Annotated in this window: 46 protein-coding genes and 2 pseudogenes (1 of these 48 only partly in view); 23 read left to right on the top strand and 25 right to left on the bottom strand. The window is 71.6% G+C overall.

All coding sequences use genetic code 11. The annotated features are described in order from the left end of the window. Positions 1-40, top strand: partial view of a hybrid sensor histidine kinase/response regulator gene (locus SPK54_RS06465; RefSeq protein WP_330947105.1) — the 3' portion only. The gene continues 1121 nt to the left of window position 1, outside the view; only the last 40 of its 1161 coding nucleotides appear in the window; the start codon falls outside the window, past its left edge; it ends in the stop codon at positions 38-40. A 14-nt stretch (positions 41-54) separates the two neighbouring features. On the opposite strand, the gene SPK54_RS06460 is transcribed toward SPK54_RS06465, so the two are convergent. Then, positions 55-1032, bottom strand: coding sequence for a pyridoxal-phosphate dependent enzyme (locus SPK54_RS06460; protein WP_330947104.1), 978 nt, complete (start codon positions 1030-1032; stop codon positions 55-57). Positions 1033-1488: 456 nt separating this feature from the next. On the opposite strand from SPK54_RS06460, the gene mnmG reads away from it, so the two are divergent. Beyond that, positions 1489-3378, top strand: coding sequence for a tRNA uridine-5-carboxymethylaminomethyl(34) synthesis enzyme MnmG (gene mnmG / locus SPK54_RS06455; RefSeq protein ID WP_330947103.1), 1890 nt, complete (start codon positions 1489-1491; stop codon positions 3376-3378). A 251-nt stretch (positions 3379-3629) separates the two neighbouring features. Continuing rightward, positions 3630-4892: a sialidase family protein gene (locus SPK54_RS06450; RefSeq protein ID WP_330947102.1), complete on the top strand. Its 1263-nt coding sequence runs from the start codon at positions 3630-3632 to the stop codon at positions 4890-4892. Between the two features lie 39 nt (positions 4893-4931). Here the strand turns inward: SPK54_RS06450 and SPK54_RS06445 are convergent, their stop codons facing one another. From SPK54_RS06445 to glyQ, 4 genes are all read right to left on the bottom strand, one after another. Then, positions 4932-8843, bottom strand: a complete 3912-nt coding sequence (locus SPK54_RS06445) for a translocation/assembly module TamB domain-containing protein (protein ID WP_330947101.1) — start codon at positions 8841-8843, stop codon at positions 4932-4934. Between the two features lie 22 nt (positions 8844-8865). After that, positions 8866-10761, bottom strand: coding sequence for an autotransporter assembly complex family protein (locus tag SPK54_RS06440; RefSeq protein WP_330947100.1), 1896 nt, complete (start codon positions 10759-10761; stop codon positions 8866-8868). 310 nt (positions 10762-11071) lie between these two features. Beyond that, entirely contained in the window at positions 11072-13264 is a 2193-nt protein-coding gene (gene glyS, locus SPK54_RS06435) for a glycine--tRNA ligase subunit beta (RefSeq protein WP_330947099.1), read from the bottom strand. A gap of 142 nt (positions 13265-13406) precedes the next feature. Continuing rightward, positions 13407-14306 carry a glycine--tRNA ligase subunit alpha gene (gene glyQ / locus SPK54_RS06430; protein ID WP_330947098.1) on the bottom strand — a complete coding sequence of 300 codons (900 nt, stop codon included), beginning with the start codon at positions 14304-14306 and terminating at the stop codon, positions 13407-13409. A gap of 82 nt (positions 14307-14388) precedes the next feature. On the opposite strand from glyQ, the gene SPK54_RS06425 reads away from it, so the two are divergent. Continuing rightward, on the top strand, positions 14389-15102 hold the full coding sequence (locus tag SPK54_RS06425) for a glutamine amidotransferase (RefSeq protein ID WP_330947097.1): 714 nt from the start codon (positions 14389-14391) through the stop codon (positions 15100-15102). 43 nt (positions 15103-15145) lie between these two features. After that, positions 15146-16075, top strand: a complete 930-nt coding sequence (locus SPK54_RS06420) for a hypothetical protein (RefSeq protein WP_330947096.1) — start codon at positions 15146-15148, stop codon at positions 16073-16075. A gap of 15 nt (positions 16076-16090) precedes the next feature. Here SPK54_RS06420 and tatC read toward each other — a convergent pair whose 3' ends face one another. From tatC to SPK54_RS06400, 4 genes and pseudogenes are all read right to left on the bottom strand, one after another. Next, positions 16091-16840, bottom strand: a complete 750-nt coding sequence (tatC, locus tag SPK54_RS06415; RefSeq protein WP_190279792.1) for a twin-arginine translocase subunit TatC — start codon at positions 16838-16840, stop codon at positions 16091-16093. Next, complete coding sequence (tatB, locus tag SPK54_RS06410; RefSeq protein WP_190279793.1) at positions 16827-17141, bottom strand: Sec-independent protein translocase protein TatB; 315 nt, start codon at positions 17139-17141, stop codon at positions 16827-16829. The genes tatC and tatB overlap by 14 nt, the downstream gene beginning before the upstream one ends. A 24-nt stretch (positions 17142-17165) precedes the next feature. Beyond that, a complete protein-coding gene (gene tatA, locus SPK54_RS06405) occupies positions 17166-17405 on the bottom strand; it encodes a twin-arginine translocase TatA/TatE family subunit (RefSeq protein WP_330947095.1) in 240 nt (79 codons plus the stop codon). A 163-nt stretch (positions 17406-17568) separates the two neighbouring features. Then, a pseudogene (locus tag SPK54_RS06400) lies at positions 17569-18258 on the bottom strand (lipid-binding SYLF domain-containing protein); the annotation flags it as partial. Between the two features lie 122 nt (positions 18259-18380). Here SPK54_RS06400 and hemH point away from each other — a divergent pair. Both hemH and SPK54_RS06390 read left to right on the top strand, forming a co-directional pair. Continuing rightward, positions 18381-19349 carry a ferrochelatase gene (gene hemH / locus SPK54_RS06395; protein ID WP_330947094.1) on the top strand — a complete coding sequence of 323 codons (969 nt, stop codon included), beginning with the start codon at positions 18381-18383 and terminating at the stop codon, positions 19347-19349. After that, positions 19349-20206 (top strand): alpha/beta hydrolase, encoded by an 858-nt coding sequence (locus SPK54_RS06390; RefSeq protein ID WP_330947093.1) that lies wholly within the window; start codon positions 19349-19351, stop codon positions 20204-20206. The genes hemH and SPK54_RS06390 overlap by 1 nt, the downstream gene beginning before the upstream one ends. 136 nt (positions 20207-20342) lie before the next feature. On the opposite strand, the gene SPK54_RS06385 is transcribed toward SPK54_RS06390, so the two are convergent. The 4 genes from SPK54_RS06385 to ttcA all read right to left on the bottom strand — a co-directional run bounded on the left by SPK54_RS06385 (position 20343) and on the right by ttcA (position 23734). Next, positions 20343-20858: a hypothetical protein gene (locus tag SPK54_RS06385; RefSeq protein ID WP_330947092.1), complete on the bottom strand. Its 516-nt coding sequence runs from the start codon at positions 20856-20858 to the stop codon at positions 20343-20345. Positions 20859-20904: 46 nt separating this feature from the next. Beyond that, complete coding sequence (locus tag SPK54_RS06380) at positions 20905-21702, bottom strand: YgjP-like metallopeptidase domain-containing protein (RefSeq protein WP_330947091.1); 798 nt, start codon at positions 21700-21702, stop codon at positions 20905-20907. 112 nt (positions 21703-21814) lie between these two features. After that, entirely contained in the window at positions 21815-22717 is a 903-nt protein-coding gene (locus tag SPK54_RS06375) for a recombination-associated protein RdgC (protein WP_330947090.1), read from the bottom strand. Between the two features lie 75 nt (positions 22718-22792). Then, complete coding sequence (gene ttcA / locus SPK54_RS06370; RefSeq protein ID WP_330947089.1) at positions 22793-23734, bottom strand: tRNA 2-thiocytidine(32) synthetase TtcA; 942 nt, start codon at positions 23732-23734, stop codon at positions 22793-22795. Positions 23735-23789: 55 nt separating this feature from the next. On the opposite strand from ttcA, the gene SPK54_RS06365 reads away from it, so the two are divergent. Continuing rightward, positions 23790-24008, top strand: a complete 219-nt coding sequence (locus tag SPK54_RS06365; RefSeq protein ID WP_330947088.1) for a DUF465 domain-containing protein — start codon at positions 23790-23792, stop codon at positions 24006-24008. A 21-nt stretch (positions 24009-24029) separates the two neighbouring features. Here the strand turns inward: SPK54_RS06365 and plsB are convergent. The 5 genes and pseudogenes from plsB to SPK54_RS06340 form a co-directional block, all read right to left on the bottom strand. Beyond that, positions 24030-26552 (bottom strand): annotated as a pseudogene (plsB, locus tag SPK54_RS06360) (glycerol-3-phosphate 1-O-acyltransferase PlsB); the annotation flags it as partial. Between the two features lie 264 nt (positions 26553-26816). Continuing rightward, complete coding sequence (locus tag SPK54_RS06355; protein ID WP_330947087.1) at positions 26817-29792, bottom strand: EAL domain-containing protein; 2976 nt, start codon at positions 29790-29792, stop codon at positions 26817-26819. A gap of 113 nt (positions 29793-29905) precedes the next feature. Continuing rightward, positions 29906-30823 carry a hypothetical protein gene (locus tag SPK54_RS06350; protein ID WP_330947086.1) on the bottom strand — a complete coding sequence of 306 codons (918 nt, stop codon included), beginning with the start codon at positions 30821-30823 and terminating at the stop codon, positions 29906-29908. A 266-nt stretch (positions 30824-31089) separates the two neighbouring features. After that, positions 31090-31809 (bottom strand): DUF2608 domain-containing protein, encoded by a 720-nt coding sequence (locus tag SPK54_RS06345; RefSeq protein WP_330947085.1) that lies wholly within the window; start codon positions 31807-31809, stop codon positions 31090-31092. A gap of 249 nt (positions 31810-32058) precedes the next feature. Then, positions 32059-34053 (bottom strand): UvrD-helicase domain-containing protein, encoded by a 1995-nt coding sequence (locus SPK54_RS06340; RefSeq protein WP_330947084.1) that lies wholly within the window; start codon positions 34051-34053, stop codon positions 32059-32061. Positions 34054-34161: 108 nt separating this feature from the next. Here SPK54_RS06340 and SPK54_RS06335 point away from each other — a divergent pair, with 108 nt between their 5' ends. Continuing rightward, positions 34162-34782: a thymidine kinase gene (locus SPK54_RS06335; RefSeq protein WP_330947083.1), complete on the top strand. Its 621-nt coding sequence runs from the start codon at positions 34162-34164 to the stop codon at positions 34780-34782. 24 nt (positions 34783-34806) lie between these two features. Here SPK54_RS06335 and hslU read toward each other — a convergent pair whose 3' ends face one another. Both hslU and hslV read right to left on the bottom strand, forming a co-directional pair. Further along, the gene (gene hslU, locus SPK54_RS06330) at positions 34807-36180 is read right to left on the bottom strand and encodes an ATP-dependent protease ATPase subunit HslU (RefSeq protein WP_330947082.1); all 1374 of its coding nucleotides are present in this window, start codon (positions 36178-36180) and stop codon (positions 34807-34809) included. Between the two features lie 113 nt (positions 36181-36293). Continuing rightward, positions 36294-36845 carry an ATP-dependent protease subunit HslV gene (hslV, locus tag SPK54_RS06325; protein WP_330947081.1) on the bottom strand — a complete coding sequence of 184 codons (552 nt, stop codon included), beginning with the start codon at positions 36843-36845 and terminating at the stop codon, positions 36294-36296. Positions 36846-36909: 64 nt separating this feature from the next. Here hslV and SPK54_RS06320 point away from each other — a divergent pair, with 64 nt between their 5' ends. Beyond that, positions 36910-37692, top strand: coding sequence for a glycosyltransferase (locus SPK54_RS06320; RefSeq protein ID WP_330947080.1), 783 nt, complete (start codon positions 36910-36912; stop codon positions 37690-37692). Beyond that, positions 37689-38444, top strand: coding sequence for a glycosyltransferase (locus SPK54_RS06315; protein WP_330947079.1), 756 nt, complete (start codon positions 37689-37691; stop codon positions 38442-38444). Before SPK54_RS06320 ends, SPK54_RS06315 begins: the two co-directional genes overlap by 4 nt. Here SPK54_RS06315 and SPK54_RS06310 read toward each other — a convergent pair. Continuing rightward, positions 38438-38704, bottom strand: a complete 267-nt coding sequence (locus SPK54_RS06310; RefSeq protein WP_330947078.1) for a hypothetical protein — start codon at positions 38702-38704, stop codon at positions 38438-38440. The two genes, SPK54_RS06315 and SPK54_RS06310, sit on opposite strands and share 7 nt — an antisense overlap. 58 nt (positions 38705-38762) lie before the next feature. Continuing rightward, positions 38763-39629, bottom strand: a complete 867-nt coding sequence (gene xerC, locus SPK54_RS06305) for a tyrosine recombinase XerC (RefSeq protein WP_330947077.1) — start codon at positions 39627-39629, stop codon at positions 38763-38765. Between the two features lie 165 nt (positions 39630-39794). Here xerC and SPK54_RS06300 point away from each other — a divergent pair, with 165 nt between their 5' ends. The 9 genes from SPK54_RS06300 to SPK54_RS06260 all read left to right on the top strand — a co-directional run bounded on the left by SPK54_RS06300 (position 39795) and on the right by SPK54_RS06260 (position 50172). Beyond that, positions 39795-40928 (top strand): EAL domain-containing response regulator, encoded by a 1134-nt coding sequence (locus tag SPK54_RS06300; RefSeq protein WP_330947076.1) that lies wholly within the window; start codon positions 39795-39797, stop codon positions 40926-40928. A gap of 45 nt (positions 40929-40973) precedes the next feature. Next, entirely contained in the window at positions 40974-43883 is a 2910-nt protein-coding gene (locus tag SPK54_RS06295) for an ATP-binding protein (RefSeq protein WP_330947075.1), read from the top strand. 72 nt (positions 43884-43955) lie between these two features. Then, positions 43956-44429, top strand: coding sequence for a histidine phosphatase family protein (locus SPK54_RS06290; protein WP_330947074.1), 474 nt, complete (start codon positions 43956-43958; stop codon positions 44427-44429). A gap of 27 nt (positions 44430-44456) precedes the next feature. After that, entirely contained in the window at positions 44457-46442 is a 1986-nt protein-coding gene (locus SPK54_RS06285) for a phospholipase D family protein (RefSeq protein WP_330947073.1), read from the top strand. A gap of 94 nt (positions 46443-46536) precedes the next feature. Beyond that, on the top strand, positions 46537-47145 hold the full coding sequence (locus SPK54_RS06280; protein WP_330947072.1) for a YkvA family protein: 609 nt from the start codon (positions 46537-46539) through the stop codon (positions 47143-47145). A 5-nt stretch (positions 47146-47150) separates the two neighbouring features. Continuing rightward, positions 47151-47597, top strand: coding sequence for a hotdog fold thioesterase (locus SPK54_RS06275; RefSeq protein ID WP_330947071.1), 447 nt, complete (start codon positions 47151-47153; stop codon positions 47595-47597). Between the two features lie 140 nt (positions 47598-47737). Then, positions 47738-48475, top strand: a complete 738-nt coding sequence (locus tag SPK54_RS06270; protein WP_330947070.1) for a lysophospholipid acyltransferase family protein — start codon at positions 47738-47740, stop codon at positions 48473-48475. A 9-nt stretch (positions 48476-48484) separates the two neighbouring features. Then, positions 48485-49486 carry an alpha/beta fold hydrolase gene (locus SPK54_RS06265; RefSeq protein WP_330947069.1) on the top strand — a complete coding sequence of 334 codons (1002 nt, stop codon included), beginning with the start codon at positions 48485-48487 and terminating at the stop codon, positions 49484-49486. Positions 49487-49560: 74 nt separating this feature from the next. Then, complete coding sequence (locus SPK54_RS06260) at positions 49561-50172, top strand: YbhB/YbcL family Raf kinase inhibitor-like protein (protein WP_330947068.1); 612 nt, start codon at positions 49561-49563, stop codon at positions 50170-50172. A 20-nt stretch (positions 50173-50192) separates the two neighbouring features. Here SPK54_RS06260 and SPK54_RS06255 read toward each other — a convergent pair whose 3' ends face one another. Genes SPK54_RS06255 through mutM form a run of 3 tightly spaced genes read right to left on the bottom strand, consistent with a single transcriptional unit; the run spans position 50193 to position 54493 of the window. After that, a complete protein-coding gene (locus tag SPK54_RS06255) occupies positions 50193-53021 on the bottom strand; it encodes a serine/threonine-protein kinase (RefSeq protein WP_330947067.1) in 2829 nt (942 codons plus the stop codon). A 31-nt stretch (positions 53022-53052) separates the two neighbouring features. Next, complete coding sequence (locus tag SPK54_RS06250; protein ID WP_330947066.1) at positions 53053-53631, bottom strand: sigma-70 family RNA polymerase sigma factor; 579 nt, start codon at positions 53629-53631, stop codon at positions 53053-53055. Between the two features lie 49 nt (positions 53632-53680). Next, on the bottom strand, positions 53681-54493 hold the full coding sequence (gene mutM / locus SPK54_RS06245) for a bifunctional DNA-formamidopyrimidine glycosylase/DNA-(apurinic or apyrimidinic site) lyase (protein WP_330947065.1): 813 nt from the start codon (positions 54491-54493) through the stop codon (positions 53681-53683). Positions 54494-54660: 167 nt separating this feature from the next. On the opposite strand from mutM, the gene SPK54_RS06240 reads away from it, so the two are divergent. From SPK54_RS06240 to SPK54_RS06230, 3 genes are all read left to right on the top strand, one after another. Further along, complete coding sequence (locus tag SPK54_RS06240; protein WP_330947185.1) at positions 54661-55803, top strand: fatty acid desaturase; 1143 nt, start codon at positions 54661-54663, stop codon at positions 55801-55803. Then, a complete protein-coding gene (locus SPK54_RS06235) occupies positions 55800-56132 on the top strand; it encodes a hypothetical protein (RefSeq protein WP_330947064.1) in 333 nt (110 codons plus the stop codon). Before SPK54_RS06240 ends, SPK54_RS06235 begins: the two co-directional genes overlap by 4 nt. A gap of 240 nt (positions 56133-56372) precedes the next feature. Further along, positions 56373-56585: a cold-shock protein gene (locus tag SPK54_RS06230; protein ID WP_028840395.1), complete on the top strand. Its 213-nt coding sequence runs from the start codon at positions 56373-56375 to the stop codon at positions 56583-56585. The last annotated feature ends 106 nt before the right edge of the window (positions 56586-56691 follow it).

Raw genomic sequence — 56691 nt, 5'->3', positions numbered from 1 at the left:
GGGCGCACAGGCGCACGCCGCGCCGCTGGCGCTGGACTGAGTTCCGGTCCGGCCTCAGGCGGCGCGGGCCAGCAGCGCCGGCAGCGCGTCCAGGTCGACGTTGCCGCCGGACAGCACGACGCCCACGCGGCGCCCGGCGAAGTGTTCCGGATGCGCCAGCACCGCCGCCAGCGCGATCGCCGACGAGGGCTCCACCAGCTGCTTGGTGCGCGTCCACAGCAGCCGCATCGCGGCCACGGTGCGCGCGTCGTCCACCGTCAGCACCTGCGCATCCGCGGTGCGCACCAGCGCGAAGTTGATCGCGCCGAGGCTGCCGCGCAGGCCGTCGCAGACGGTATCGGGCACGAAGTCGACGTCGAGCGCGCCGCGCGCGAACGAGCGCGCGCCGTCGGCCGCGCCTTCCGGCTCGGCGAGGAACAGCCTGCAGCGCGGGGCCAGCGCCCGCATCGCCAGCGCCGTGCCGGCCGCCAGCCCGCCGCCGCCCAGCGGCACCACCAACGCGTCAAGGTCTGGCTGCGCCGTCAGCAGCTCCAGCGCGGCGGTGCCCTGGCCCGCGATCACCCGCGGGTCGGTGTAGGGGTGCACCACGGTGCCGCCGGTCTCGGCCTGCACCTGCGCGCAGCTTGCTTCGCGCGCCGCGATCGTAGGCGCGCAGCGATGCAGGATCGCGCCGTAGTGTTCGATCGCCGCCAGCTTGGCCTGCACCGCGCCGTCCGGCACCACCACGTGGCAGGGGATGCCGCGCAGCTGCGCCGCCAGCGCCAGCGCCGCGCCGTGGTTGCCGGAGGAGTGCGTGACCACCCCGCGCGCGGCTTGCGTCGAGTCCAGCGAGAACACCGCGTTGCAGGCGCCGCGGAACTTGAACGCACCCGCGCGCTGCAGCTGTTCGGCCTTGAAGTGCAGGGTCGCCCCGGCCTCCGCGTCGAGCGCGCGCGAGGTCAGGACCGGGGTGGCGTGGGCGTGCGGGGCGATGCGCGCGGCGGCATCGAAGATGTCGTCGATGCCGGGCGCCGGCAGCTCGTCGGTAGTCATCGGCGCATGCTAGCGCATGCCATTTCGGCGGCCGCGGCGCGCTGCGGCCGCGCACTTTGTGCGCGCCGTCACAGCCTGAACCGGAGATTGTCGAAACATGGACCCGTGGCGTCACATCGCGCCGGTTCGCGCTAATCTAATCGCGCCGGTGCCTTGCGGGATTCTCCGGATCCCCCCTGTTCCGCGTCCCGCGGGCACCGGCGCTTTTCCTTCCGGTCCGCCTTGCCGACCTCGGTTGGCTGGATCGATGCGCATGCCGATGCGGCCGGAAACAAAGTGGGGGCCGGCTGTCCCCCGACAACCGGCCCCCGTAGCGTCCCCGTCCTGCGCGCAATCGGCCCCTGTTCAGTCCGATCATCGCCAGCTGGCGTGCCAGGGCGGGTGCTGATCTTTCCAAAGCATGAAACGTGCCAACCCTGCCCAGCCGTGTCCTGCGCGGCGCGCGATAATGCCCGCATGAGCGCCAGCTTCTACAACTTCGACGTCATCGTCATCGGCGGCGGCCATGCCGGCACCGAAGCCGCGCTGGCGTCCGCCCGCGCCGGTGCGCGCACGCTGCTGCTGACCCACAGCATCGAAACCGTGGGCGCGATGAGCTGCAACCCCGCCATCGGCGGCATCGGCAAGGGCCACCTGGTCAAGGAGATCGACGCGCTGGGCGGCATCATGGCGCGCGCCGCGGACGCCGCCGGCATCCAGTGGCGCACGCTCAATGCGTCGAAAGGCCCCGCCGTGCGCGCCACCCGCTGCCAGGCCGACCGGTCGCTGTACCGCGCCTTCATCCGCCGCGCGGTGGAGACCCAGGCCGGCCTCACGGTGTTCCAGGCCGCGGTCGACGACCTGGTCATCGAGCAGGACGCCGTGCGCGGCGCGATCACCAGCACCGGCCTGCGCTTCCACGCACCGGCCGTGGTGCTCACCGCCGGTACCTTCCTCGCCGGCAAGATCCACATCGGCGAGACCCAGTACGCCGCCGGCCGCATGGGCGATCCGCCGTCCACCGCACTGGCGCACAAGCTGCGCGAAGGCCGCTTCGTGGTCGACCGGCTGAAGACCGGCACGCCACCGCGCATCGATGGCCGCACGCTGGACTATTCGGTGATGACTGAACAGCCCGGCGACGACCCGCGCCCGGTGATGTCGTTCATGGGCAGCCACGCGGACCAGCCGGCGCAGGTCAGCTGCTGGATCACCGACACCTGCGAGCGCACCCACCAGATCATCCGCGACGCGCTGCACCGCAGCCCGCTGTACTCGGGCCAGATCGAAGGCATCGGCCCGCGCTACTGCCCGTCGATCGAGGACAAGGTGGTGCGCTTTGCCGAGAAGGCGTCCCACCAGATCTTCGTCGAGCCGGAAGGGTTGGGCGTCAGCGAGATCTATCCGAACGGCATTTCCACCTCGCTGCCGTTCGACGTGCAGCTGGCGCTGGTGCGCAGCATCCGCGGCTTCGAGCAGGCGCACATCACCCGCCCCGGCTACGCCATCGAATACGACTTCTTCGATCCGCGCGGGCTCAAGGCCTCGCTGGAAACCAAGGCGGTGGCGGGGCTGTTCTTCGCCGGCCAGATCAACGGCACCACCGGCTACGAGGAGGCCGCCGCGCAGGGCCTGCTGGCCGGCGCCAACGCCGCGCGCTTCGTCCGCCAGCAGGACGCATGGACCCTGCGTCGCGACGAGGCCTACCTCGGCGTGCTGGTCGACGACCTGATCACCCACGGCACCTCCGAGCCCTACCGCATGTTCACCAGCCGCGCCGAATACCGGCTGCAATTGCGCGAGGACAATGCCGATGCGCGGCTCACGCCGGCGGGCCGCGACCTCGGGCTGGTGGACGATGTGCGCTGGGAGAAGTTCTCGCGCAAGCGCGATGCCATCGCCGCCGAAACCGCGCGGCTGTCGGCGCTGTGGGCGGCGCCGAACAATGCCCTGGGCGCCGCGCTGGCGCGCCATCTCGGCGTCGAGGTCAGCCGCGAGAACAGCGCGCTGGACCTGCTGCGCCGCCCCGAACTCGATTACGCCGCACTGATGCGGGTGCCGGAGCTGGGGCCGGCGGTGGACGATCCGAAGGTGGCCGAACAGGTCGAGATCGAAACCAAGTACGCTGGCTACCTGGACCGCCAGCGCGAGGAGATCGCGCGCCAGCGCCGCCACGAGGCCACCCCTATCCCCGATGCGTTCGATTACGTGGGCGTGCGCGGGCTGTCCGCCGAGGTGCTGCAGAAGCTCCAGCGCGTGCGCCCGCAGACCGTCGGCCAGGCGCAGCGCATCCCCGGCGTGACCCCGGCGGCAATCGCGCTGCTGCTGGTGCACCTGGAGCGCGCGCGGCGCGAACGCGCGGCCTGACACTTTCCGTCTGCCGGTCATGCGGGTCAGCCGGCCCCGCCGCGATTTCCGGTCTCCCCGCTGTGCGATACGGCTGAGCTGGCCCTCGGCCATTTCCCTTCTCCCGCTGTGCGGAGAGAAGGGCAGCAGGTGGCGATGCGACCCCCTGAGCCCGTCTCAATTTTCCTTCTCCCCCATGCAACGGGGAGAAGGGAAACAGGCCGCATCTGCAATGCGGGGAAGGAACCCATCGCCCGGCGTATCCTTCGCCCATGAACACACGCACTGCATTCGCTTTCGCGCTCGCTTGCTCGCTGCCGCTGCTTGCCGCCTGCAAGCGCGAAGCCCCGCCCGCCAGTTCGGGCAGCGGCGACTACGCCGCCCAGACATGGGTGCTGCCCGCGGAAGCCGGGTCGATGGCGCCGGACCTGGTGCTGGCGCCGGGCGAACGCGTGCTGCTGAGCTGGATCAACCGCCGCGAAGGCCGGCGCAACGCGCTGCAGTTCGCTTCCTACACCGAGCAGGCCGGCTGGCAGAGCCAGCCGCGCACGATCGCGGTGGGCAATTCGCTGATCGCCAACGCGGCCGATACGCCGCACCTGCTGGCCACGCCCGACGGCGCGCTGTGGGCGCAGTGGCTGCAGCGCCAGCCGGACGATGCCGGCGGCTACGACCTGGTGCTGGCGCGCTCGCGCGACGGCGGCATGGCCTGGACCCAGATCACCCGCGTCAACGACGACGCGCAGCCGGTTGAACATGGTTTCGCCGCGCTGTGGGCGGATGGTGCGGACGCGGCGGGCATCGCCTGGCTGGACGGCCGCGCGCAGGATGCAGCGGAAGCACACGCCGGGCACCAGTCGTCGACCGGCGCGATGCAGCTGCGCTCCAACCGCTTCGACATGAGCCTGAACCGCGGCGCCGATGCGGTAGTCGATGCGCGCAGCTGCGACTGCTGCCAGACCGCCGTGGCGCTGACCGCGCGCGGCCCGCTGCTGGCGTACCGCGACCGCGGCGACGACGAGATCCGCGACATCGCGGTGTCGCGGCTCGAAAACGGCGCCTGGACCGCGCCCAAGGCCGTCCACGCCGACGGCTGGAAGATCGACGCCTGCCCGGTGGCCGGCCCGGCGCTGGCCGCGTCCGGCGACACTGCGGTGGTGGCCTGGTACAGCGAGGCCGGCGGTACGCCGACGCTGCGGCTGGCGCGCAGCCCGAATTCCGGCGAGCGCTTCTTCGCGCCGGTCACGCTGGATGCCGGCGCCGCGGTGCTGGGCCGCGCCGCGGTGGCCATCGACGCGCAGCAGGTGTGGGTGGCCTGGCTGCGCGAAGATACGCAGGGACAGGCGCTGATGCTGGCGCGCTACCCACTCGACCTGTCGAAGCCGCTGCAAAAGATCGAGGTCGCCAAGCTGGGCGCGCGCGGCCTGGCCAGCGGCTATCCGAAGCTGGCGGTGGATGCCGGCGGCGCGTGGCTGGTGTGGACCGACGTGGCCAAGGGCGTCGCCCACCTGAAGGGCGCGCGGATCGCGCGCTGAAGCCGGACAGCGCACCGACGCGGTGGCGGCCGCGTCCCATCACTTTTCCGTCCGCCAGTTCACCGAGGCGCGGTTCTCGATGGTGGACGATTCGATCTGGATGTCGAAGCCCTTGCGCAGCAGGTATTTCAACGTGACCACCTGGCCGGTGCCGAGCAGGGACACGCCGTAGCTGACGTAGAGCTTGGGCGACAGGTACTTGCCGATGCCCAGGACTTCCGCGCCGAGCGCGCGCGAGGTGCTCACGCCGGCGTCGTCCAGGCCGATGCGCGCGCCCAGCTGGGCGGTCAGCAGGCCCACGCCGGCGTTGAGCGCGGACCTGGCGACGTCGAGCTGCTGCATCTCGCGGCTGCTCAGGCTTGGCAGCGGGCGTCCGAGGGTGAGGTAGGCCAACGCCTCGGACTGGCTCATCGCCGGGTCCGACCAGACGCTGGCGACCGGCGCGGACGCGCGTCCAGTCACCTGCACGCCGGCGGTGACCGCGCCGACTTCGCGCTGGGCGCGGATGTCCAGCCGCGGGTCGCCGGCGCGCGCGTTCGACCACAGCAGCCGGCCGCGGGTGATGCGCAGGTCCTGGCCGTAGGCGCGATAGCGTCCGCCGACCTCCAGCGCGCCGGTGGCGCGCAGTTCGCCGCCGGGCGGCTGGCGCACTCGCAGGCTGCCGCCCAGCGTGCCGGCCAGGCCATAGCCGTCCAGGCGCACCCGCTCGCCCACCGTGACCAGCACGTCGAGCTCCAGCGGCAGCGGGACCGCCGCGGCGCGCTGCGTATCGACCGGATCCAGCACCACCACGTCGGGCGAGGGCGAAACGCCCATGTCCAGCCGCTCCAGATGCAGCTCGGCCTCGGGGACCGCCACCGTGCCGCGCACCTGCAGCGGCGCGCCGGCGCGATAGCTGACCGCGATGTCGGGCGAGGCGAGGATGCGCACCTGGCGGGTATCGGCCAGCAGCACGTCGGTGCCGCGCAGGTTGAGCTGCAGCGGGGTGGCGTCGTCCAGCCAACCCAGGCTGCCATCGATCTGCAGGGCGCCCCTGCCGGTGCCCAGGCTGCCGGCGATCAGCGCACTGCCGTCCTCGCGCGCCTGCAGGCGCACCTCGCCCTCCTGCACGGCGATGCCCAGCGCGGGCAGCTCGGCGGCGAACTCCCGCAGCGCGCCGCTGCCGCCCAGCAGCGGGCGGGCGCGGGTGCCGGCCAGGCGCAGGTCCAGGTCCAGCGTGCCCGCGGGCTGGACGATGTCGGGCGAGAACAGTTCCAGCCAGCCCAGTTCGCGCAGGTTGGCCTTCAGGCTGCCGACCAGCGGCGCGTAGTCGTCCCAGCCGGTGGCGACGCGGGCGTCGATGCGTCCGCCCTTCGCCAGCGCGGTGGCCAGGGTGGCGTCGATGCGCTGCGGATCGAAGCGCGCGTCCAGCTGCAGCTCGCGGTAGCCCAGCAGGTCGCGGCGCGCGCGCGGGCCGTTGCGCAGGCCGCCGCTGGCCGAGCTGGCGCTGGCGGTGGCGCGCCAGGAACCGCCCTGCGGGCGCAGCTGCGCGACGAGGTCGAGCTGGCCGGCGAAGGCCCACGCGCGGCCGTCCTCGCGTCTGGGCAGCCAGTCCGAAGCCAGCGCCAGCGGCAGGTCGCTGCCGCGCAGATCCACGCCGCGGCGCGGCCAGTCGGCGCTGGCGCACAGCGTGCCGCCCAGCGCGGACTGCATGCAGGTGGAAGACAGCGCGCCGCTGCGGCCGTCCCAGGACCAGGTGGCGGGCTGTTGCAGCGTCCACTTCGCCGCCGCAGCCGGCGCCAGCGACAGCGTTGCCAACCCGCCCTGCCAGCGCGCGCCCTGCTTCCGCGCACTGCCGGCCAGCGCCAGCGCGGCGCGGTCGTTGCCGGCGTCCACGTCGAAGCGCAGCCGCTCCACCGCGCCGCGCAGCGAGGCGTGCAGGCGGGTCAGCGGCAGGCCGGCCTGCACGCCGTCGGCATCGATCAGCAGCGCGCCATCGCCTTGCCGCCACGGCAACCTGCCTTTTGCCTGCACGCGGGAGGCGCGGTAGTCGCCGAAGGCCAGATCGCTGCCGGCCAGATCCACCGCCACGTCCGGCGCGTTGCGGGCGCCGCGCAGGGTCAGGCTGCCGCGCAGCATGCCCTTGCCGCCCGGCAGCAGGTCGTCCAGCCGCAGCGGCGCGAACTTCGCGTCCACGGCGATGGCGGATGCCATGCTGCCCTTGGCCTGGATGCGGCTGTCGCCCAGCGCCAGCGCGAGGTCGCCGGCATAGGCATCGCCGTCGATATCGACCTGGCCGCGCCCGGCCAGCGCGCGCCCGCGCAGGGTGCCGCCCAACTCGCGCGCCTCGACGTGGGCGAGCAGCCCCTTGCCGTCGCGCAATGCGCCGCTGCTGCGCAGCGCGCCGTCGATGGCGCCCGGCCAGTCCGGCGCGAAGTAGCCGGGGTCGAAGCCGGCCAGCTGCGCCTGCGCCTGCCACCGCAGCGCCGGCGTCCATGCCAGCGTGCCGCTGGCGTCCAGCCGGCCCTGCGGCATCGCCGCGCGCAGGCGTTGGAAACGCATGCCGTCGCGATCGCCGCTGCCGGTCACGTCGACGGTGGCGCGGTCTTCGCCGCGGGCCAGTCGCGCCTGGCCCTGCAGCGCCCAGCGCTCCGGCTTGCCGGCAATGCCGAGGTCCGCATCGGCCAGCACCGCGGTGTTGCCCGCGGCGTCCTGCCAGCGCAGCCCGCGCGCGTTCAGCGCCAGCTTGAGCGAGGCGTTGGCCGGATCGCGCAGGTCGGCCACGCCGTTGGCGACGATGCGGCCACCCAGCGTGGCCACCGCCAGCGGCTGCAGCTGCAGCCGCTGGTCCTGCAGCTGCAGGCTGGAGGGCAGCACCGCCAGGGTGAAATCGCCGCGCTGCAGCTCGCCCTGCAGCCGGGCGTCGCCCGCGGTGCCGCTGGCCGCAAGCGTGAAGCGCAGCGGCACGCCTGTTCCGCCGCCGGTCAGCAGGCCGATGTCGAGTGCGTCGCTGCCGGCGTCCAGCTGCCAGCGCGGCGCGTCGGCGGCGCCGTGCAGGGTCAGGGTGGCGCGCAGCGGCGCGGGCGCGCGCCCGGCCACCGCCACCACCATCCGCGACAGGTCGCCGCGCGCCACCAGCCCCAGCCGCGGCGCGGTCTGCCCGGCCGGCGCCGGCAGCACCGCGGTGGCGAGCAGATCGCTGCGGTAGCGGTCGGCGGGCGCGTAATCGCCGTGCAGGGCGAAGCGGCCGCGGTCGCTGTCCACGGCGAGGTGTTCGACGTGCAGGCGGCCGCTGCGCGCGTCCAGCCCGCCGCGCGCGCGCCGGATGTCGATCAGCGGCTGGCCGTCCTGCAGCACGCGCAGGCCGTCGATGCGGATCGCGTCGGCGCGCAGGTCCAGCGGCGGCTCGATGGCCGGCAGCACGTCGGGCCAGCGCGGCAGTTCGAACGGAGTATCGCTGCGCGGCAGGTCGAGGGTGGCACCGGCCACGTCCAGCGCGTCCAGGCGCAGGGTGCGGCCCAGCAGCGGGCGGATCGCCGGATCCAGCACCAGCGTGCGCGCGCTGAACACGATGGTGCCCATCGCGCAGCTGGCCTGCGGCGTCGGCACGCAGTCGGGATCGCGCTGGCGCGGCAGCGAGAAGTGCACGCCGCGCAGGATCATCGGCCCGGACACCGGGCCTTCCGCCCGATCCCAGGTGAGCACGGCGTCGGCCGGCAGGCGCGAAACGATCTGCCGCAGCAGGAAGTCGCGACCGCCGATGGTGCTGACCAGCCACCAGACCGCCGCCACCGCCAGCAGCCCCACCGTGCCGATGCCGATGCCGCTGCGGATCGCCAGCTTGCGTCGGCGCCGGTGTCGCAGCACCCGCAGCTCGGCAATCCGCGCCTCGCGCTGCTCGCGGCTGGCATCGGCCGGCAGCGGTTCCAGCCCGTAGCGGCGGTAGCGGCGGTAGCGCTCGCGCCAGTTCACGGCCGTGCCCCCGCGTGCGCGTTCACAGGTCGGCACCGATGTTGAGGTGCAGGGTGATCGGCGAGTCGGGCGAGTTGAGCCCGTGCGCGATGTCGATGCGTACCGGCCCCACCGGCGAGCGCCAGCGCAGGCCGAGGCCGATGCCGGTGTGCAGGTCGGCATCGCGGCCTTCGAACGCGCTGCCGGTGTCCACGAACACCGCCAGGCCCCACGGGCCGCGGATGAAGCGCTCGTACTCCAGGCTGGCGGTGACCACGTTGGACGCGCCGGTGAAGTAGTCGCCACCGCTGGTGGCGATGCGCGGGCCGATCTCGTGCCAGCCGTAGCCGCGCACGCTGCGGTCGCCACCGGCGTAGAAGCGCAGGCTGGGCGGCAGGTCCAGCACGTCGCGGGTGAAGGTGTGGCCCAGCTCGCCGCGCGCGATCAGCCGGCTGTCGGCGTCGAGCCCGTGGAACCACTGCACGCTGGCGTGCAGCTGGGCGAAGCGCGCGTCGAAATCGCTGCCGCCCTTGCCGCCGCGCAGGGTCAGGGTGCCGCCGGCGCCGTGCCGCGGCGCCATCCGGTTGTCGACGTCGATGTACTCGGCGCGCAGCGAGGGATACACGAAACTGGCGAACTGGTACGCCTGCACCGGCCTGGTCAGCGTGGTGTAGGCCCAGCGCTCGCGCAGCACGTGCAGCGAGGCGACCAGGTTGAGGCGGTCGTTGAACTGGCCGCTGCGGCTGCCCACCAGCTCCAGCCGGCGACTGTTGACGTAGTCGGTCTGCTCGTCGGCGGCCTGCAGGCTGGCGGTGTACCAGCCGTCCAGCCAGGCGAAGGCGGGGATGCGGTACTGCACGGTGGCGGTCTTGCGCTTGTTGCCCCAATCCACCTGCGCCAGCGCCTTGTGTCCGCGGCGGTTGAGGTAGCGCCGCTCCACCCCGGCGCTGATGCCGGCGCCGCTCAGCGTGCCGTAGCTGGCACCGGCGCTGTAGATGCTGCGCTTGGCCGGGGCCAGCTCCACCTCCACCGGCACCTGCTGCGCGCCGGCCTTGCCTGGCGCGGCCTGCACGTCGACCAGGGCGAAGTAGTCCAGCGCCACCAGCGATTTGCGCAGGCGCTCCAGTTCGGCCTGATCGTAAGGCTGGCCTGGCGACCACGGCACCAGCTTGCGCAGCAGGCGCGGGTCGATGGCGGCCGTGGGCGTCTGGGTGAAGCGGGCTTCGCCCAGCGCGTGGCGGGCACCGCTGGTCCAGCGCAGGTCGATGTCGGCGGCCTGCTGCGCGCGCGTCACTTCGACCCGATGGCTGGCCAGCGCGGCGTCGAAATAGCCGTGCTCGGCCAGCGCCACTGCGATCCGCGCCTTGCCGGCTTCGTACAGGCGATGGTCGAGCACCGCGCCAACGCGCGGCTCGAACGCCGCCAGCGCCTCGCCGACGCGGCGGTCGTCGCCACCGGGTCCTGCCACCCCCAGTTCGAGCGCGCGCACCCGCACCGGCTGGCCCGGATCAATGCGAATGGTCACGGTCAGCACGCGGTCGCGGCCGCCGTTGCCGCGCGCATCCGCTGCATCGACAGGGTCGGCGTTGGCGTCGGCCTCGCTGTCGTTGCCCTCTTCGTCCGCACTGTCGGCGTCAGCGCCCGCGGCGGGCGCGGTGCGGTCGCTGCGCTCCACGCTGATCGTCGGCGAGTAGTAGCCGAACGGCTCCAGCGCCCGCCTTGCCTCGTCTTCGGCCACCCGCAGCAGATGCCCCAGCCGGCGCGCGCGCAGGTCGCGGTCCAACTCGTCGTTCAGCGACAGCGCGCTGCGCACATTGGCTTCCATCGCCTCGTCGCGCAGGCCGACGATCTCCAGCTTCTGCACCTTGATCGCCCACGCGGGCGCGGTGGCCAACAGGCAGGCGAGCAGCAGCGGCAGGCGAAAGGGGAGTGCGGGCATCGCCGCATGATACCGGCGCCGCGTCAACGCGCCATTAACCAGGACCGGGGCGCGCAGGGGACAGGTGCAGGAGGCCAGCGTCCCTCCTCGTGCAGGAGCAACCGAAAGGGCGCGAAAGCGTCCCGCAGGATCGCGCGAATGCATCGGGCCGCTTGCGGCGCGCCTGCAGGAGGGCTGCGGTGCATCGACGCCCGCGGATGCGTCTTCTGTAGGAGCAACTGAAAGGGCGCGACGCGTTTGACATGATTTCGCGAAAGCGTTCGCGCCCCTGCGGCGCGCTCCTACGGGTTCTGGAGAGTTGGCGGCTCGATCAGGCCGACAGGTGCTCGATCGCCGCCACGCTGCCGAGGCGATCCGCCAGCCGCTTCAGCAGGGCCAGGCGGTTGGCGCGCACGGCCGGGTCGTCGGCGTTGACCATCACCGCGTCGAAGAACGCGTCCACCGGCGCGCGCAGCGCCGCCAGCCGGGTCAGCACGCTGACGTAATCGCCCTGCGCCAGCGCCGGGCCGGTCTCGGCATAGGCGGCTTCCACCGCCTCGGCCAGCGCCAGCTCGGCCGGTTCGCGCAGCAGCGCCGCGTCCTCCATCGCCGGGATGGCGATGTCCGCCTTCTTCAGGATGTTGCCGATGCGCTTGTTGGCGGCGGCCAGCGCCGCCGCCTCCGGCAGCTGCGCGAAGGTGCCGATGGCGTCGAGGCGGCGGTCGAAGTCGTACAGCGAGGCCGGCTTCGGTTCGGCGACGGCGTTGAACTGCGAGGCCGGCACGCCCTTGTCGGCGTAGTAGCCGCGCAGGCGGTCGAGGATGAAGTCGTAGAGTTCGCGCGTTGTCTTAATTTGATCTTCCATGGAAATGTCATGGAGAGACTCGTACCAAGCATGCGGAACGTGCGTAGACAGTCCGACATCGCGTGCTTTCGTCGCTAACTCTTCTGCATTCTTCAAGCGATCAGATTTCATATGCGCGTCTACATGCTCTAGCGCGTAGAAAATCTGCACGGGCAGATTGAGCTCAAAGCCACTCTCAATGATCGTCCGCGCCAGCCCCAGCGCATTGCGCCGCAGCGCGAACGGGTCCTTGTTGCCGGTCGGCTTCAGGCCCGCGGCAAAGCCGCCGGCCAGCGTGTCCAGGCGCTCGGCGATCGCCAGTACCTTGCCGAGTTGCGAGGCCGCGATGTCGTCGGCGGCGAAGCGCGGGCGGTAGGCCTCGTCGATGGCCAGCGCCACCTCGTCGGCTTCGCCCGCGCGCTGCGCGTAGTAGCGGCCGGCGATGCCCTGCAGCTCCGGGAACTCGTTGACCATGCGGCTTTGCAGGTCGTTCTTGGCCAGCAGCGCCGCGCGCTTCGCCTGCCCCGCATCGGCGCCGACTTGCGCTGCAATGGCCTCGGCCAGCGCGGCCACGCGCGCCACCTTGTCGGCCACGCTGCCCAGCTTGGCCTGATAGGTGACGGTCTTCAGGCCCTCGCCCATCGCTGCGAGGCCCTGCTTGAGATCCTCGTCGAAGAAGAACTTGGCGTCGCTGAAGCGCGGGCGGATCACGCGCTCGTAGCCCTTGCGGATTTCCGCGGCGTCCTTCGACTCGATGTTGGCGATGCCGATGAAGTGCTCGGTCAGCCGGCCCTGCGCGTCCAGCACCGGGAAGAACTTCTGGTTGGCTTCCATGGTTTCGACCAGCGCTTCCTGCGGCACCGCCAGGAACTCGCGCTCGAACGCGCAGGCCACCGCTACCGGCCATTCGTTGAGGCAGTTCACCTGCTCCAGGTTGCCATCGTCGATGCGGGCGTTGCCGCCGGCGCCCTGCGCCGCGCGCTGCACTTCATCGACGATGCGCGCGCGGCGCTTGTCCGGATCGACCAGGACGAAGGCCTGGCGCAGGGCTTCGACGTAGTCCTGCGGCTGCGCAATGGCGACGTTGCCCGGCGCGTGGAAGCGATGCCCGCGCGAGTGCCGGCCGGCGCGGATGCCCAGTGCCTCCACGTTGGCCACGGTGCCGCCCAGCAGCGCCACCAGCCAGTGCAGCGGGCGGGCGAAGCCGTAGGCGTGGTCGCCCCAGCGCATCGGCTTGGGGATCGGCATCGCGGCCAGCGCCTCGTCCAGCACGCCTTGCAGCAGGTCGAGGGTCAGCGCGCCCGGCGTGGTGGCGCGGTGGACGAAGCGTTCGCCCTTGCCGTCGGTGGTCTTGCCCAGCTGCGTCCAGTCGATGCCTGCCTTGGCCGCGAAGCCCTGCAACGCGCGGGTCGGCTGGCCGTCCGCGTCCAGCGCGATGTTCAGGTACGGTCCCAGCACTTCCGAGGTCTGTTCCGGTTGCTCGATGGCCACGCCCGGCAGCAGCACCGCCAGCCGGCGCGGCGAATACAGCGGCTTGGCGTCGCCGCGCTCGATGGCCACGCCGCGCTTATCCAGCGCGGCGATGACGCCGTCGAAGAACGCCTGCGCCAGCCCGGGCAGCGCCTTGACCGGGAGTTCCTCGGTGCCGAGTTCGATCAGGAGGGGTTGCATCGTCGTCATGCGAAAAGCCTTTGCTTTTTTTTGCTCGTCATTCCCGCGAAGGCGGGTCGCTCTGACAGACGAATGTCTGTCCAATCCATTTGTTGCCTCTTTTCAAGGCACTTCAAAAGCTGGATTCCCGCCTTCGCGGGAATGACGGCTTTCAATTCTTCTTCAATCCCGGGAAGCCCAGCTTCTCGCGCTGCGCGTAATAGCTTTCCGCCACCGCCTGCGCCAGCTTGCGCACGCGCAGGATGTAGCGCTGGCGCTCGGTCACGGAAATCGCGCGACGCGCGTCCAGCAGGTTGAAGCTGTGGCTGGCCTTGGTGACCTGCTCGTAGGCGGGCAGCGGCAGGCCGGCTTCGACCAGCTTCATCGCCTCTTTCTCGCAGGCATCGAAGCGGTGGAACATCTCGGCCACGTCGGCGTGCTTGAAGTTGTAGGTGCTCTGCTCCACCTCGTTCTGGTGGTAGACGTCGCCATAGGTGACCGGCAGCCCATCGGGGCCGTAGGTCCACACCAGGTCGTAGACGTTGTCGCAGTTCTGCAGGTACATGCACAGGCGTTCCAGCCCGTAGGTGATCTCGCCCAGCACTGGGCGGCACTCCAGCCCGCCGGCCTGCTGGAAGTAGGTGAACTGGGTCACCTCCATGCCGTTCAGCCAGACTTCCCAGCCCAGGCCCCAGGCGCCGAGCGTCGGCGATTCCCAGTTGTCCTCGACCAGGCGCAGGTCGTGCACCAGCGGATCGATGCCCAGCGCCTTCAGCGAGTCGAAGTACAGCTCGACGATGTTGTCGGGGCTGGGCTTCATCACCACCTGGAACTGGTAGTAGCGCTGCAGGCGGTTGGGGTTCTCGCCGTAGCGGCCGTCGGTGGGGCGGCGACTGGGCTGCACGTAGGCGGCGTTCCACGGCTCCGGGCCGAGCGCGCGCAGGAAGGTGGCCGGGTGGAAGGTGCCGGCGCCGACCTCGAGGTCCAGCGGCTGGATCAGGACGCAGCCTTGTTCCGCCCAGTAGGCGTTGAGGCGCGAGACGAGTTGCTGGAAGGTGATCGGAACGGCCATGTCGGGCTGGGAAGTGCGAGGTAGCGGATTAGTATAAGGGCGCCTGTTTTTCCGCCCGCCGCCACGCCGCCCGCGAACGCCGATGACCCCGCCCTTCCTGATCCTCGAAACCGGCCAGCCCACCCCGTCGATGCGCCGCCATGGCAGCTTCGCCCACTGGATCCGGGTGGCCGCCGGATTGGGCCGCGACGATGCAGTGGTGGTGGACGTCCAGCGCGGCGACGCATTGCCCGGCCGCGAGGGCTTCGCCGGGGCGATCGTGACCGGCTCGGCGGCGATGGTCACCGAGCGCCACGACTGGAGCGAACGCAGCGCGGCGTGGCTGCGCGAGGCTGCGCACGCCGGCCTGCCGCTGCTGGGCATCTGCTACGGCCACCAGCTGATCGCGCACGCGCTGGGCGGCACGGTCGACGACAACCCGAATGGCCGCGAGATGGGCACGGTCCACATCGACCTGCACCCGCAGGCGCAGGACGACCCGCTGTTCGCCGGCCTGCCGGTGCGTTTTGCCGCCCAGGCCACCCACCTGCAGAGCGTGCTGCAGCCGCCGCCCGGGGCCACCGTGCTGGCCCGCAACGACCACGACGCCTGCCACGCCTTCCGCTGGGGCGACGCGGCCTGGGGCCTGCAGTTCCATCCCGAGTTCAGCGCCGGCCACATGCGCGGCTACATCCATGCCCGTGCCGATGCGCTGGCCCGCGAGGGCCGCTGCGGCAAGCGGCTGGCGCGCGAGGTCGGCGCGGCGCCGCATGCGCGCGAAGTCCTGCGCCGCTTCGTCCGCCGCGCCCGGCGCTGACGCGCGCTCCGGTATCCTGTGCGCATCGATCCCGGGGCGCAGCATGGACATTCGCGATTTGCCGGCCAGCCAAGGGCTGGTGTGGTTCCGTCAGGCCATCGACCTGGGCGCGAAGAACCCGCGCGCGGTGTTCGGTGCGGCGGCGCTGGCGATCATCGCGCTGTACGCCGCGGTGCTGGCGCTGGCGCTGGTGCTCGGGCTGCTGCTGGCCGGCGGCAAGGGCGCGGGGCAGGCGCCCGGCCTCGGCCTGCTGATGGCGGTGGCGCTGCCGCTGACGCTGGCGGTGATGCTGCTGGTGCCGGTGCTGCTGGGCGGGCTGATGCACGTGATCCGCGAATCCGAGGCCGGCCGTCCGGCGCATGCGCGCGACGTGTTCGTGCCGCTGCGCAGCGGCAAGGGCCGCCAGCTGGCCTGGCTTGGGCTGGTGCAGGTGGCGCTGGCGGTGGTCGGCGGCGTGCTGATGGTGGCGGTGGCCGGCAGCGACTACTGGCGCGACTACCTGCAGGCGATGCAGGCGGCGATGCAGGGCGGCACGCCGGCGGTGCCGCAGCCGCAGAACGGCGGCCTGTTGTTCCTGGTGCAGCTGGTTTTCAACTATTTCAGCTACGGCCTGATGCTGTTCGCGATCCCGCTGATGCTGTTCTCGGGCAACGGCCTGGGCGATGCGCTGCGCAACGCGCTGCGCGCTTCGGTCCGCAACATCGGCGCCAACCTGGTGGCCGGCGGGCTGTTCGTCGGCGCGCTGCTGCTGGCGGCGCTGGTGGTGGCGCTGCTGGCCAGCCTGCTGGCGGTGCTGGGCGGCGCCATCCATCCGGCGCTGGGGGCGCTGCTGACCATGCTGACCATGCTCGGCTTCGCCGGGGTGGTGCTGGTGCTGGTGGTGGGCGCGGCCTACCTGGCCTGGCGCGACACCTTCGGCGATTCGGCCGCGTCGTCGCCGGTGCCGCCGCCGGTGCACGGTTTCGAGGCCTGAGCCGGACTTCCCGCCTCAGGCGCGCGCATCGTCCGGGCGCGGCATGGCCAGTCCCGCGGCGATGATGCCGGCTTCGTACAGCAGGTACATCGGCACCATCATCAGCAGCATCGACAGGCCGTCGCCCGGGGTGATCAACATCGCGACCACGGCGATGCCGATCACCGCATAGCCGCGGCCCTGGCGCAGCTGGGCCGGGGTGACCCAGCCGAACATGGCGCACAGGGTGATCGCCACCGGCAACTCGAAGCCAAGCCCGGACGCCAGCGCGATCACCGCCACGAAGTCCAGGTAGCGGGCGATATCGGGCATCAGCGCCACCGCTTCCGGGCGGGTGAAGGCGATGAAGCGGAACATCGCCGGCAGCAGCACGTAGTAGGCGAACGCGCAGCCGGCGTAGAACAGCAGGATCGAAGACACCAGCATCGGCGCCGCCAGCCGCCGCTCACGCCGGTACAGGCCGGGGGCGACGAACGCCCACAGCTGGTAGAGCAGCACCGGTGCGGCCGCCAGCAGGGCGACATACAGCGCCAGCCGCAGCGGCGTCGAGAAGGGGGTCAGCGGATCGGTGGCGATCAGCTGGCTGCCGGCCGGCAGGGTGGCCAGCAGCGGCTTGGACAGCAGCGCGTACAGCGGGTTGCTGAAGAACGCGGCCACCCCGAACGCCACCAGCACCGCCACCACGCCCTTCACCAGGCGGGCGCGCAGCTCCAGCAGGTGGGCGATCAGCGGGCGCTCTTCCTGCGCGGGGTCAGGTGCCGTCATGGCCTTGACGGGTCGCAGGCGGGGGCGGGGTCGAGGGCGGCGGCGCGTCCTGCATCGGCGTATCCAGCTGCACGCCCTGCTGCACTTCCTGCAGCGCCTGGCGGGTCTCCTGCAGGCTGCGCCGGAGTTCCTCGTGGGCCAGCTCCTGCTCCAGTTCGTTCTTCATCGCGAACCACTGTGCGCGCGCCTTGCGCACCCACAGCCCGACGAAACGCGCGGCCTTGGGCAGCCGCTCCGGGCCCAGCACCAGCAGGGCGATGGCGCCCAGGATCACCAACTCGGGAAAGCTGACCTCGAACATCGCTGCGAACGACTACGCAGCGCTTCAGGAGTCCTGCCGCGAAGCGTCGCGCTGGCGGTCATGCTCGGCGGCGGCCGCGTCCTCGCGTCCATCGTTGCGCAGCTGCGGCGGCGGGGACTCGGCGTCGGGTTCCTGCACGCCCTTCTTGAACTCGCGGATGCCCTTGCCCAGTTCGCGCATGCCCGAGGTGAGGCGCTTGGTGCCGAAGATCAGCAGCACGATGACCAGCAGGATGAGGAGTTCGCGCCAACCGATCATGGCCATCACTTCGCAGGATTACAGGAGCCCAAGAATACCGCAGCGTCCGGCCTCAGTCCTCAAGCGGCGTGGTGGTGGCCGGGTTGCCCGCATCCAGCGGCTGCACGGTGGCGGCGGCCGGCGACGGCTGCGCCGGCGCGGCCGGGGCGCTGGCACCGCGGCGGGCGTAGCGGGCGGCGGCGGTGGCTTCCTCCAGCGCATCGCGGAAGGCGACGATGGGGGCCGACGGCGCCTGCGGCGCGCGGCCCTCGAAGATCATCCGCGGGGTCACGCCGCTGCCGTAGGCGGTGCGGTTGGCGCCGTTGTCGATCGACAGCACCGCGCCGTCCAGCGCCACGCCCGCGAACAGCCCGCGCGCGCGCGACCACGACCAGATCTCGGCTTTCAGCGCGCCGTCGGTGGCGGCGGCGGCGTTGCGGCCGACCGGGCCGGCGGCCACGCCGGCATCGGCGCCGAGGGTGATCTTGCCGTTGACCAGGTTGTCCAGCCCGCGCTCGCTGCGGAACACCAGGATCACGTCGGCCGACTGCACGCCGGCCTGCAGGCCGAAACTGGCGCCGGCCAGCTTCACGAACACGGGATTCGACCAGGTGCCATCGGGGGTCTTGATCGACACCAGACCGAGCCCGCGGCGGCCGCCCAGCATGAAGCCGGCCTTGATGGTGTCCGGGACGACCACGATCGCCTTGGCATCTTCCAGCAGGCGGTCCGGGATCGACGCCTCGGGGATGGACTGGATCTGCCGCACCACCCGCACCGCATCGTCGGCGCGCACGTCCTCGCGCGAACCCGCGACGACGGCACCGGCAGCCAGCAGCACGGCAAGGGCAAGGGTCAGGCGTCGCGGCGTCGCAGTCATCGTGGTCTCCGTGGTCTGCGTGGTCTGTGTGGGAAAGCGCGGAAGCCGCATCGTGGCGCGGCGGCCATGAATCGATATTAAGTCAGCGCATGGTACGCGGGCCGCCATGCGATCCTATGCCCATGTCGACGCCCCTTGACGCCGCTCCCGCGCTGGTACTGGTCAACCTCGGCACCCCGGCGGCGCCCACCGCCCCGGCAGTCCGCCGCTACCTCGCGCAGTTCCTGCACGACCACCGCGTGGTCCAGCTGACCCGCTGGCTGTGGTGCCCGCTGCTGCACTTCATCATCCTGCCGCTGCGCAGCCCGAAGGTGGCGCACAAGTACGCGCAGATCTGGATGGCGGGCGGTTCGCCGCTGGCGGTGCACACCGCCGCGCTGGCCGATGCCGTGGGCGCGCGCCTGCCGGGCAGTCGGGTGGCGTACGCGATGCGCTACGGCGAGCCGTCGGTGGCATCCGTGTTCGACGGCCTGCGCGCCGCCGGCGTGCGCCGGGTGCGGGTGTTGCCGCTGTACCCGCAGTACTCCACCACCACCACCGCCAGCGTGGCCGATGCGGTGGCCGCCGCGGCGGGCGACCTGCAGGTCGAGGTGCTGCACGACTACCACGTGGACGCCGGCTGGGCCGCGGCGGTGGCCGGGTCGATCCGCGCGCACTGGGACGCGCACGGCCGCGGCGAGCGCGTGCTGCTGTCGTTCCACGGCATCCCGCGGCGGCTGGTGGACGGCGGCGATCCCTACGCCGACCAGTGCGAGGCCAGCGCGCGCGCCATCGCGGCGGCGCTGGGGGTGCCGCGCGACGAGTTGCTGCTGACCTTCCAGTCGCGCTTCGGCCGCGAGCGCTGGTTGGAGCCCTACACCCTGCCGACGCTGGAAGCGCTGGCGCGCGACGGCGTGCGCCGGGTGGACGTGGTCTGCCCGGGCTTCGCTGTGGACTGCCTGGAAACGCTGGAAGAAATCTCGGTGGAAAATGCCGACGCCTTCCGCGCCGCCGGCGGCGAGGCGCTGCGCTACATCCCCTGCCTGAACGCGGGCGATGCGCATGCCGACGCGCTGGCCGCCCTGGCGCAGGGCGACGCGGGCTGGGCCTGATGCGCGAGGTGGGCTTCGATGCAGCGCTGGGCCGCCTCGCCGGCCTGCGCAATGACGGTCGCGGCCCGCGGGTGCTGGCGCTGCACGGCTGGCTCGACAACGCCGCCAGCTTCGTCCCCATGGCGCCGTACCTGCGCGCGTTCGACCTGGTGGCGCTGGACCTGCCCGGCCACGGCCGCAGCGCGCACCTGCCGGCGGGCGCGGAATATTCCTTCAGCGTTGCCATCGCCGCGGTGCTGGACGCCGCCGATGCGCTGGGCTGGGATCGCTTCCACCTGCTCGGCCATTCGATGGGCGCCGGCATCGCCAGCATGGTGGCGGCCGCGTGCCCGGAGCGGATCGAGCGGCTGGTGGCGATCGAGATGCTGGGCGCGCTGGCGGAAACACCCGAGCACACGGCCTCGCGGATGCGGGAAGCGGTGGCCGCGCAGCGGCGGGTGGCCGGCAAGCGCCTGCGCGTGTTTCCGGACATCGACACCGCCGTGCGCGCGCGCCTGCACGCCGGCCGCGTGCCAGGCAGCGGCCTGGACGAGGCGTTGGTGCGCCTGCTGGTGGAGCGCGGCGTGAACCCGGTGGCCGGCGGCTATGCCTGGAGCAGCGACCAGCGCCTGACCCTGCCCAGCCTCAGCCGGCTGACCGAGGCGCAGATCGACGACCTGCTGGCGTGCATCAGCTGTCCCACGCTGGCCGTGTTCGCCGAGCCGGCCCAACCCTATTTCCCCGATGCGCAGCGCCGCCGGCGGGTGGAGCTGCTGCCGCGTGGGCGCCTGCTGGCGATGCCGGGCGGCCACCACCTGCACATGCAGCAGCCGGACGCGGTGGCCGGCGCGATCAACGATTTCCTGATGTCGCCGTAAGAGCGCACTGAAGGGCGCGATGCACGGGATGTGGTTTCGCGAAGGCGGTCGCGCCCCTGCGGCGCGCTCCTGCAGCGGGTGCGTGTTGAGCGAGGGCGTCCGCGCCCCTGCGGTGGGCTCCAGCGGAACGCGGTGCCTATTCGTTGGTGCCGGCGCGGATGGCGAGCTGGGTGCCGCCCTCTTCGCCCTTCAGCAGCTGGTAGAACACCTGCCGCTTGTCCTTGCTGTAGGCCAGGCTGCTGCTGTCGCCGGTCTGCATCGCCATCTCGCGCTGCCAGCCGCCGTCCCGCATCGCCTTGTCGGTGGCGGCATGCACGGCGGCCATGTCCGCCGCGGTGGTGAGGTTGACCATCTGCGCGCCGCCCAGCTCCATCGCGCTGGCCACCTTGTGCCCGTCCGGCAGGTAGATGTCGGAGGGGAAGCCGGCCGGCAGCGGCACGCTGCCGCCGTCCTCGGCGGTGGCCACCTTGAGGTCGCCCTGTTCGGTCTTGATGGTGACGGCGTTGCCGTCCTTGTCCACCTTCATGCCGGTGGCTTTCTCCATCGCGGCTTCGACCGCGGCGTCCTGGGCCTTCTTGCAGGCCGGCAGCGCGGCGACCGCGGCGATCAGGGCAAGGGACAGCAGGCGGCGATGGGTGTAGGTCATGGACATGGGTTCCCCGGTGTTGTCGTTGCCGGAGATTACGTGATCCGCGCCCTCAGCCGGCCAGCAGCTGCCGCAGCCGGCCCTTCAGCGCGCGCCCTTCGGCGCGCAGGAACGCGCGCTCGTCGCGCCACGTCGGGAAGCGCGCTTCGACCTCGTTCCAGAAGCGCGTCGAGTGGTCGGCATGCAGCAGATGGCAGAGCTCGTGCACCAGCACGTATTCGAACGCCGGCGGCGGCGCCAGCAGCAGCGCCAGGTCCAGCGCCAGCGTGCCGTCCGGGGCCAGCGAGCCCCACAGCGACGAGGTGCGCTTGAACACGAGGCGGCGCGGCGGGCGCGGCAGCCCGGACAGGTATTTCGGCAGCCAGCGGCCGGTATCCGCGCGGCCCTGGGCTTCGTAGAAGTCGCGCAGCGCGCGCCGCAGCGCGGCGTCGCCGGCGCTGGCCGGCGCGATGAAGCGCAGGCCGCCGTCGGCATCGCACTCCAGCCGCGTCGCGCGGCCGCCGTCCCAGCGCAGCGGCAGGTCGGCGCCGCGCAGCGGCAGGGTGGTGGTGGTGGTGCGGACCAGGCCGGTGCCGGCGAGGCCGGATTGCGCCGCCAGCTGCCGCACCAGCCAGTCGCGGTGTTCCCGCAGGAAGCGTTCGCCGGACACCAGGCTGGCGCGCAGCGGCAGCGTCAGGCGCGCGCCGCGTTCGTCCACCGACAGCTTGACCCGCTTCGCGCGCGGATCGCGGACCCGCAGCACGTCGATGCGGCTGCCGTCGTCCAGCACGAAGGGCAGGCGGTCGCGCTGCACCGCCGGGGTCTTCGGCGTGGTGCGGACGGGGGCGAGCAGGCGGAACAGGGCGCGCATATGCGGCGATTCTACGGCCCGCCCCTCACCGAGGATGGACGGCTGGAGGCGTCTCCCCGCCAGGGCAGTGCCCTGCCGATCCTCCCCTGCTGCGCAAGGAGAGGAGCAGGCCTCACTCCGCCTTGCTGAGCTTGAACGCCTTCTCCAGCACCGCGAACAGGCGCTTGAACTCGCCGGTCATCAGCGCGAAGCGGGCCTGCAGTTCGGCCACGATGTCGTCGTGTTCGGTGGACTCCATCTGGTCCACCGCGCCGTCCAGCAGCTTGAACTTGCGCACGATCAGGTCCTCGCCGATCACGAAGCTGACGTGGTCGTCCAGCACCAGCGCCAACCGTGTGCACTGCTTGCCGGCCTCGAGATGCTTGCTGATCTCCTCGCCGGACAGCTCCATGCGCTGGATCTTCACCACCGCGCCGGTGTCGGTGGGGTCGCGCAGCTCGCACTCGTCGCCCAGCGCCAGACCGTCGGGCAGCGCGTCGCCGGCCAGCCAGCCGGTGAGGATGGCGCGCGGCGCCACTTCGGCGTTCAGTGGCAGCGCCGGGAAGCTGCCCAGCGCGCGGCGCACTTCCGACACCACCGACTCGGCCGACTTGCGCGAGGAGGTGTCCACCGCGATCACGCCCAGCTGGCCGTCGAGCAGGGCGTCGCTGCGCACCGGGCGCACGAACGCGCGCGGCAGCAGTTCGGTGATCAGTTCGTCCTTCAGCCGCTTGCGGGTGCGGCCGCCGGGCTTGCGGCCTTCCTTCTCCTCGATCGCGGCCAGCTTCTTCTGCAGCAGGTCGTTGACCACCGCGCCGGGCAGGAGCTTGTCCTCGCCACCCACGGTCAGCCAGCGCGCGTCGTCGCACAGGTGCTGGAAGCCGTCGTGGTGCTGGCCCATCGGCGCGACGAAGCCGCGCGAGGACAGCTCCAGCGGGCCGACCGGCTTGAGCGCGCATTCGGCCAGCTGCGGTTCGAGGTCGGACAGGTCGAGCGAGGAGGGGAAGCGGAACAGGGTCAGGTTGCGGAAGAACATCGGGAATCCTGTGGAAGGGCCTTCGCCAGCGGAGCGCCGAAGGCCGGGCGGGAATGCGGGAAACGCGGCGCGGGATCAGGACTTCAGGATGTCCAGCCCGTCGTGGTTGCGCACCGGATGCAGCGCCATCGCCACGGGCTCCGGCGCGTCGGGTGCGCCAGCCAGCCACGCATGCGCGTCGGGCAGCGCCGCGTCGCCGCGCTTGCCGAGGGCGAGGAAGTCGAACAGTTTCGGGTCGCTGAGCTGCGACGGGCGGATGTCGCCCAGCGCGCGCGCCATGGTCTCGATGCGGCCGGGCGATTCCTTTTCCCACTGCGCCAGCATTTTTTTCACCTGCTTGCGCTGCAGGTTCTCCTGCGAGCCGCACAGGTTGCAGGGGATGATCGGGAAGCCCTTCGCCTCGGCGTAGGCCTCGATGTCGGCCTCGCGCACGTAGGCCAGCGGGCGGATCACCACGTGCTTGCCGTCGTCGCTGAGCAGCTTGGGCGGCATGCCGCTCAATTTCGCGTGGAAGAACAGGTTGAGGAAGAACGTGTTGACCAGGTCGTCGCGGTGGTGGCCCAGCGCGATCTTCGTGAAGCCGTGCTGCTCGGCGTAGGTGTACAGCGCGCCGCGGCGCAGCCGCGAGCACAGCGAGCACATGGTCTTGCCTTCCGGGATCACCCGGCTGACCACCGAGTAGGTGTCCTGTTCGAGGATGTGGAAGTCCACCCCGATCGAGCGCAGGTACTCCGGCAGCACGTGCTCCGGGAAGCCCGGCTGCTTCTGGTCCAGGTTGACCGCGGTGATGCTGAAATCGACCGGCGCTTTTTTGCGCAGCTGCAGCAGCACGTCCAGCATCGTGTAGCTGTCCTTGCCGCCGGACAGGCAGACCATGACCTTGTCGCCGTCCTCGATCATGCCGAAGTCGGCGATCGCCTTGCCCACCTGGTGGCGCAGGCGCTTGGCCAGCTTGTCGGCCTCGCGCTTGCGGCTGGGGAGGGGGAGGTCGTTGAGCGGGGGCGCGGTGGTATTCATCGAACCGCCATTTTACCCGCCCGCCGGCGGCATCCGGGCGCGCTATGCTCGGCACATGAACCAGCCCACCGATCCGGCCGAACTGTCGCGCATGGCGCGGCGCGTGGTGGACCTGCGCGAGCAGCATCGGGACCTGGACGATGCCATCACGCGGCTGCAGGCCGACATCCAGGCCGACGAGCTGATGCTGAAGCGGCTGAAGAAGCGCAAGCTGCTGCTGAAGGACCAGATCGCCTGGCTGGAGAACGCGCTGATCCCGGACGAGCCGGCCTAGGGCGCCTGCCCGGATGCGCCGTCAGGACGACGGCGTGTCCGCGTTCTCCGGCGGCAGCGCGGGGATCTCCCCGGTGGTGCGCGCGCTGGCCGGGCTGATCTTCTCGATGGTGGCGCGCAGCTCGCGGCCCAGCACCACCCGCGCGTCCTTGGCCCACGCCTTCAGGCGGTCGTCGAACATCAGCTTGCTGGTTTCCGGGTGCGGCCAGACCAGCTTGAGATCGCGCAGCTGCTGGATGAAGCCGCGGAACAGCGCCTTGTCGAAGAACTCCGGGGCGGCCGGGGCGTACAGCAGCGACAGCCGCTGCGCGGTGAGCTGGCACAGGCTTTCCAGCTCGCCCGCGCCGAGGGTGCCGGAGCCGTTCTTCACCAGCACCGCGATGGCGATGTAATAGCGCTCGAAGGCCTGCTGCAGGGTGTGGCCGAGCGCGCGCAGGCGGAACACCTCGTCGCTCTGGCCGGCGTTGCGCTGGAGGATGCCGCCGTCCTCGTCGCTGGCCTGCTCCAGCAGGCCTTCGCGGACGAACACCTCGATGGTGCGGTCGATGCGCTCGGCGAACGTGTCCTCGTCCCAGGGCAGGAACAGCTCGGCCTGCAGGAACGGATACAGGGTGCGGCCGATCTGCTGCAGCTGGCGTCGGCCCATGCGGCGGTTGTTCTGGAAGCACACCGCGATCCACGACGATGCGGTGAACAGGTGCAGCACGTTGTTGCGGAAGTAGCTCAGCAGCACCGCGTTGTCGCCCTCCACGCCGAGCACGTCGCCGAGCGGGTGGGGGGTGCGGGCGATCAGGCCGATCTCCTCGCCGTGGGCGATGATCTGCTCCGGCGAGTGCGGGGTCACCGTCACCCAGTCCGAATACGGCACGTCCGCCAGCAGGGTCTTGGACAGCGCGATCTGCGCGCGCAGGTCGGCCTCGCCCATCGCGTGCTTGGGGGTGGACAGCAGCGCCAGCGCCAGCAGGTTGATCGGATTGACGTCGGCGGCGCGGTTGACGTGGACCTGGATCTTCTGCGCCAGCGCGTCGATGGTGCGGGCGAACCATGCGGGCTTTTCGTCGTCGCCCACCGGCTTGCCGTCCCATTCCGGCGCGTGCTCGGCCAGGATCTCGTCCAGCCGGATGCGTTCGCCGAAGTTCACCACCACCTGGCCGTAGTTGCTGCGCAGCACCTTGGGGATGCCGGTCACCAGCTGCCAGATGGACTCCTTTTCCTTCGGCTTGCCGGACAGCTCGTCGAGGTAGCTGCGGCCCTCCATCAGCTTTTCGTAGCCGATGTAGACCGGCTGGAACAGCAGCGGCCGGGTCGGCTGGCGCAGGTAGGCGCGCACGGTCATCGCCAGCGAGCCGCCCTTGGGCTGCAGCAGCCGGCCGGTGCGCGAGCGCCCGCCTTCGATGAAGTATTCGATGGAATAGCCGCCGGCGACCAGCTGCGCCATGTACTCGCGGAACACCGCCGAATACAGCGCGTTGCCCTTGAAGCTGCGGCGGGCGAAGAACGCGCCGCCCTTGCGCAGCACCGTGCCCACCACCGGCAGGTTGAGGTTGATGCCGGCGAAGATGTGCGGGGCGACGATGCCGTGGCTGTACAACAGGTAGCTCAGCAGCAGGTAGTCCATGTGGCTGCGGTGGCTGGGCACGTAGACCACTTCATGGCCCGGCGCTTCCTGCTTGAACTGGTCGAGGTGGTGCACCAGCACGCCGCGGTAGATGCGGTTCCACACCGAGGTCAGCAGGAAGCTCAGCGAGCGCACCACCGTGTTCGAGTAGTCGGCGGCGATTTCCCAGAAATAGGCGTTGGCCTTCTTCCACGCTTCTTCCGGCTTGCTGTTGTCGCGGCGGGCCTGGTCGGCGATGGCGTCCTTGACCAGCGGCGCGGACAGCACCTGGTCGGCCAGCATGCGGCGGGTCGAAAGATCCGGCCCGATCACCACCTCGCGCACCCGGCGGAAGTGGGTGCGCAGCACGCGCGAGAGCTTGCGCACGGTGCGCTCGGGTTCCAGCCCCTCGGCGACGATGTCGCGCAGCGGGATCGGCGGGGCGAACTGCACCAGGGTGTCGCGGCCGTTGAGCAGGATCGCCAGCAGCCGGCGGAAGCGGCCCACCAGCGTCCAGTTCTCCGAGAACAGCACGCTGAACCAGCCGCTGCTGCGCTTGGGCGCCTGGCCCACGAAGATCGACACCGGCACCAGCTGCACGTCCAGCGATGCATCGTCGCGGTGCGCCTGCAGCAGCCGCGCCAGCGAGCCGGAATGGGTCTTGTGTTCGGCGCCCGGCAGCAGGCCCAGCGCGTTGGCGTGGCGGCGCGACAGCGCCACGTAGGCGCGCTTGCGGCCCAGCGGGTCGCCGGCGATCGGCTGCAGCGGCGGCGGCAGGCCGGCCTCGCGGCAGGCCCGCGCCAGGATCAGGGCGTTGGAGAGGCCGTAGTCCTCCAGCACGTAGCAGATCGGGCGAGGGTCGCCGCCCACCTGCGGATCGGTTTCGATGTCCAGCTTCAGCCACGGGTGCAGCGGCCGCCCCAGCAGGCGCGCCCACAGCGGCAGCCGGTTCCTGTGGGGGCGCGTCGGCGCGGCAGGGGCCCCGCCGGGGCCCAGGAAGGCGGGCAGCGGCAATGGTTCGCCGGCATTCGCGGCGTCGGAACGGATGTCCGCGCCGGCGGCGTCGGCGTCGCGCGCGGCATCTGCGGTCGGCGGGTCGAACAGGCCGGCCTGGGCGGGAGTCTGGCGATCTGGCATCACCGCCATTATGGACGTCCGTCGCCGGCAGGCGTGGCGTGGCGCCACCCGAGGCCGGGATTCATGTGACCGGAGTCACGTTTCGCGCGGCAACGCGGGCCCGGATGCCGCGCCCGCCCGCCAATGCCCGGCCGGCTGCGGCCGCCCGAACAGGAAGCCCTGCGCGCAGGGGCAGCCTGCCGCCAGCAGTGCCTGCCGCTGGGCCTCGGTTTCCACGCCCTCCGCCACCACGCTCAGGCTCAGCGAGCGGGCCAGGCCCTGCACCGCTTCGATGATCGCCAGGCTGCGGCGCGCGTCGGCCTGGCCCAGGTCGCGGATGAACGAGCGGTCGATCTTGATCGACTTCAGCGGGAAGCGATGGACGTAGCTGAGCGAGGAATAGCCGGTGCCGAAGTCGTCCAGCGCGGCGCCCACCTGCGCGTCCTGCAGCCGCTGCAGGATCCGCGCGGCGGCCTCGGGGTCCCCCAGCAGGGTGCTTTCGGTGACCTCGATGCGCAGCCGTGCCGGCGGGAACCCGGTCTCCTGCAGCAGGTCCAGCAGGCGCTGGTCGAAATCCTCGTACTGGAAATGGCGCGGCGAGATGTTGATGCTGATGAAGCCGTCGTCCGCGACCAGCGGTGCGCCTGCGGTGCAGGCCAGCCGATACATGTGCCAGTCGATCGCCTCGATCAGGCCGCTCTCCTCGGCCACCGGCAGGAACTCGCCGGGCCCCAGCAGGCCGCGGGTGGGGTGCTGCCAGCGGATCAGCGCCTCGTAGCCCACCGTGCCGCCGTCGTCGAGGCGGACGATGGGCTGGAAATAGGGCACGAACTCGCCTGCATGCAGCGCCTGGCGCAGCTGCAGCTCCAGTTCCAGCACGTTCATCGCCGCCTTCTGCTGGCGCTCGTCGAACAGCACGAAGCGCTGCCGCCCGGTCGCCTTGGCGCGGTACAGCGCCACGTCGGCGTCGTGCAGCATCTCGTCGATGGTCTGGTAGCGCGGGTGGCTGATGGCGATTCCGATGCTGACCGAGGCCTGCAGGTCGCGGTCGCCCACCTGCACCGCGGCCTGCATGCGCGCCTGGATGCGCTGGGCGATCTTGACCGCGGTGGCGGGCTGGGCGCCCTCCTCCAGCAGGATCGCGAATTCGTCGCCGGACAGGCGGGCGACGATGTCCGGGCCGCGCACGCAGTCCAGCAAGCGCGCCGACACCTCGCGCAGCACCGCATCACCGGCCAGGTGGCCCAGGCTGTCGTTGAACAGCTTGAAACGGTCCACGTCGAGGTAGAGCAGGGCGAAGGCGTGCTGCGGGTTGCGCTGCTGGCTGGACAGCGCCCGTTCCAGCCGGTCGCGCAGGTACAGCCGGTTGGGCAGGCCGGTCAGCGGGTCGTGCATGACCTGGTGCTTGAGCTGGGCCTCCACCTGCTCGCGCACCGAGATCTCGCGGCGCAGTTCGCGGGTGCGTGCCTGCACCCGCTGTTCCAGTTCGGCGTTGAGCGCGTGCAGGGCTTCGGCGTGGCGCCGGCGCTGCACGCTGCTGGCGATCTGGTGGGCGACGAAGGTCAGCAGTTCGGCGTCCTCGCTGCTGTACACCAGGTCCGGCCGGTAGCTCTGCACCACCACCATTCCCATTACCCCATCGGCGCCCATCAGTGGCGCGCCCAGCCAGCACACCGCGGAAGTGCGGCTGGCGTGGTGGGTGGCGTCCATCTCGCCGCGCGCCACCAGTTCGCGCACGCCCTGGTCATCGATCAGCAAGGCGTGGCCCAGGCGCAGGGCGTATTCGGTCAGGCCCTGGCCCAACGGGCGGTCGACACGGTCGTCGCCGGCCACGTCCACCGAGTAGGGAATCTCCAGCTGGGTGCCGTCGGCGGAGAGCAGGGCGATGTAGAAGTTCTCGGCATACAGCAACTCACCCACCGAGTGGTGGATGCTGCGGTAGAAGTCCTCGTCGCGCTCCTGGCTGTTGGCCAGGGCGGCGATCTTGTACAGGGTGGCCTGCAGGTGCGCCGCGCGTTCGCGCTCGGCCACCTGCGCCTGCAGCTGCATATTGGCCTGTGCCAACTCCACGGTGCGGTCGGCGACGTGCTGTTCCAGCGCCTCCTGGCCACGCTTGCGCTCCACCGCATTGAGCACGTGCTCCGCCACGAAAGACAAAACCGCGCAGTCAGACTGGGTGTAACTGAAGCCTTCGCGATAGCTCTGCACCACCAGCGCGCCGACCACTTCGTCGTTGCGGCGCATCGGCACGCCCATGAAGTCCACCGACGGCGTGCCAAGCGCGTCTTCATGGATCAGGCCCAGCGTCTCGGCAATCTGCTCGGATGGACCGCGGACCGCGCGGCCATGGCGGATCAAGCCCAAGGTGAGGCTGCCGCCCATCTCCGAGGCCTTGAACTCCTGCTCGGGACCGTGCATGCCGCCGTCCATCTCATCGGCGAAATAGATGAAGCGGATGGTTTCGCGCTGGCGGTCGTACAGGGCGATGTAGAAATTCTCGGCGTACATCAGCCGGCCGATGATCTGGTGCAGGCCGCGCAGCAGGCTCTGCATGTCTCGGTCGGAGGCGGCCATGTCGGCGATCGCGAACAGCGCGTGCTGGAGCTGTTCGGCCTGTTCCAGGTCCTTGACCGAGGTCTGCAGGCGCTGGATCGAGAACAGTTCGGAAAGGCGCCTGCCGGCCAGCGCGAGCAGGCGGCTGGCGGACGCGTCCAGGGTGGCCAGCGCGCCCGGCGCGGCCAGCAGCACCGCCCCGGCTTCGGCGGCCCCCGGCGGCAGCAGCTGGGTATCCGGCCCGCTGCCGGCGGGCAGCGGCCGGCCGGCGAATGCGGCTTCGGCGGCGGCGCGGTTGTGGCTGGTGCCGGCTTCCGCCGGTTCGAACAGCAGCTCGCCGTGGTCGGTCCAGGCCACGGCCTCGGCGGCGATGCCGCAATCGCGCAGGGCCTCCAGCAGCGCGGCAGCCGCGGCGTCCACGCCGGTGGCGGTGAGGATGGACAGGCCGGAAGCGGCGAATGCGGACGCACCCGGCGTCCACGCGCCCTCCCCTGTATCCGATGTCTGGCTGTCGCTCATACCCTCGCCCTTGGCCTCACTGCCTCGGCCCGCTTCCGTCCCGCGGAGCCGGGCGCCCTGTCGCCAGTGTATCGGCCGCGCCGCTGGAATCTTGGGCCCGCCCCTTCCTGCCCCTACGGCCCGGACTGCAGCGACTGCTCCGCGCGACGCAGGTAATTGGCCAGATACCAGTGGCCGTCGACGCGCACTGCGGGCGCGAGGGCGTCGATGTGGGTGCCGGCGAGGGTGTACTGCAGGCGCAGCTCGGCGGTATCGCCGGTCTGCCTGAGCAGGCTGACGTGCAGGCTGCGCAGGGCCGCGTCGACATCCAGGCCGTACTGCAGGCGCAGTTGCGCCAGCAGGGTGGCGAAGAACGGCGACAGCCGGTTGAGGCTCTGGGTCATGCCGAGGGCGGCGAACGCCGCGTTGCCGGCCTTGCCGTCGATGCCGCTGCGCACCGCTGCGGCAGCCAGCGTGGAAAAGAACGGGCGGGCGCGTTTCGGGTCGGCCAGCGGCGCGGACAGCGCCCAACCGCCCAGCGCGGTGATGGCCTGGGTGATGTGCGCACGCTCTTCCTCGCTGTATCCGGCATCCTTCTGCACGTACTCGCCGCCGAACACCACCAGGGTGCGGACCGCCTGGTCGATGTCCTTGTCGGCATGGGCGAACTGCCGGCGGAAGGTCGTCATCAGCGCCTTGTCGGCCTGCGGGGCCTGCAAGGCGACCAGCATGCGCGAAATGTGGGTGTCCAGCGGCAGCTCGTCCAGCGGCCACCGGCTCTCTCCCTGCGACCATGCGGCTTCCAGCTGCGCGTGCAGGGCCGGCGGGACGGCCAGCCGGGCGAAGCCCGCGCCGTCGCGCGCCAGCAGGCGGTCGCGCAGCACATACACGGCGTCCACCGGGCGCGTCGCCGCGGCCTCGGCGGTGGCCTGGGGGGCGACCGGGCCGGGGACCGGTCCGCGCTGGCAAGCCGGCAGACATCCAAGCGCCAGCCCCAGGCACAGGGCCAGCGCGCGGCATCGGTAGCGGGTGGAGGCGTCCCCGGCAGGCATGGGCGGAGTGTCGGCGGGCGCGTTCGCCAGCGCAAGCGCCGCGGTGCCGCACGGGATGGCCGGCATCGTCCCGCGCGGGAACCGGGAATCGCATGGGAAGCGGCCCGAAGCCGGAAAGAAAAAGAGGAGGCCGTGGCCTCCTCGAATCCGGCGGTGCCGGTGGACGACAGTTGTGGCGCGGTTCCAGCCGAAGGCCGGATGCGGGCAGCCTAACCGGGCCTCAAACTTTATGCAATCTTCAAGAAGTCATCTGCAAGCGGTTGATTTCAATAGCTGCACTGATGGGATTCGAATGCCTGCAGGCGCTGCGGATAGGTGCTGGCCAGCAGCTGCCGCCACGCCAGCCAGCCGGCACGCCCGGCGTCCGCCTCGTCCGCGCCCACCCGCTTGTCGATGCGGGTGTAGTGCAGGCCCAGATAGGCGATGCCCGCGTCCTGCAGGGCCGCGCGCATGTTGTCGATGTTCTTGCGGCCATCGTCTACCAGCACCACCCGGTCGTAGTGCAGCCTGGTGCGTCGCAGCAGGTCGAGCAGGGCGAGCCCCTTGTCCTGGCCGGTGGTCATGAACACGCCCTGGTCGTAGAGCACGCGCACCGGCGGTGCGCCGGGCGCCTTGCGGAAATCCCAGCTGCTGCCGTCGGTCAGGCCGCCGAGCATGGCCGGCAAGGCGTAGCCGGCGTCGCGCAGGGTCCGCAGCGTGCCGCCGCGGGACAGGGGATTGCGGGAGGTCAGCAGCAGCCTGTCGCTGGACAGCGCATTGATCAGCGCGGGCCCGTTCGGCTGGGTGGGGCGCTGGGTGCCGGCCTCGTAGTTCAGCGAGATCACGTCGAACAGGCAGGGCACCTTGCCGGGATCGCCGGCCGGCAGGGTCTTCTGCCATTCGTACCATTTGTCGCTGCCGAAGAAGCCGCTGGACGTGAGCAGCGTGTCGTCGATGTCCAGGACCAGCAGGGTGCGCTGCGTACCCTCGGCCAGAGCCGGGGCCACCAGAGCCAGGTCGTCGATCTCGCGGACGACGGACCCGGGAGCCTCGGGTCGGAGCGCAGGGCTCGCACACGCGGTGAGCAGGACGACGAGGGCGGCGGAAAGAAAGCGGCGCATGGACGGTTCCGGGAAATCGGGGCGGAGGGGCGCGGGACGCCCGGATGCGGGCGTCCCGAGTGTAGCGGGCTTGGATTTCAGCGTCCTGCTGGGCGTCGGGAGGGCCCGCCCGGCGGCGCGGCCGATCCGGGCGCGTCAGTCCGCCAGCATCGCCTGGATGTCGGCAAAGCTGGCGCGGCGGCGCTCGGCCTTCTGCGCCGCCTCGGCTTCGGGGTCGGCGCCATCGCGCTGCACCTCGGCGGGCGGCAGCTCGTCGAGGAAGCGGCTGGGCGCCAGCCGCAGCTTGTCGCCCCAGCGCTGCGCTTCCCTGGCATGCGACAGCCACAGCCGCTCCTTGGCGCGGGTGATGCCGACGTAGAACAGCCGCCGCTCCTCGTCGATGCGGCCTTCCTCGATGCTGGCCTCGTGCGGCAGGTTGCCGTCCTCGACCCCGACGATGAACACGAAGCGGAACTCCAGTCCCTTCGAGGCGTGCATCGACATCAGCCGCACCTGGTTGCCGGCATCGCCCTTGTCGGCGTGCGAGAGCAGCGCCAGCGCGGCGGCCAGTTCGCCGGGACCGGAGGTCTTGGGGCCATCGAACCAGTCGGCCAGTTCATCGAGGTTGCGCCGGCGCGCCTGGAACTGGGCCTCGTCCTTGCAGGTGGCGCGCAGCGCGGCCAGCAGGCCGGAGCGTTCGTTGAGCTTGCGCACCAGTTCGGCCGGCGGCAGCGTGCGGGCGTCCGCGCGCAGGCCCTGCACGATGGTGGAGAAACCCTGCAGCGCGTTGGCGGCGCGCGCCGGCAATTGCTGCGCCACCGCCATCGACTCGGCGGCACGGGCCAGCGGCAGGTGCTTCTGGCTGGCCAGCTCGCCCAGCTTCGCCAGCGTGCCGGCGCCGACGCCGCGGTTGGGCGACTGCACCGCGCGCAGGAAGGCGGCGTCGTCGTCGGGATTGGCCAACAGGCGCAGCCAGGCCAGCGCGTCCTTGACCTCGCCGCGGTCCAGGAAGGCAGTGCCGCCGCTCAGGTGGTAGGGGATGCGCAGCAGCTGCAGCGCCTTTTCCAGCGCGCGGCTCTGGTGGTTGCCGCGGAACAGGATGCAGACCTCGTTCCACGGCACGGTGCCGTCGGGCGCCGCGTGCTGCCTGGCGATGAACTGGATCTCCGCCGCCACCTTGTCGGCCTCGTGGGCGGCGTCCCGGCACTCCCAGACGCGGATGCGCTCGCCGTCGGCGGCCTCGCTCCACAGGGTTTTCGGGTGCTCGTGCGGGTTGTTGGCGATCAGCGCGTTGGCCGCGCGCAGCACCCGGTTGGAGCAGCGGTAGTTCTGTTCCAGCTTGATGATCGCAAGCTGAGGATAGTCGCTGCCCAGCGCCAGCAGGTTGTCCGGGTTGGCGCCACGCCAGGCGTAGATGCTCTGGTCGTCGTCGCCCACGCAGGTGAACTGGCCGGCCTCGCCGGCGATCGCCTTGAGCAGGCGGTACTGGGCGTCGTTGGTGTCCTGGCATTCGTCCACCAGCAGGTAGCCGATGCGCTCGCGCCAACCCATCCGCGCGTCCTCGTCGGTTTCCAGCAGCTGCACCGGCAGCCGGATCAGGTCGTCGAAATCCACCGCGTTGAACGCGGACAGCCGCTGCTGGTAGCGCGCATACAGCGCCGCCGCTTCGCGCTCGCGGCTGCTGCGCGCGGCCTCCGCCGCCTGCTCCGGCGACAGGCCGGCGTTCTTGGCGCGGCTGATCAGCTGCTTCATCGCTTCGATCGCATCCGGCTTGCTGCCCGGCGGCAGCAGGTCCTTGATCTGCGAGGCGGAATCGTCGGCATCGAAGATCGAGAAGCCGCGCCGCAGCCCCAGCTTGGCGTGGTCGATCTGGACGATCTTCAGCCCCAGCGCGTGGAAGGTGCTGACGGTGAGTTCCTGCGCGGCGTCGCCCTTGATGCGCTTGCCGACGCGCTCGCGCATCTCGCGCGCGGACTTGTTCGTGAAGGTGATCGCGGCGATGCGCCGGGCCGGGTAGCGCCCGCTCTGCACCAGGTGGGCGATCTTCTCGATGATGACGCGGGTCTTGCCGCTGCCCGCGCCGGCCAGCACCAGCAGGGGGCCTTCGGTGTGCAGGACGGCTTGGCGTTGCGGAGGATTGAGACCGTGCATGGAGCGGAAGTGGGAGGCAGCAGGAGCGCGGGCGGTTATTCTGGCATCGCCGTCCGCGGCCTGCGCCCTTGCATTCCACCCATTCGCCAAATCCCACTGCCCCGCCTGATGGCCAAGCTCTACTTCTATTACTCGGCGATGAACGCCGGCAAGACCACCACCCTGCTGCAATCCGCGTACAACTACCGCGAGCGGGGCATGCGGGTGGCCATCCTCACCCCGAAGCTGGATTTCCGCGCCGGCAGCGGCACGGTGGCGTCGCGGATCGGCCTGCAGGCCGATGGCATCGCCTTCGGCCGCGACGACGACCTGCAGCGGATCGTGGAAGCCGACATCGCGGCGCGCGGCCCGCTGCATTGCGTGCTGGTGGACGAGGCGCAGTTCCTGGCCAAGCCGCAGGTCTGGCAGCTCAGCGAGGTGGTGGACGCGCTGCGTATCCCCGTGCTCTGCTACGGCCTGCGCACCGACTTCCGCGGCGAGCTGTTCGAGGGCAGCCAGTACCTGCTGGCGTGGGCTGACGAGCTGCAGGAGATCAAGACCATCTGCCACAGCGGCAGCAAGGCCACCATGAACGTGCGCATCGACGCGCAGGGGCGCGCGCTGCAGGACGGGCCGCAGGTGGAGATCGGCGGCAACGAGCGCTACGTCTCGGTGTCGCGCAGGGAGTTCAAGAAGGTGATGCGCGGCGAAGGCAGCATCGAGCCGCTGCAGGCGCCGCTGCCGCTCTGACGGCAGCGCGCCCGCACGGCGCGGTCACAGGATGTAGCGGCTCAGGTCCGGGTCCTGCGCCAGCTCGCCCAGGTGCGCATCGACGTAGGCGCGGTCGATCGCGACGCTGCCGCCCTTGTCCGGCGCCTCGAAGCTCAGCGTTTCCAGCAGCCGCTCCAGCACCGTGTGCAGGCGGCGCGCGCCGATGTTTTCCTGGCGTTCGTTGACGTGCGCGGCGATCTCGGCCAGGCGGTCGACCGCCTCGGCCTCGAAGCGCAGCGCCACGCCTTCGGTCTGCATCAGCTCGACGTACTGCCTGGTCAGCGCGGCCTTCGGTTCGGTCAGGATGCGGACGAAGTCCTCCTTGCCCAGTGCGCCCAGCTCCACCCGGATCGGGAAGCGGCCCTGCATTTCCGGGATCAGGTCGGACGGCTTGGCGAGGTGGAACGCGCCGCTGGCGATGAACAGGATGTGGTCGGTCTTCACCGGCCCGTACTTGGTGCTGACCGTGCTGCCTTCCACCAGCGGCAGCAGGTCGCGCTGCACGCCCTCGCGCGACACGTCCGCGCCCATGCCCTCGCTGCGCTTGGCGACCTTGTCGATCTCGTCGATGAAGACGATGCCGTGCTGCTCGCAGGCCTCGATCGCGGCCTCGCGCACCTCGTCCTCGTTGACCAGCTTGCCGGCCTCCTCCTCGATCAGCAGCGGCCGCGCGGCCTGGATGGTCATCGACTTCTTGTGGGTCTTGCCGCCGGAGATCTGGCTGAACATCTGCCGCAGCTGCTGGCCCATTTCCTCCATGCCCGGCGGGGCCATGATGTCCACGCCGATGTTCATGCTGAGGTCGAGTTCGATCTCGCGTGCGTCCAGCTCGCCGGCGCGCAGCTGCTTGCGCAGCTTCTGCCGGGTGGAGGATTCCTGCGCGGACGGTTCGGCGCCGATGTCGATGGTGGTGGTCTGCGCCGGGTTGAAGCCGAAGCCGGGCGCGGCTTCGCGCTTGGGCAGCAGCGCATCGAGGATGCGGTCCTCGGCGCGCTCCTCGGCCTGCGTGCGCACGCGCTGCTTGGCCTGGCCGCGGTACAGCTTGACCGCGGTGTCGGCCAGGTCGCGGATGATCTGCTCGACGTCCTTGCCGACGTAGCCGACTTCGGTGAAGCGGGTCGCCTCCACCTTCACGAACGGCGCGTTGGCCAGCGTGGCCAGCCGCCGTGCGATCTCGGTCTTGCCCACGCCGGTGGGGCCGATCATCAGGATGTTCTTCGGCATCACCTCGTTGCGCAGCTCGGCCGGCAGCTGCGCGCGCCGCCAGCGGTTGCGTAGGGCGATAGCCACCGCGCGCTTGGCCGCGTGCTGGCCGACGATGTGTCGATCGAGTTCCGCGACGATCTCGCGCGGGGTCATGGAGGAGGAATCAGTCATCGGTGCTTCCTTGGCTGCGCCGTGCCGGGGGCGACCCGATCAAGTCGCTCCCCGATACTCGCTTGGTTGATCGGGTCGCCCCCGGCACGGCGCCGGTGAACGGATCGCAGGCGCTAGAGCGTCTCGACCACGATGTTGCGGTTGGTGTAGATGCAGATGTCGCCGGCGATGCCCAGCGCCTCGGTGGCGATGGCTTTCGCGTCCAGCTGGGTATGCGCCAGCAGCGCGCGCGCCGCGGACAGCGCGTACATGCCGCCGGAGCCGATGGCGATCAGGCCGTCTTCCGGCTCGATCACGTCGCCGGTGCCGGAGATCACCAGCGAGGTGTCGACATCGGCCACCGCCAGCAGCGCCTCGAGCTTGCCGAAGCGGCGCTCGGTGCGCCAATCCTTGGCCATCTCCACCGCCGCGCGGGTCAGCTGGCCATGCTTTTCCAGCTTGGCCTCGAACAGCTCGAACAGGGTGAACGCATCGGCGGCGGCGCCGGCGAAACCGGCCAGCACGCGGCCGTCCTTGCCCAGCCGGCGCACCTTGCGCGCGTTGGCCTTCATCACCGTATGGCCCAGCGTGACCTGGCCGTCGCCGGCGATCACCACCTGGTCGTTGCGGCGCACCGAGCAGATGGTGGTGGCATGGAATACGTTGGGGTTCTGGCTGGGATCCATCGTTTTCTCCGTTGAACCGGCTATCTGGGGGCACGCGCCCCGGCTTCAAGCAGGAGTAACGGCCATGGCGCCACCGCTGGTCAGCATCGCGATGCCGATCCTGGACACCGCACGCTTCCTGCCGGCGGCGCTGGACAGCCTGCTGGCGCAGAGCTGCGGGGACTGGGAAGCGCTGCTGTGGGACGACGGCTCCAGCGACGGCAGCACGCGGATCGCCGCCGACTACGCCGCGCGCGATCCGCGCTTCCGCCTGCTGGGCGATGGCCGCAACCACGGGCCGGCGGCGGCGCTGGCGGCCACGCTGGCGCAGGCGCGCGGGGCCTATCTCGGCACCCTCGACAGCGACGATCTGCTGGAACCGCAGGCGCTGGCCGCGATGCTGGCCTTCCTGCAGGCGCGGCCGGCGCTGGGGATGGCCTATTCGCAGTACCTGGAGATCGACGAGACGGGCAACGTGCTGGGCCCGGGCCGGCGCAGCTTCACCCCGTATTCGCCGGCAGGCCTACTGGTGGAGTTCATGACCTTCCAGTTCCGGCTGGTGCGCGCGGACGCCTATCGCGCGGTGGGCGGCTTCGATCCGGCCGCCGCCCATGCCGAGGACTACGATCTGTGCCTGCGCCTGTCGGAGCGTTGTCAGATCGGCCACCTGCCGCAGCCGCTGTACCGCTACCGCCTTCGGCGCGGCTCGGTCTCGCAGTCCGGCCGCCTGCGCCAGGTGCAGGCCAGCTTCGCCGCGGCCCAGCGCGCGCTGCAGCGCCGCGGGCTGGAGGGCCGGCAGGCGCTGTCGCTGGGGATCCGCGCCCGCCACGTGCTGCAGCCGAAGACCGCAGCGGCGCCAGCGCCATGACGGCGCCGATCAGCGTGCTGCTGCCGCTGCGCAGCGCGACTCCGTTCCTCGGCGAGGCGCTGGCCAGCCTGCAGGCGCAGACCTTCAATGAATGGCGCGCCGTACTGTGCCCGGTGGGCGCGGCGGCGACGGCGCTGACGGCGCCCGCGGCGGCCGCCGATCCGCGCTTCCGCGTCGGGCCGGCGGCCGCGACCGAGGCCGCGGCGCTGGCGCGGGCCGCGGACGCCATCGACAGCGAATACCTGTGCGTGCTGGATCCCGACGATGCGCTGGCGCCGGCCGCACTCGCGGAGCTGCACGCCGCGCTGGCCGCGCGGCCCGATGCCGGCATGGCCTACAGCCGGCATGTGCTGGTGGACGCCGGCGGGCGCATGCTCGGCCCCGGCCCGCTGTGCGAGTTGCCGTATTCGCCGGAGGCGCTGCTGCTGGACTGGATGACCGGGCCGCTGCGGCTGCTGCGCACCGCCGCCTACCGGCGCGCCGGCGGCCATACCGATGCCCATCCAGATGCAATCGACTACGACCTGTGCCTGCGGCTGTCGGAAACCTGCGCGGTGGTGCACGTGGCCCAGCCGCTGTACCTGCGCCGCATCCACGCCGACGCGCCGGAGGTGGCGCGCTGGGCGGAGGGCATCGAGGCGCGCTACGCCGCCTTCGTCGCGGCAGTGCGGCGGCGTGGCCTGGGTGCGCGCTACGACACCGCCCTGCAGGTGGACAGCTGGCACATCCTGCAGCCGCTGCCGGCTCAGTAAAGCGGCCGGGCTTCGTCGAGCAGGCGCTTGGCGCGCGTTTGCAGGGCCGCCCACGAATCGGCCAGCCGTTCGGGTTTCGGCGTGGTCCGCGCGATCAGCGCCAGCGCATCCTCGAGCTGTTCCACGCGCAGCGCCAGCGCGGCGTAGTCCTCGGCCAGCACCAGCTCCACCCGTTTGTCGGTGCATACGCCGATGCAGGGGCGCGGCGCGTCCACCTTGCCGCAGCCGATGCAGCGCCAGCCTTCGATGGTCTCGATCATCGCCGCATGCTGCGGCGGCCCGTGGGCGAGGGCATTGATCGACGTCAAAACAGGCGGTTCAGGGCTTGCGCCGGGCGCGCGGGTGGGCGGCGTCGTAGACCTTGGCCAGGTGCTGGAAATCCAGGTGGGTGTAGATCTGGGTGGTGGCGATGTCGGCATGCCCCAGCAGCTCCTGCACGCCGCGCAGGTCGCCCGACGATTCCAGTACGTGGCTGGCGAAGCTGTGCCGCAGCAGGTGCGGGTGGATGCGCTTGAACATGCCCTGGCGCAGCGCCAGCTGCTTGATCCGCAGCTGGATGGCGCGCGCGCTGATGCGGGCGCCGCCGCGGCCGGGGAACACGAAGCCGGTGTTGCTGCCGGCCGAGGATTCGCGCCAGTCCAGCAGCGCACGCCGGGCGTGCGAGCCCACCGGCACGATGCGCTGCTTGCTGCCCTTGCCGAGCACGGTGACCAGCCCGGCCTCGAAGTCCAGGTCGCCCCAGCGCAGCGTGCAGACCTCGGACAGGCGCAGCCCGGAGGAATAGAACAGCTCCAGCAGGGCGCGGTCGCGCAGCCCCAGCGGCGCGTCGGTGGGCAGCTGCACCAGCTGCACGGCCTCGTCCACGTCCAGCACCTGCGGCAGCTTGCGCGGGGCTTTCGGTGCGCGTATCCCGTCGGCCGGGCTGGCCGGCAGCCGGCCCTGCTTCAGCAGCCAGCGGTACAGGCTGCGGCAGGCGGACAGCCGCCGCTGCAGCGATTTCGGCGACAGCCCGCGGCGGTGTTCAGCGGCGACGAAGGTGCGCAGGTCGTTGCCGTCCAGCGCCAGCAGGTCGCGCCCGCGCGCCCATCCGGCCAGCGCGCCCAGGTCGCGGCGGTAGGCGTCCAGGGTGTGGGCCGACGCCTGCCGTTCGACCGCCAGGTGGGCCAGGAAGTCGTCGATGACCATGCCCGCAGTGTAAGCGCGTGCCGGGTGCGCTGGTCGCCCCTCCCATCGCTGCCACCGGCTGCGGTAGGCTTGGCGCTCGCCGCATGCGTCCGGGGAGAGGGCATGGACTGGTCGGAACTGCAGGTGATGGTGGTCGAGGATCACGGCTTCTAGCGCCGCATTGCATTGCGCCTGCTGACCGAGCTGGGCGTCGAGCGCGCGCTGGAAGGTGCCGACGGACTGGATGCGCTGGACGTGCTGCGACGGCAGGCGGCGCCGCCGGACGTGGTGCTGGTGGACCTGGACATGCCCGGCATGGACGGCATCGAATGCATCGGCCAGATCGCGCAGGAGCGGCTGGCGCGTGCGGTGGTGGTGGTCAGCGCGCTCGATCCGGCGCTGCTGCACACCGTGCAGACCATGGCCCGCGCCTATGGGCTGCGCGTGCTGGGCAGCGTGGAGAAGCCGCTGACCCGCGACAAGCTGGAAGACGTGCTGGCGCGCTTCGGCGATCACGCCGGCGAGCAGCTGGACGAGAGCGAGGTCGACTTCACCATTCCGGCGCTGCTGGAGGCGCTGGAGCAGGGGGAGATCAGGCCCTGGTTCCAGCCGCAGGTGGAGTTCGCCAACGGCAAGGTGGTGGGGGTGGAGGCGCTGGCGCGCTGGGAACGCCCCGATGGCAGCGTGGTGCGGCCGGTCCTGTTCGTGCCGCTGCTGGAGCGCGAGGGCCGCGCGAGTGCGCTGACCGAGCGGATGCTGGACGAGGGCTGCCGCTGGCTGCAGCGCTGGGGCAGGGACGGCGTGCGGCTGACGCTGTCGGTCAACGTCTCGCCGCTGGCGCTGGCCGACCAGCAGGCGGCCGACCGTTACCAGGCCATCGTCGAAAGCCATGCGGTCAGCCCGGAGGACGTGGTGCTGGAAATCACCGAGAGTTCGGTGATGACCGACGCCGCGCGCGGGCTGGGCGTGCTGGCGCGGCTGCGGCTGAAGGGGTTCGGCCTGTCGATCGACGACTTCGGCACCGGCTATTCCTCGCTGGCGCAGTTGGCGCAGGTGCCGTTCACCGAGTTGAAGATCGACAAGGAGTTCGTGTTCTCGGCGCACTCGCAGCCGCGCAAGCGGGCGATGGTGGAAGCCAGCCTGGACCTGGCGCGCAAGCTCCACCTGACCACGGTGGCGGAAGGTGTGGAGACCATCGAGGACTGGCAGCTGCTGGCCGAACTGGGTTGCAGCGTCGCCCAGGGCTGGCTGATCGGCCGGCCGGTGCCCGGAAGCGAGCTGCCGGCGGCGATCGCGCGCTGGCGTCGCCCGGTGCTGTGAGCATGGGTGGCGGTCGTCGGCCCGGCCCCCACGCGCGCTGACGGCATGCGCCTGGACCTGTCCCGCCTCGGTATCCGCCACCAGCTGCTGGGGCTGTTCGGCCTGTTCCTGCTCACCGGCGCGCTGGTGGTGGCGGTGGACGAGATCGGCCAGCACTACGCCCAGCGCTCGATGGAGGCGATGAAGGACGACGTGCTGGTCGGCATGCGCCGGATCCGGCGGCTGTCCAACGCCTACGGCATGGACGTGGTGGACACCACCTTCCGCACCCGCAACTACTTGATCGGTTGGGAGGAGGCCGAAAGGCGGATCGAGGTTGCGCAGGCGACCATGGCGGAGGAATGGAAGGCGCTGCGGGCGATGCCGCTGGATGAGGAAAGCCGCGCGCTGCTGGCCCAGGCGCTGCTGGCGCGCCCACGGGCCGACGAAGCGGCCGACGAGCTGCGCAGCATCCTGGCGCGGCGCGACATCCTCGCGCTGGGCCGCTTCGCCGACCGCGGGCTGTATCCCGCCGTGGATCCGCTGGTGCAGCGGCTGGAACGGATCGACGCGCGCGGCCAGGCGCGCGCCGCCGCGCTCGCGCAGGGCGCACTGGAGCGCGGGGTCTGGGTGAGCCGGGTCCGGATCGGGGTGTCCCTGGCCTGTTTCCTGCTGGCGCTGCTGGTCGGCCGGCGCATCCTGCGCGACGGCTATCGCGGGGTGGAGAGCCTGACCTGGCTGGCGCGGCGGATGACCCAGGGCGACTACACCGCCCAGCCGCGCTACCTGCCGCGCGGCGAGCTGGGCGAGGTCATGGACAGCTTCCTGCGCATGCGCGACCACGTGCGCCGGATCGAGGGGCAGTTGACCGAACAGTTGGTCCGCACCGATCGCGTGCGGGTGGCGCTGGAGCGGCGCGAGCAGTTCCAGCGGCTGCTGCTGGAGGCGGCGCAGACGGCGATCATCGCGGTCGACGAGGATGGCGTGTTCTCGCAGGTCAACCCGTTCGCGGAAAAGCTGCTGGGCTGGCCGGCCGGTTCGCTGCTGGGGCGCGAGAAGCTCGACGTGGTGCTGGACCCGGAGGCGCTGGGCGCGCTGGCGCGCTCCCTCAGCGAGGCCTACGGCCGCACCGTGCCGCCGGACTGGACCGCGCTGCGCGAGCTGGCGCGCCACCGCGAGCCGCCGCGCGAATTCGCCCTGCGCCACCAGCGCGGCCGCACCCTGCCAGTGCTGCTGGCGCTGTCGGCGATGCGCGACGACACCGGCGCGATGGTGGGCCTGCTGGCGGTGGCCACCGACCTGACCATGCAGAAGCGGCTCGAGCGGGCGCTGCGCGACAGCGAGGCGCGGGCGCGCGAGGCCAGCCATGCCAAGAGCGCCTTCCTGGCGGCGATGAGCCACGAGATCCGCACGCCGATGATCGGCGTCACCGGCATGATCGAGATCCTCGGCCACACCGACCTGGACGTGGAGCAGCGGCGCGCGCTGGGCATCGTCCAGGCCTCGGCGGAAACCCTGCTGCGGATCATCGGCGACATCCTCGATTTCTCGAAGATCGAGGCCGGCAAGATGGAGATCGAGCCGGTGCCGACCTCGCTGCCGGAACTGGTGCGCAGCGTGGCCGCCAGCTTCTCGGGATCGGCATCCAGCAAAGGCCTGGTGCTGGACAGCGAAGTCGATCCGCAGGTCGCGCCGGCGCACCGGGCCGACCCGGTGCGGTTGCGTCAGGTGATCGGCAACTTCCTGTCGAACGCGATCAAGTTCACCGACCACGGCAAGGTCACGGTCGCGGTGAAGCTGCTGCAGCACATGCCGGGCGAGGGCGCGCTGGGCAGCGACCTGCTGGAGCTGAGCGTGGCCGACACCGGCATCGGCATCAGCGAACAGGCGCAGGCACGGCTGTTCAAGCCGTTCTCGCAGGCGGAGGTGGACACCACCCGCCGTTTCGGCGGCACCGGCCTCGGGCTGGCGATCAGCCGCCGCATCGCCGAGCTGATGGGCGGCCATATCGAAATGGAGTCGGCCCCCGGCAAGGGCACCACCATGCGCCTGAAGCTGGAGCTGCCGCGCGCGCCGGCGGACCAGCTGCCGGAACTGACCCTGCCGGGCCGGCACGCGCCGGGCTTCCGGCCGCGCCCGCTGCCTTCGGTGGCGGAGGCGGAGGCGGAACGCAGCCTGGTGCTGCTGGTGGACGACCACGTCACCAACCGGCTGGTGATCCAGCGCCAGCTGGCGCTGGCCGGATACGCTTCGGAAACTGCCGAAGACGGCATGGAAGGGCTGGAGCGCTGGCGCAGCGGCCGCTACGCGCTGCTGCTCAGCGACGTGCACATGCCGCGCATGGACGGCTACCAGTTGGCGCGCACCATCCGCGCCGAGGAGCTGGGGCGCGGCCTGCCGCGCACGCCGATCGTGGCGCTGACCGCCTCGGCGTTGAAGGGCGAGGCCGAGCGCTGCCTGGGCGCCGGCATGGACGACTACCTGGCCAAACCGGTGGGTATCGCCAGCCTCGGCGCCTGCCTGCAGCGCTGGCTGCCGCATACGGCCGCGGCACCCGCCGCGGCGGCGCCGGCGCAGGGCGCGCTGCCCGCAGCGGCCGCGCCGCGGCCCGCGCTGAAGGATGCGGGGGGCGCGGGCGGCACGGTGCTGGCCGGCGACGTGCTGCGCGAGTTGGCCGGCGACCGCCCGGAGGACATCCGCGCGCTGCTGGAGGACTACCTGCGTTGCACCCGCGAAGACATGGAAACGCTGGAGCGGCTGCGCGACGCCGGCGACCTGCCCGCGCTGGTGACCCAGGCGCACCGGCTGAAGGGCGCGGCGCGGCTGGTCGGCGCGGTCGAGCTGGCGGAGGCCGCGACCGCGCTGGAAACCGCGCTGCGGGCCGGCTTCCGCGAACGGCTGGCGGCGCTCGAGGCGGCCCTGCACGCGGCCCACTGGCGCCTGCAGGAACATGTCGCCAGGCAGTACCCGGGTTAGACGGCTGCGATTGGCCGGCGCCGGTGTACCCTGCCTGCATCCGGCCACCGCGGCCGCGAAGGGACCCCTGCGATGCGCGAACTGATCCTGCTCCGCCATGCCCATGCCGACGCGTCCGCGTCCGGCCAGGACGACCTGCAGCGGCCGCTGTCGACGACCGGTCTTGCCGAGGCCCGGGCGGCCGGCGAATGGCTGCGCGAGCACGCCCTGCAGCCGGACCGCGTGCTGTGTTCACACGCCGTGCGCACCCGCCAGACCCTGGCCGCGCTGGGCGAGCTGGGCTGCACCGATGTGCGCGAGGAGGCGGCGATCTATGAAGCCAGTCCCGGCACGCTGATCGCGCTGGCCGACACCCACCGCGACGCGCGCCGGCTGCTGCTGGTGGGCCACAACCCCGGCCTGGAACAGCTGGCGGCGCTGCTGCACAGCGGGCAGTCCGGCGACTATCGCGGCATGCCACCGGCAGGCGTGGCGGTGCTGGAATTCCCGGCTGAGGCGGCAATCGAGCCCGGCGTGGCGCGGCTGTCGCGGTTCTGGTGGCCGTAAGGCCCGCCGCCGCGGAGAATCGAATCGATGAGTCGCCGTCGCCCCGGCCGCGCGCTGGCGGGGCTGTTTGCCCTGCTGCTGGCGGGCTGCGCCACGCTGTCGCCGCAGCAGCGGCGCGCCGCCGCTGAAGTCGCGGTCGACGCGCGCAGCACGGAGGTGGACTGCGTGCGTGCCGACGCCTGCGCCCTGCCGTCGCCGCTGATGGCGATGGCGCGCGACACCCTGGCCGCGTCCACCCCGGCGGCACCGCGGCATCGCGCGCTGATCCTGGACGATGCCCCCGACGCGCTGCTGGCGCGGATCCACCTGATCCGCGCCGCCAGGCACAGCATCGGCCTGCAGACCTACATCTTCGACGAGGACGATTCCGCCCAGCTGGTGCTGGACGAACTGCAGGCGGCCGCATTCCGCGGCGTCAAGGTGCGCATCCTGATCGACCAGCTGGCGGCGCTGCGCAAGGTGGAGACGCTGGCGGCGCTGTCGTCGCTGCACGCCAACCTGGAGCTGCGCGTCTACAACCCGGTGCTTGACCGCGCGCGGTTGTCGCTGCCGATGTACGCGGTGGCGGCGGCCTGCTGCTGGCGCCAGCTCAACCGGCGCATGCACAACAAGCTGCTGGTGGTGGACGATGCGGTGGGCATCGTGGGCGGGCGCAACTACCAGGACGACTATTACGATTGGGGCAGCGAGTTCAATTTCCGCGACCGCGACCTGCTGCTGACCGGGCCGGTGGTCGCCGACATGGCGGCGAATTTCGATGCGTTCTGGGATTCGAAGCGCAGCGTTCCGGCGGAGCAGCTGGGCGACGTGGCCCGCTACCTGCGCGAGCACGGCCCGCCGCCCGCGCCGCACCATGTGTTCCACAACCCGGCGCGGGTGCGCGCGCTGCTGGCCGAAGTGGCCGACGAGGCGGCGCTGCGCGCGCGCTTCGTCGCGCCGGCGCTGCCGGTGCGCGGCGTGAAGTTCCTGGCCGACCTGCCCGACAAGCATGGCCGGGACGCCGCCGGGGACGTGGCCGCCGCCGGCGACGCCCTGCCCCCCCCTGCGCCGGATACCAGCCACGGCCTGCGCGGGCTGATCGCCGGCGCCGACCGCGAGATCCTGCTGCAGACGCCCTATCTGGTGCTGTCGAAACCGGCCCAGGCGCTGTTCCGGGAACTGCAGCAGCGGCCGCAGCCGCCGCGGGTGCTGGTCTCGACCAACAGCCTGGCCTCCACCGACGCCTTCATCGCCTACGCCCTGTCGTACAAGTACAAGCGCCGCTACCTGCGCGACTTCGGCTTCGAGATCCACGAATTCAAGCCGTTCCCGGCAGACGCGCCGTTCGAGCTGGGGGCCACCGGCGCCGGCCTGCAGGACGCCGGGCAGCCCGCCGCGCCGCCGGTCGCGCCGCTGCGTTCCGGCGCCGCCGGCAGCCTGCGCGAGCGCCAGCTGGCCGAACGCGGCCTGCGCAGCGAGCCGGCCAGCGAGGCCGGCCGGCCGTCGCCGTTCGCCTCCTCCGGCGGCCTGCCGGTGCGGCTCAGGCGCGCCGGCCTGCGCATGGGCATGCACGCCAAGTCGCTGGTCATCGACGGCCGCATCGGCGTGGTCGGGACCCACAACTTCGACCCGCGCGGCGACCGCCTGAATACCGAGAGCGCGGTGGTGATCGCCGACCCCGGCTTCGCGGCGGCGCTGGCGGCCAGCATCCGCCGCGACATGGCGCCGGCCAATGCGTGGACCATCGGCCGGCGCGACGATGCGCCGATCTTCTCCGGCATCGAATACAACCTGTCCAAGCTGTCGGAGCGGATGCCGGTGTTCGACCTGTGGCCCTACAAATACGCCACCAGTTACGAGTACGTGCCCGGGCCGGGCTGCCCGCCGACGGTGGAGCCGCCGTCGCCGTTCGCGCCCGAGTTCCGCCGCTGCAACCAGCCGGTGGGCGACTTCCCGGAGGTCGACATCGGCCTGAAATGGCTGGGCGTGCGCACGTTCACGGCGTTCGGTTCGGGCCTCTCGCCGATCCTGTGAGCGCGGCGCCGGAGCGCGTGACGGATGGCGATTGACGCGCCCGCGCGCGCGCCCTAGTCTGCCAAACTCATTTTCATTGCCTTCCGGGGCCCCAATGTCCATCACCCTGAACTTCGAGCTCAACGACCACGATCTGGCCCATTTCCAGGCCGCTGCAGAGCGTTCACGCAAGGCGGTCGAGGGCAAAAGTGCCGAGGAAATCGTGGCCGCCGCCGTGGCCCTGCTGGACGATGCGCAGAAGACCCAGCTGCCGGATTTCATCCGCCAGCGCCTGCTGCGCCTGGACGACATGATCGCGATGGTGCGCGATGACGCGTGGGCGATGCCGGAAGCCGACCGCCAGCGCGTGCTGTCGGCGCTGGCGTATTTCGCCGATCCGCACGACATCATCCCGGATGCGGTGCAGGTGCTGGGCTTCCTCGACGACGCGGTGATGATCGAGCTGTCGGTGCGCGACCTGGCGCACGAGCTGGACGCCTACGACGACTTCTGCGACTACCGCGCCCGCGAAGCCAGCCGCCTTGGCGCCGACCCGGCCACGCTGGGCCGCACCGAGTGGCTGGACAGCCGCCGCGAGGAGCTGGTCGACCGCATGCACACCCGTCGCGAGCGCGATTTCGGCGTGGGCTACGGCCGCAGCAGCGGCTACGGGCGCGCGTCCTACATCCGCACCTGGCGTCCCGGCGTCTTCAAGGTGCGCTGAGCCGCATGGCCGCACGCGATTTCGCCTGGCCGCAGGGCACCACCCTGGCGGCGCTGAACGCGCGCTCCGCCGGGACGCTCATGGAGGCGCTCGGCATCGTGTTCACCGAACTGGGCGACGGCTACCTGCGCGCCACCATGCCGGTGGACGCGCGCACCCACCAGCCCTGCGGCCTGCTGCATGGCGGCGCGTCGGTGGCGCTGGCGGAAACCCTGGGCAGCAGCGCCGGCGCGCTGCTGGCCGGCGGCAACGCGGTGGTGGGGCTGGAGATCAACGCCAACCACCTGCGCGCGGTGCGCGAAGGCACCGTCACCGGGACCACCCGCCCGCTCCACATCGGCCGCAGCACCCAGGTGTGGGAGATCCACATCGAGGACGAGGCCGGCAGGCCGGTCTGCATCAGCCGGATCACCCTGGCGGTGCTGCCGCAGCCGCCCGCATCCAGTCCCTAGCGCACCGCGCTGGCGAACGCTTCCCGGCGTGCGCCGGCACCCGCGCAGGGCAGCCCTGCGCGGCGCGCTCGGGGTGCCGCGGCAGTGCGCTTCCGCCCTTACACTTGTCGCCTCTCTTCCCGGCGCCCCCACCGTCGCCCATGCGTGCGTTCCGCTACCTGTATCGCCTGCCGCTGTTCGCCTGGCACGTCCTGGTCCACCTGCCGCTGACCCTGCTGCTGATCGCCATCGGCAACGGCGGGCCGCTGTCGCACGGCATCGTGCGCTGGTGGGCGGGCGGGCTGCTGCGCGTCTTCGGGATGCGAGTGCAGCGCATCGGCACGCCGCTGCCGGGCGGCACCCTGTTCGTGGCCAACCACGTCAGCTGGGTCGACATCATGGCGCTGCACTCGCAGCACATGATGGGCTTCATCGCCAAGTCGGAGATCCGCCGCTGGCCGGTGGTGGGCTGGGTCACCACCCACGCCGAGACCATCTTCCTGCAGCGCGGCAACGGCGACTCGCTGGGCCTGGTGATGGCCGAGATGGCCCAGCGCCTGCGCGACGGCCGCGCGGTCGCGGCGTTCCCCGAGGGCGGCACCCGCGACGGCCGCGAACTCGGCGCCTTCCATGCCCGCATCTTCACCGCCGCGGTGGAGGCCAACGCGCCGGTGCAGCCGGTGGCGCTGTGCTACGGCATGCATTGCGAAGCGCAATCGATCGTCGCGTTCGCCCCGCGCGAGAATTTCATCGGCAACCTGGTGCGCCTGCTCGGCGAACCGCCGCGACCGGTGCGGGTGTGCTTCATGCAGCCGATTCCGCCGGGCGAGCACGACGGCCGCCGCGGCATCGCCAGGGTGGCGCGCGAACGCGTCCTGCAGGCGATGGCCGAGGCCTGAGGCAGGCGCATGCCGCTGCTGCGCTCCGCCTTCGACCCGCCGGCGTGGCTGCGCAACCCGCACCTGCAGTCGGTGATCGCCGCCAGTCCGCTGCGGGTGGCGCGCGCGCGCCGGCGCCTGCGCGAAGTGCCGGCGCGGCACCAGCCGCTGCTGCTGGACGCCGGCGACGGGGTGCGCCTGCAGGGCGTGGCCAGCCTGCCGGAAGGCGGCGACCCGCGCGCGCTGGCGCTGGTGCTGCACGGCTGGGAAGGCAGCGCCGAGTCCAGCTACATGCAGCTGACCGCGGCGCGCCTGTTGCGCGAAGGTTTCGCGGTGTTCCGGCTGGATTTCCGCGACCACGGCGACAGCCACCATCTCAACGAGGGCCTGTTCCATTCCAATCGCCTGGACGAGGTGATCGGCGCCGCGCGCGCGGTGTCGGCGCGCTGGCCGGCGCTGCCGCTGGTCGCCGCCGGCTATTCGCTGGGCGGCAACTTCGCGCTGCGGCTGGCCCTGCACGCGCCGGCGGCCGGCCTGCCGCTGCGACGGGTGGCGGCGGTCTGCCCGTTGCTGGACCCGGGGCGGACCATGGATGCGATGGAAACCGGGCCGGCGTTCTACATCCGCCATTTCGAATCCAAGTGGCGGCGCTCGCTGGCGCGCAAGCGGGTGCTGTTCCCGCAGGCGCATGCCTTCGGCGACGAGGTGCTGCGCCTGCGCATGCGCGCGCTGACCGCGTGGATGGTGGCGCACAACACCGCGTTCCCGCATCTCGATGCGTACTTCGACGGCTATTCCGTCGCCAGCGACCGCCTGCAGGCGCTGCCGGTGCCCGCCGACGTGCTGATGGCGGAGGATGACCCGGTGATCCCCGCCGACGAGTTCCACCGCATCGCCGGTTATCCCAATGTGGCGCTGGAGCTGGCGCGGCATGGCGGCCACTGCGGTTTCATCGAGGCGATGACGCTGGACGGTTACGCCGAGCGCTGGGTGGCGGCGAAGCTGGCAGCGGCGGTGGAGGCCGGCGGCTAGCCGGGGGGGGGGTGGGCGACGCCCGTCACGCCGCCGTCCTAGAATCGGCGCAACGTTTCCAGCAGGGAATCCGCATGCGCATCCACAGCGACAGCTTCCAGCATCGCCAACCCATTCCGGCCGAATTCGCGCTTGGCGCGCGTGCAGGCAAGGATGGCTTCGGCGGCAACCGCAATCCGCATCTGGCCTGGGACGACGTGCCGGCCGATACCCGCTCGTTCGTGCTGCTGTGCATCGACACCGACGCCCCTACCGACGGCGCGCTGGTGGCCGACGCCGCCACCCCGATCCCGGTGGCGCATCCGCGCGGCGACTTCGTGCACTGGGCGGTGGCGGATATCCCCCCCGAGGTGCGCGAGATCGCAGCCGGCAGCTGCAGCGACGGCCTGACCGCCAAAGGCAAGCCGGCCGGCCGCGATGCCGGCGGCGTGCGCGGGCTGAACGACTACACCGGCTGGTTCGCCGGCGATGCGGCCATGGGCGGGCGCTACTTCGGTTACGACGGCCCCTACCCGCCGCCGCACGACCTGCGCACGCACCGCTATTTCTTCCGCCTGTTCGCCCTGGACGTGCCCACGCTGGGCCTGCCCGAGGCCTTCACCGCCGGCGATGCGCTGCGCGCCATGCAGGGACACGTGCTGGCCGAGGCGGCGCTGTACGGCACCTACAGCCTGCAAGCGGACTGACGCGCAGGACGCGCCGGCGGTCAGCGGGTGGCGACGGTGCCGCCGCCCGGCCTGGCGCTGCCGCAGCCGCCGCGCAGCCGCTGCACCTCGCGCGGGATCGCGCCGCCCTCCGGCAGCAGCGGGCGCATGTCGGCCAGCACCGCGTCCAGCGCCAGCCGCGCCCCCCGCGGCCGCTCCGCGCATTGCAGGTCGGCGGCATAGGCGCGCGCCAGCCAGGCCGCCTTGCGCTGCTCGAGGTCGCCGCCGGGGTGATCGCCAAGCGCGACCAGCCGCGCCAGCGCCGGCTGATCGCCCTGCTGCGCCTGCAGCCGCGCCAGCGAGATCTCGGCGCGGCGCGTATGCGAGTGGCGCGGGCCGAAGCCGGCACGGGTCAGCCGCACCGCTTTTTCCAGCGCGGCGCGCGCGGCCTCGGGCTGCGCCAGCGCGGCCAGGATTTCACCGTGCAGGCGTTCGCCGTCGCCCACCACCGCATGCCCGGCACCGTACTGGCGCGCGCGCAGCGCCACGGCCTCGCGCGCCAGCGGCAGCGCTTCGCGGTCGCGCCCGGCGTCGTGGAGGATCATCGCCAGGTTGAATACGCCGGCGGCAATCAGCCCGGCATTGCCGGATTTCCGCCAGGCCGCCACTGCCCGCTGCTGGAAGCCCACCGCGCGCTCGAGGTCGCCGCGCTCCCAGGCCACCACCGCCATGCTGTTGTAGGCGCGGGCCATGTCCGGATGGTGCGGGTCCAGGCGTGCGCCCATCCATGCGGTGGTCTCGGTGAAGATCGCCTCGGCGTCGCGGAAACGGCCCATGTCCACGTACAGCGCGGCCAGCTGGCGGTTGGCGTCGACGGTGGCGCGATGGTTGTTGCCGTGCAGTTCGCGCGCCAGCCGCAGGGAAGCATGGCAGTCGCGGGTGGCGGCTTCCAGGGCGTCGGTGGCGCGTTCCAGTGAGCACAGCGCGCGCAGCATGTTGATGGCCTGCGGGTGGTGCCCGCCCAGCGTGCGGCGCAGCTGCGCCAGGCCGTCCACCAGGGTGCGGATGGCGGCGGCCGGCTGGCCCATTGCCGATTCCAGGTTGGCCATGTCGAGCCGGGTTTCGGCCATCCCGGCTTCGTCCTTCTCGCGCCGCCGCAGCTCCAGCGCGCGCGCGTGCAGGCGGCGCGCGGCGTCGAAGTCGCCCAGCTCGCGCCGGCAGCGGCCCAGCTGCGCATAGAAGGCGGCCGCCTGCAGCGGCAGCCGCGGCTCCTCCTGCTGGGCCTTGGCTTCCAGCGGCTGCATATGCACGGTGCAGGTGCGCGGCTCGCCCAGCTGCTGGAACACATTGCCGTTGAGGGTGGCGGCTTCCAGCCGCAGGCTGGCCGGGGCGTCCGGCAGCAGCCGCAGCAGGCGCGACTGGCGCGCCAGCAGGTCGCGGGCCTCGCGGTAGTCGCCCAGGCCCAGGCGCAGCTGCGCCACCGCGCCGTACAGCTCGGCCCGCGCTTCCGGCTGCCGCGCCAGGCTGCGCTCGCCGCGCAGGATGCCCATGTCCAGCAGGCTGCGCAGGTCGATCGGGGTGTTGGAGGAACTGCCGGCGTCGCGGAACAGCTCGGTGATGAAGCGTTGCATCGCCTGCGCGCGCGCGGCTTCGCGCAGGGCGCGCTGGGCCTGCCAGCCCACCACGCCCAGCGCCGCGCTCAGCACCGTCAGGATCGCCAGCGCGCTGCCGATCGCCCAGCGGTGGCGCTGCAGGTATTTGCGGGTGCGATAGCCGAAGCTATCGCCGCGCGCCAGCACCGGCCGGCCGCGCAGATAGCAGAGCAGGTCGTGCGACAGCGCTTCGGCCGAGACATAGCGGCGGGTGGGGCACTTGGCCAGCGCCTTCAGCGCGATGTTGTCGAGGTCCCCGGCCAGTTCGCGCGCCAGCCGCGCCGGCGAATACGGCCGGCTGGCGTCCGGCTCGGCGCGCAGCGCGGCCTGCGAGGGCTTCTGCGGCACGCCGTCGAGGATCGCCTCCTCCCACTCCGCGTCGGTCTGGCGCTTGAGCCGGTACGGCTTGCTGCCGGTCAGCAGCTCGTACAGCACCACGCCCAGCGAATACACGTCTGTCATGGTGGTGACCGGCTCGCCGCGGATCTGCTCGGGCGCCGCGTAGTGCAGGGTGAACGCGCGCACGCCGGTGCGGGTCTGTTCCACCGGCAGCGGCTGCACGTCGAGCAGCTTGGCGATGCCGAAGTCGAGCAGGCGCACGTGCCCGGCCGGCGTCACCAGGATATTCGAGGGTTTCAGGTCGCGGTGGACGATCAGGTTGGCGTGGGCGTGGCTGACTGCCTCGCAGACCTGCCGGAACAGGTCCAGCCGCGCGGCGATGTCGAGCTGGCGCGACTGGCAGTAGCTGGTGATCGGCTCGCCCTCGACGTACTCCAGCGCCAGGTAGGGCTGGCCGTTGTGGTCGATGCCGGCGTCGAGCAGGCGGGCGATGTGCGGGTGGGCGAAGCGCGCCAGGATGTCGCGCTCGCGGTCGAAGCGCTGGCGCAGCTGCGGGTTGGCCAGCCCCGGCCGCAGCAGCTTGAGCGCCACCTTGCGCTCGTACATGCCGTCGGCGCGTTCCGCCAGCCAGACCTGGCCCATGCCGCCTTCGCCCAGCAGCCGCTCCAGCCGGTACGGACCCAGCCGCGCGCCCGGCATGGCGCCGCTGGGGAGGGCCATGGCGGGGGTGTCGAGAAAGCTGGCGTCGCCCGCATCCAGGGTCAACAGCTGCTGCAGTTCCGCCGCCAGCGCCGGGTCCTCGTCGCGCAGCGTGCGCAGGTGCTCCTCGCGCTGGTCGGCGGGCAGCTCGAGCAGTGCGTCAAGCAATGGGGACAGGCGTTGCCAGCGTTCGATGTCCATGCGGCTCCCCCCGCGCCCGGCGACCTTGCGGTCAGCCCGACGGCTCCTGCAGCGAGGCCAGCAGGAACATCCGCGCCTTCTGCCAGTCGCGGCGCACGCTGCGCTCGGAGCGCTGCAGCAGGGCGGCGATCTCCAGTTCGGACAGGCCGGCGAAATAGCGCAGCTCCACCACCTGGGTCAGCCGCGGATCGACCGACGACAGCCGGGTCAGCGCGGTGTCCAGGCCCAGCATGTCCTCGTCCAGGCTGAGCCCGCCCTCCAGGTTTTCCGGCAGTTCGGTGACCCGGTGCAGGTCGCCGCCGCGCTTCTGCGCCAGCCGCTGGCGCGCATAGTCCACGATAACCGAGCGCATCGCCGACGCCGCGTAGGCGAAGAAGTGCGCGCGGTCGTCGAACTGCGCGTTGCCGCTGCCGCGGCTCACCAGCTTCAGGTAGGCCTCGTGCACCAGCGCGGTGGCGTCCAGGGTGTGGCCGTGGTGCTGGCCGGCCAGCTGCCGCCGCGCCATGCCGTGCAGCTCCTGGTACAGGGTGGAGAGCACGCGGTCCAGCGCGGAACGATCGCCATCGCGGGCGGCGTCCAGCAGCACGGTGATATCGCCGGCGGGGGTCATTCGGATCAGGGGTGTCGGGGGACGCCGGGACTATAGCGAATGCGCCGGCTCATCGCTGGCAGTGCCCGCACCAGACCGTTGCGCGCTGGCCGATGCTGGCCTGCTTCAGCGCGCGTCCGCAGCGCGCGCAGGGCAATCCGCCGCGGCCGTAGGCCAGCAGTTCCTGTTCGAAGTAGCCGGGGGCGCCGTCCGGGCTGATGAAGTCGCGCAGGGTGGTGCCGCCGCGGGCGATGGCATGCCCCAGGATCGCCTTCACGGCCCCCGCCAGCGCCGCGTAACGCTCGCGCGAGACCCGGCCGGCGGCGCGCAGCGGCGAGATTCCGGCGGTGAACAGCGCCTCGGCGGCGTAGATGTTGCCCACGCCCACCACCACCGCCTGGTCCATGAGGAACGTCTTGACCGGCGCGCTGCGGCCGCGGCTGAGCGCGAACAGATGGTCGCCATCGAAATCGTCCGACAGCGGCTCCGGCCCCAGCCCGGCCAGCAGCGGATGGATCTCGCCGGGCGGCTGCCAGAGCAGGCAGCCGAACCGGCGCGGGTCGTTGAAGCGCAGCACGCGGTCGGAATCCAGCAGCACGTCCACGTGGTCGTGCGCGCGCACCGGTGCGTCGGCGGGCAGCACGCGCAGGCTGCCGGACATGCCCAGGTGCAGCAGCGCGCTGCCGGCCGCGGTGTCCAGCAGCAGGTACTTCGCGCGCCGGCGGATGGCGTCGATGCGCTGGTCGGGCAGCAGGGTTTCCACCTCGCGCGGGATCGGCCAGCGCAGGTCGGGGCGGCGCAGCAGCACGCCCTCGACGCGGCGGCCCTCGACGTGGGGCAGCAGGCCGCGGCGGGTGGTCTCGACTTCGGGCAGCTCGGGCATGCGCCCATGATGCCGCGTCGGGGTGGCAGTCAGCCATGCCGTGGCATCATGCAATGGCGCTGTCGCGCGCCTTTTCCTGAACGAGTCACCCGATGCCCGCGTCCCTGCTCGAGCCCTCCTTCCTGACCTTCCTCGCCGGCGGCCTGCTGCAGTTCGGCTGGGGCGGAATGCTGCTGTACCTGCTGGTCGCCACCCAGCTCACCATCTTCACCGTCACCCTGTACCTGCACCGCAGCCAGGCCCACCGCGGCGTGGATTTCCACCCGCTGGTGGCGCACTTCTTCCGCTTCTGGTCGTGGCTGACCACCTCGATGATCACCCGCGAGTGGGCGGCGATCCACCGCAAGCACCACGCCAAGTGCGAGACCGAGGACGACCCGCACAGCCCCATGCACAAGGGCATCGGCACGGTGTTCTGGCGCGGCGCGGACCTCTACCGCGAGGCGCGGCTGGCGCGCGCCGACATCGAGCAGTACGGCAAGGGTTGCCCCGACGACTGGATCGAACGGAACCTCTACACCCGCCACGCCAACCTCGGCGTGGTCCTGCTGCTGGCGGTGAGCTTCGTGCTGTTCGGCGCCAAGGGCGTGGCCGCGTGGGCCATCCAGATGGCGTGGATCCCGTTCTGGGCCGCCGGCGTCATCAACGGCCTCGGCCACTGGTGGGGCTATCGCAACTTCGAGACCACCGACACCGCCACCAACCTGACCCCGTGGGCGGTGTGGATCGGCGGCGAGGAGCTGCACAACAACCACCACGCGTTCCCGTCCTCGGCCAAGTTCGCGCTGCGCCGCTTCGAGTTCGACATCGGCTGGGCCGCGATCAAGCTGCTGGAGAAAGTGCGCCTGGCCAAGGTGCTGCGCGTCGCGCCCTCGCTGAACCTGCGTCCCAACATCGCGATGCCCGACGCCGAGACGCTGCGGGCGCTGCTGGCGCACCGCTTCCAGGCGATGACCGACTACCAGCGCAACGTGCTGAAGCCGGCGCTGCGCGAGGAGGCCGCCGCCGCCGGCGCCCGGCTGCGCGCGCTGCTGCCGCGCCAGCTGCGCAAGGGCATGGTGGACGACGGCCGCTGGCTGAACCCCGAGGCGCGCGAACAGCTGCAGGCCTGGGTGGACGCGCGCCCGCGCATCCGCGCCCTGCTGGAGCACCGCCGCCGCCTGGCCGACGTGCTGGAGAGCCGCGGCCACGACGCCGCCGAACGCCTGCGCCGCCTGCAGGCGTGGTGCGCCGAGGCCGAAGCCAGCGGCGTGCGCGCGCTGCAGGACTACGCCGCGCGCCTGCGCGGCTACGCGCTCGCGCCGGCATGAACCGCCGCGCCGCCCTGCTGGCCTGCCTGCTGCCGGCCGCGGCGCAGGCCCAGCAGGTGCAGCGCGCCGGCGACTATCTGGCGCGGATGGACGCGGACGGCGACGGCCGCGTCTCGCTGGCCGAATACCAGGATTGGATGGGCTATGCCTTCGCGCGAATGGACCGCGACCGCGACGGCGTGCTGTCCGCCGCCGAGCAGCCCGGGGGCCGCGCCGCCCCGCTCACCCGGCAGGCGCATCGCGCGCAGTTGGCGGATCGCTTCCATCGCCAGGACGCCAACCGCGACGGCATGCTGGACGCCCGCGAACTGGCCGCGCCGCCGCGCTGAGCCGTCGTTTCAGCGCGTCGCGGGCGCCGCGCTGCGCCCGCTTGCCTGAACCGCCGCCGCGCGCCGGTTTGCTTTCCGCGCCCGATACGCCTACCGTGGCGGGGCTGAATGACAAGGGTCACCTTGAATCGTGGCCTGATGTTGCAGTTTCCTGCATCGTTACACCCGTTTCTCAATTCTCCTTGCAGCCAGCGTTTCCGCCGCATCCGCGGCATCTCATCCGTTACAAGGAGCATTGACATGTCCCAGACCGAAACCGGTACCGTGAAGTGGTTCAACGACGCCAAGGGCTTTGGCTTCATCACCCAGGACGGCGGCGGCGACGACCTGTTCGTCCATTTCCGTTCGATTGAATCCTCGGGCTTCAAGTCCCTGCAGGAAGGCCAGAAGGTCTCCTACGTGGCCGTGAAGGGCCAGAAGGGCATGCAGGCCGAGCAGGTCCGCCCGCTCTGAGCCACGCCCACGCGTGATTCGAAAAACCCGGCCTTGCGCCGGGTTTTTTTATGGTTCTTCTCCCAACTGAGGGGAAAGGCGCACGGCCGACCGGGCAGACTTGCTG

The organism is Thermomonas sp. LB-4, assembly GCF_036409385.1.
In the GTDB taxonomy this organism is placed as follows: Bacteria; Pseudomonadota; Gammaproteobacteria; order Xanthomonadales; family Xanthomonadaceae; genus Thermomonas.
Note: the sequence above shows the minus strand (reverse complement) of the source record. Positions and strands in the feature narration are given on the sequence as shown.

Coding starts and splice junctions, on each gene's coding strand:
- SPK54_RS06355 (WP_330947087.1), bottom strand. CDS start 29,792: ATGAGCGACAGCCAGACATCGGATACAGGGGAGGGCGCGTGGACGCCG.
- SPK54_RS06235 (WP_330947064.1), top strand. CDS start 55,800: ATGAACCGCCGCGCCGCCCTGCTGGCCTGCCTGCTGCCGGCCGCGGCG.
- SPK54_RS06460 (WP_330947104.1), bottom strand. CDS start 1,032: ATGACTACCGACGAGCTGCCGGCGCCCGGCATCGACGACATCTTCGAT.
- SPK54_RS06270 (WP_330947070.1), top strand. CDS start 47,738: ATGCGTGCGTTCCGCTACCTGTATCGCCTGCCGCTGTTCGCCTGGCAC.
- SPK54_RS06265 (WP_330947069.1), top strand. CDS start 48,485: ATGCCGCTGCTGCGCTCCGCCTTCGACCCGCCGGCGTGGCTGCGCAAC.
- SPK54_RS06295 (WP_330947075.1), top strand. CDS start 40,974: ATGCGCCTGGACCTGTCCCGCCTCGGTATCCGCCACCAGCTGCTGGGG.
- SPK54_RS06380 (WP_330947091.1), bottom strand. CDS start 21,702: ATGCGCGCCCTGTTCCGCCTGCTCGCCCCCGTCCGCACCACGCCGAAG.
- SPK54_RS06320 (WP_330947080.1), top strand. CDS start 36,910: ATGGCGCCACCGCTGGTCAGCATCGCGATGCCGATCCTGGACACCGCA.
- glyQ (WP_330947098.1), bottom strand. CDS start 14,306: ATGGCCGTTCCGATCACCTTCCAGCAACTCGTCTCGCGCCTCAACGCC.
- SPK54_RS06440 (WP_330947100.1), bottom strand. CDS start 10,761: ATGCCCGCACTCCCCTTTCGCCTGCCGCTGCTGCTCGCCTGCCTGTTG.
- SPK54_RS06285 (WP_330947073.1), top strand. CDS start 44,457: ATGAGTCGCCGTCGCCCCGGCCGCGCGCTGGCGGGGCTGTTTGCCCTG.
- SPK54_RS06420 (WP_330947096.1), top strand. CDS start 15,146: ATGGACATTCGCGATTTGCCGGCCAGCCAAGGGCTGGTGTGGTTCCGT.
- SPK54_RS06260 (WP_330947068.1), top strand. CDS start 49,561: ATGCGCATCCACAGCGACAGCTTCCAGCATCGCCAACCCATTCCGGCC.
- hemH (WP_330947094.1), top strand. CDS start 18,381: ATGTCGACGCCCCTTGACGCCGCTCCCGCGCTGGTACTGGTCAACCTC.
- tatA (WP_330947095.1), bottom strand. CDS start 17,405: ATGGCCATGATCGGTTGGCGCGAACTCCTCATCCTGCTGGTCATCGTG.
- SPK54_RS06290 (WP_330947074.1), top strand. CDS start 43,956: ATGCGCGAACTGATCCTGCTCCGCCATGCCCATGCCGACGCGTCCGCG.
- tatC (WP_190279792.1), bottom strand. CDS start 16,840: ATGACGGCACCTGACCCCGCGCAGGAAGAGCGCCCGCTGATCGCCCAC.
- SPK54_RS06425 (WP_330947097.1), top strand. CDS start 14,389: ATGACCCCGCCCTTCCTGATCCTCGAAACCGGCCAGCCCACCCCGTCG.
- hslV (WP_330947081.1), bottom strand. CDS start 36,845: ATGGATCCCAGCCAGAACCCCAACGTATTCCATGCCACCACCATCTGC.
- mnmG (WP_330947103.1), top strand. CDS start 1,489: ATGAGCGCCAGCTTCTACAACTTCGACGTCATCGTCATCGGCGGCGGC.
- SPK54_RS06350 (WP_330947086.1), bottom strand. CDS start 30,823: ATGCCTGCCGGGGACGCCTCCACCCGCTACCGATGCCGCGCGCTGGCC.
- SPK54_RS06375 (WP_330947090.1), bottom strand. CDS start 22,717: ATGTTCTTCCGCAACCTGACCCTGTTCCGCTTCCCCTCCTCGCTCGAC.
- SPK54_RS06315 (WP_330947079.1), top strand. CDS start 37,689: ATGACGGCGCCGATCAGCGTGCTGCTGCCGCTGCGCAGCGCGACTCCG.
- SPK54_RS06365 (WP_330947088.1), top strand. CDS start 23,790: ATGAACCAGCCCACCGATCCGGCCGAACTGTCGCGCATGGCGCGGCGC.
- mutM (WP_330947065.1), bottom strand. CDS start 54,493: ATGCCCGAGCTGCCCGAAGTCGAGACCACCCGCCGCGGCCTGCTGCCC.
- SPK54_RS06385 (WP_330947092.1), bottom strand. CDS start 20,858: ATGTCCATGACCTACACCCATCGCCGCCTGCTGTCCCTTGCCCTGATC.
- SPK54_RS06390 (WP_330947093.1), top strand. CDS start 19,349: ATGCGCGAGGTGGGCTTCGATGCAGCGCTGGGCCGCCTCGCCGGCCTG.
- tatB (WP_190279793.1), bottom strand. CDS start 17,141: ATGTTCGAGGTCAGCTTTCCCGAGTTGGTGATCCTGGGCGCCATCGCC.
- xerC (WP_330947077.1), bottom strand. CDS start 39,629: ATGGTCATCGACGACTTCCTGGCCCACCTGGCGGTCGAACGGCAGGCG.
- hslU (WP_330947082.1), bottom strand. CDS start 36,180: ATGACTGATTCCTCCTCCATGACCCCGCGCGAGATCGTCGCGGAACTC.
- ttcA (WP_330947089.1), bottom strand. CDS start 23,734: ATGAATACCACCGCGCCCCCGCTCAACGACCTCCCCCTCCCCAGCCGC.
- SPK54_RS06340 (WP_330947084.1), bottom strand. CDS start 34,053: ATGCACGGTCTCAATCCTCCGCAACGCCAAGCCGTCCTGCACACCGAA.
- SPK54_RS06275 (WP_330947071.1), top strand. CDS start 47,151: ATGGCCGCACGCGATTTCGCCTGGCCGCAGGGCACCACCCTGGCGGCG.
- SPK54_RS06280 (WP_330947072.1), top strand. CDS start 46,537: ATGTCCATCACCCTGAACTTCGAGCTCAACGACCACGATCTGGCCCAT.
- SPK54_RS06240 (WP_330947185.1), top strand. CDS start 54,661: ATGCTGCTGTACCTGCTGGTCGCCACCCAGCTCACCATCTTCACCGTC.
- SPK54_RS06450 (WP_330947102.1), top strand. CDS start 3,630: ATGAACACACGCACTGCATTCGCTTTCGCGCTCGCTTGCTCGCTGCCG.
- SPK54_RS06250 (WP_330947066.1), bottom strand. CDS start 53,631: ATGACCCCCGCCGGCGATATCACCGTGCTGCTGGACGCCGCCCGCGAT.
- glyS (WP_330947099.1), bottom strand. CDS start 13,264: ATGACGACGATGCAACCCCTCCTGATCGAACTCGGCACCGAGGAACTC.
- SPK54_RS06335 (WP_330947083.1), top strand. CDS start 34,162: ATGGCCAAGCTCTACTTCTATTACTCGGCGATGAACGCCGGCAAGACC.
- SPK54_RS06310 (WP_330947078.1), bottom strand. CDS start 38,704: ATGATCGAGACCATCGAAGGCTGGCGCTGCATCGGCTGCGGCAAGGTG.
- SPK54_RS06230 (WP_028840395.1), top strand. CDS start 56,373: ATGTCCCAGACCGAAACCGGTACCGTGAAGTGGTTCAACGACGCCAAG.
- SPK54_RS06255 (WP_330947067.1), bottom strand. CDS start 53,021: ATGGACATCGAACGCTGGCAACGCCTGTCCCCATTGCTTGACGCACTG.